The organism is Pseudomonas sp. BB438, from assembly GCF_057180225.1.
The window spans coordinates 936,566-992,743 of record NZ_CM170001.1 but is presented as its reverse complement, the minus strand read 5'-3'; the positions used below and the strand labels follow the sequence as shown (position 1 = coordinate 992,743).

Sequence of the window (56,178 nt, the reverse complement as noted above, 5' to 3'; positions counted from 1 at the left end):
GACCTACATGATCGACGCCTGGCTGGATCGCCCGCACCCCTACCTGCGCATCCTGCATCGGGACACCGGGGAAGTCTGCGCGGTGCTGGAGGAAGAAGCCCTGGATGAGCTGCGCGAACAGGGTGGCCTGGAGCTGTCCGAGCTCAATACCAGCGAACCGCTGGTACTCAAGGAGCTGGTACGCAACCTGTTCCTGTTCTGTTACGCCCGCGCGCTGCGCTAGACGTTCTTTGCGATGGCGCAGGAAGCGCCATCGGTGCGGTCGCCGCCCGGGAGGCGGCTGCACTCGGGGCCCGGAGGGACCCCGCGCAAGCCACGGCGGTCAGGGACGACCGCCGCGGACTGCACCTCTGACGAATCAGAGGATTTCCAGCAGCTCGACGTCGAATACCAGCACGCTGTGCGGCGGGATGCTGCCGACGGCCTGGCCACCATAGGCCAGCTCGCTCGGTACATGCAGGCGCCACTTGCTGCCGGCGTTCATCAATTGCAGGGCCTCGACCCAGCCAGCGATCACACCGCCCACCGGGAATTCAGCCGGCTGGCCGCGCTCGTAGGAGCTGTCGAAGACGGTGCCGTCGACCAGGGTGCCGTGGTAGTGGGTACGCACGGTGTCTTCGCGGGACGGCTTGGCGCCTTCACCGGTGGCCAGTACCTCGTACTGGAGGCCGGACGGCAGGACGGTCACGCCTTCGCGCTTGGCGTTTTCCACCAAGTATTCACGGCCAACAGCGGCGGCAGCTTCGGCTTTTGCCTGGGCCTCGGCCTGCATGCGCTCGCGGATCACCTGGAAGCTGGCGGACAGGGCTTCGCCAGGCACACGGCTTTCAACGCCGGCGTAGGCGTCGGACAGGCCGGCCACGATGGCGTCGAGGGTCATGCCCGGAACCGGGTTCTCGCGCAGCTGGTCGCCCAGCTGACGGCCGATACCGTAGCTGACGCGGGCTTCGTCGGTGGAAAGATTGAGTTCGCTCATGGCGGCGCTCCGCTGGGGGTTCAAAAAAGGGCCGCCAGCCTAGCACAGATGCACCGTCTCCCCCACCGCGCAGGCCTTGCGCAGCGGGAAGGAACAGGCGCCGAGCTCCCGACTCAATGCAGCGGGATGGTCACGCCAGCGCCGATGTCGCGCTCGTCGTCCATGCCACACATCTCGTCATGCACCACGGCATGCACCAGATGGAAGGGGACGCTGGGCAGCGCACGAAGCACTTCCCGTGCGTGGGCGACCGAACGGACGCTGATGACGTGTCCTGCCTCGTCCTGGACCGGATAGAAGCGCGCGCCCATGCGCGCCTCCAGCACGTAGATATCGCCTTCCAGCGATACCAGGTTGATCTCGTCAATGTCGCCGGCGACAGAGCGGCTGGTCAGTTCCTGCAGATTCATATGCTGCACCTCCTGCGGGTTGATCCACGCCAGAAGTGTTGACCAGCAGGCGCTAGCCGCAAGCCGAAAACGCAACCGCCCGTCCGTTTTGCAACGGCCGGGCGGCGGCGATGACGCGGCGGCGCCTCAATGGTCGTGGCGCGTGGCCTTGTCCAGATAGCCCATGGCGAAGGCCGAGAGAACGAAGGTGAGGTGCATGATCACGTACCACATCAGCTTGTTGTCTTCGATGTTCTTGGCGTCCATGAAAATACGCAGCAGGTGGATCGAGGAGATCGCCACGATGGAAGCGGCCACCTTGTTCTTCAGCGAACTGGCGTCCATCTTGCCCAGCCAGCTGAGCTTCTCCTTGCCCTCGTCGATGTCGAGCTGCGACACGAAGTTCTCGTAGCCGGAGAACATCACCATCACCAGCAGTCCACCGACCAGCGCCATGTCGATCAGCGACAGCAGCACCAGGATCAGGTCAGCTTCGGCGATGCTGAAGATGCTGGGCAGGATGTGGAAGATTTCCTGGAAGAATTTGATGGTCAGCGCCAGCAGGGCCAGCGACAGGCCGATATAGATCGGTGCCAGCAGCCAACGCGCGGCATACAGGGAGTTTTCGACGAATCGTTCCATGGTGCTCGTAGGAAAGGTCTTGGGAAAAGGGCCGCCGAAGTATAGCGGAGGGCGTTGGCGAGTTATCCCGACTTTCTATGGATAAATATGTCTGTGGATAAATTGGTGGGCGGCCACGGCACCACACCGTAGCGACCAGGCGCCCCGCGGCCTTCAGCGGATCGTGCAGCGGCTGCGCAATCCTCCCTCAACCTTCCGGGCGGAACTGGAAATTGCCGACATTACGCGACCGATCGCCGTTCAGGCGGCGCAGTTCGCCTTGCAGGTGCACCTGCCAGATGGGGGGATCCTCTGCCACGATGTAGCCCTGCTGAGCCAGGCAATCGGAGATCGCTTCGAGTACGCCTTCAGCCACGAAAGGCCCGCAGAACGGGCCCTGCGCCTTGATGGCGGTGGGCTGCGCCCCGGACATGCCGGCAGCGCACAACAAGGTCCAGAGTCCATTCTCTCCGGCCAGCGGCCTGATCTCGCACTCGATGCGCGTGGTCAGCCCCAGACAGGGGCGGATAAGGCAGAGGTTACGCGGCATGGCGGCACCCTCGCGGTTGTCCTGAGTTCGAGACTACACCCAGGTTCCGACACGCGAAAGCGCGGATTTATCCACCCATCTTGCGGACAACAGTCTGTAAAACACGCGGACAGGAGCGCCACAACGGCGCTCCTGTCCTGACGCCAATCAGTCGACGTCTTTCTTCTTGCGGGCGCGCTCTTTCTCCACAGGTGCCTTTTCCACCGGCACCTTTTCCGCCTTCGGCTTGCTGGCGGGCTTGGCGACGGCGGGCTCCTTGGCCGGTTTTTCCTTCTCTTCCTCGTCCATGCCCAGCTCGGAGATTTCCTTCAGGCGCTCGACGACACGGGCGTTGACGCTGCCCTGGGGGAAGTGGCCCTTGGCGTCCGGCGCTCCGGCTGGCTCGCCGACCAGCAGGCTCAGCGCCTCGTCCGCCTGGCGCACGGCGTAGATGTGGAACTGGCCGTTGCGCACGGCCTGCAGCACACGCTCGTCGAGCATCAGGGTGGCGACGTTGGCGCGCGGGATGATCACTCCCTGCTCGCCGGTCAGGCCACGCGCTTCGCACAGGCGGAAGAAGCCCTCGATCTTCTCGTTGACCCCGCCGACCGCCTGCACCTCACCGAACTGGTTGATCGAGCCGGTGATGGCGAAGCATTGGCGCAGCGGCGTGCGCGACAGGGCGGAGATCAGCGTGCAGACCTCGCCCAGCGAGGCGCTGTCGCCGTCCACGTAACCGTAGGACTGCTCCAGGGCGATGCTCGCGGAAATCTCCAGGGGGAATTCCTGGGCGTAGCGGCTGCCGAGGTAGCCGGTGAGGATCATCACGCCCTTGGAGTGGATCGGCTGGCCAAGGTTGACCTCGCGCTCGATGTCGACGATGCCGCTGCCACCCGGATAGACGGTGGCGGAGATGCGTGCCGGCATGCCGAAGGCGGAGTCGCCGACTTCCAGCACGGTCAGACCGTTGCACTTGCCCACCGCGGCGCCTTCGCTGTCGATCAGGATGATGCCGGCGAGGATGTCGTCGAGAATCCGCGCCGACACACGGCCGGTACGGGTCTCCTTGGCTTTCAGGGCTCGCTCGATGTGCCCGAGATCGGTCACTTCCTGTCCTGCCAACTGGCGGATGAAGTCCGCCTCGCTGACCAGCTGGAACAGATCGCCGATGCGCGCCGAGAGGCGCCCCTGGTGTTCGGCCAGCCGGGCACTGTAGGTCGCCAGGCGTGCCACGGCCTCTCGGGTGAGCGGCGCCAGGCCCTCCTCCGAGGTGCGGGTCTTGAGCAACTGGGCGAACTGCTCGAGGCTGTCCTCGGCGAGGGGGATGTCTTCGTCGAAGTCCACCAGCACGCGGAACATCTCCTGGAAGTCCGGATCGAGGTCCTGCAGCGTGTAGTAGATCTGCCGTGAACCGATGATGATCACCTTGATGTTCAGCGGGATCACCTGGGGCGTCAGGCTCATGGCGGTCAGGCGACCAAGCTCGGCCAGCGGCGACTCCATCTTCAGCTGGCGCGATTGCAGCGCGCGCTTGAGCGCGTCCCAGACGAACGGCTCGCCCAGCAGCTTCTCTGCCTCCAGCACCAGGAAGCCGCCGTTGGCGCGGTGCAGTGCGCCGGGGCGCAACTGGCGGTAGCTGGTGTAGAGCGCGCCCTGGTCGGAGGCGTACTCGATGCGGCCGAACAGGTTGTCGTAGGTCGGGTGCGACTCGAATACCACTGGCGCGCCGCTGGTGGCGTGGTGGCCGATCGCCTGGTTCGGCGCGTACTGCTCCTCCAGGCCCTGCTTGCGCTGCGGGTCGGTGCGCTCGGCGTCCACCAGTTGATCGACCACAGTCTTCAGCAGGTTGAGCTGCATGGCCTGCAGGTAGGCACTGACCCCGGAGTTGTTGTTGTACTTCTCCACCAGCGGCGCCAGCAGCGGCTGCAGCGCCAGGGTGATGGTTTCCTCGTTGAGCTGGCGCAACTGGTTGCTCGACTCGCGCTTCCACTGCGGCAGGCTGGAAAGCTCCTCGTTGAGGTGCTCCTCCAGGTCGGCGATGTCGGCGTGGAAGCGCTCGCGCTCCTCTTCCGGCAGTTGGGCGAATTCGGCTTCGTCCAGCGCCTTGCCGTCCTTCATCGGCGTGAAGGCGATGTTGGCGCTGTCGCGATAGAGGGCGACTTCCTTCTCCAGCGCCAGGCGCTCGACGGTATCCAGGGCCTTGTCGTAGCGCTGGTTGAAGGCACGGTCGATGGCGCTCTTCTTCTGCTGGTAGGCCGGGTTCTCGAACACCGAGGGGAAGGTTGAGAGCAGGTTGTCGATCAGGTGATCGATATCGGTGCCGAACTCGGCGGCGCTGCCCGGCGGCAGTTCGATCACGCGGGGTTCGCGCGAGTCATCGAAATTGTTGACGTAGACCCAGTCGGCCGGTGTCGGCAGGCGCTTGCCCTCGGCCTTCAGGTAACGCTGCACGAACGAGAAGCGACCGGTACCCGGCTCGCCCATGACAAACACGTTGTAACCCGGACGCGGCATTGCCACGCCGAACTGCAGCGCCTCGACCGCGCGCTCCTGTCCGAGCACGCCCAGGAAAGGCTCCAGTTCTTCGGTGGTCTTGAAGGGAAACTGTTCGGGAGTGAAGGGGCGGGTCAGTTCATCGGGCGCCAGGCGCAGGCCGGCAGCAACGGAATCGGGCATTGGAGGTCCTTGCTTCGGGCGGCACGAGGCCGCGGAGATTCGTCCGCATTCTCGCGCCGCCCGCGCGCCACTGGCAAGGCAGTATTGGTGACAGTTTCAGTCCACCGCATCGGCGCAACGCAGGCAGTGCTCGGCGGCCGGCAGCGCGCGCAAGCGTCGCTCCTCGATGGCCTCGCCGCACCGCGCGCACTCGCCATAAGTCCCGTCGGCCAAGCGCAGCCGCGCCATACCCACCAGGCGCATGCCCGCCTCCGCTTCGGCCAGCAGGGCGCGCAGGACGTCATCGTTCTGCCGCTGCTGGGCCTGCTCGGCGAAATCGGGCGAATGGCTGCTGCCGAGGTCACGGCGAATGGCCTCGGCACGTTTCAAATACTCGGCCGCCAACTGGTCCAGCGCTGGCCGCGGATCGAAATCGACCATGACTACTTCCTCGCAAGGGAACTGATTCAAGTGTGGTCGGTTCCAAGATTTCCGCCGCTGATATCGATCAACTGCCGCTCATCCCGGCCCTTTCCACAAGGCCCGGCCATACCGATCACGACGGCGGTTGCCTTGACACCTGCAAGGCATTGGAGAAAAGCTCTGACCCGGCGCTGTTTTGCTATCAGCGACTGTCCAACGGTTCCCGACCTCAAAAAGAGAGAAAAAAGATGAAAAGGATTCTGCTCGGTACCCTCCTCGCCACCGCCTCCCTCAGCGCTCTCGCCGATGCCCCCGGCAGCGACGGCTGCGGCTGGGGCAACATGCTGTTCAAGGGCCAGCGCGGCACCGCCACCCACGTCCTGGCCGCCACCACCAACGGCACCAGCGGCAATAACACCTTCGGCATGACCACCGGCACCAACGGCTGCCACACCAACGGCGCGCTGACCTACGGCGGCAAGCCGATGATCGTGCTCAGCAGCATGATGGACGAGCTGTCCGAAGACATGGCCAAGGGTGACGGCGAAGCGCTGACCACCTATGCCGTGGTACTGGGCGTGAAGCCGGAAGACCGCGCGCACTTCGCCCAGGTCACCCACGAGCACTTCGCACAGATCTTCAACAAGTCCGACGTCACCGCCGAAGACGTCTACGCCAATACCCAGGCCGTCCTGAAACAGGACAGCACCCTGGCCAAGTACGCCGAACAGGCCTGATGGCCGACGCGAGCCCGCCGCCTCCCGGCGGGCTCCCCCTTCCCCTCCAGTAGTCCACTCGATGCTCAAACGCCTGTTGCCCTGGATGGCGCTGTGCGCCTGCACCCCACTGCTGGCCTCGCCCGCGATCGACCCACAACGCCTGCAGACGCTGGCCGACGAGCCCTACTGGCTGGCCCTGGGTCATTACGAACACGCCAAGCTCGGAGGCTGGCGCAGCTTCGTCGACGATCCGAAGTTCTTCCTCGCCCAGGACGGAGAACGCCATCCGCAATCGGAACTGGCCGCTACCGTGAAGGCTCTCTACGCCCCGGCCAGCCTCGGCGACAAGCACGCTCAGTGCGTCTACCCGGCGCGTACCCGCTGGCTGCGCCAGCAATTGCGGCTGGATGACCTGCCGGCGGTCGAGTGCAAGGAATTCACCACCTGGTACCAGGACATCAACCCGCACAGCGCCGTGCTGGTGTTCCCGGCCGCCTACCTGAACAGTCCGTCCTCGATGTTCGGCCACACGCTGTTGCGCATCGACCAGGCCGACGTCGATTCCGACAACACCGCCCTGCTCAGCTACGCGCTCAACTTTGGCGCCTACATCGAGGGCATGGACAACAGCATCCTCTACGCCTGGAAGGGCCTGATGGGCGGCTACCCCGGCCTGTTCGCCCTGGTGCCCTACCGCGAGAAGCTCTCCGAATACAGCCGCCTGGAGAACCGCGATCTCTGGGAATACCGCCTGAACCTGACGCCGGAAGAAACTGCGCGCATGGTCGAGCACGTCTGGGAGCTGAAGCAGATTCGCTTCAAGTACTACTTCTTCGACGAGAACTGCTCCTTCCGCCTGCTGGAGTTGCTGGAGATCGCCCGTCCCGGCACCGAGCTCACCGACCACTTCCCACTCACCGCCATTCCCACCGACACGGTACGCGCGGTGAAGGACGCCGGATTGATCGACCGTGTGGACTACCGCCCGTCCCGCGAGCGCGAACTGCTGGCCCGTGGCGAACCGCTGAGCCACGACGAGAAGGTGCTGGCCCGACGCATCGCCGATGACGACAGCCAGCTACAGAATCCCGCATTCGCCGCCCTGCCCGCCGACCGCCAGGCGCTGGTGCAGGACACCGCCTTCCGCCTGGTGCGCTACCGAGCGACCGGCCAGGAGCGCGACCAGTCCACCGCCACGCGCAGCTACAACCTGCTCAAGGCAATCAACCGCAACCCGCCACCGGCCCTGGAGGTGGAACGCCCGGGCCAGCCGGAGAACGGTCACGAGTCCCGTACCTGGCAACTGGGCGCCGGCAGTCGCGACGGCCAGGCCTTCGCCCAGTACGGCCTGCGCATGGCCTACCATGACCTCGACGACAACGCCTACGGCTTCCCCCTCGGCGCGCAGATCGAGATCGGCCAGCTCAAGGTGCGTCAGTACGAAGGCAACAGCTGGCAATTGCAGCAACTGGACCTGGTCACCATCCGTTCCATGACGCCGCGCAACGAACTGCTGAAACCGCTGTCCTGGCAAGTCGCCGGCGGCTGGGAGCGGGTGATCGGCAAGCACAGTGACAACGACCACGACACCCTGGTCGGTCACCTCAATGGCGGCGCCGGCGGCAGCTGGAAGCTGACCGACGACCTGCAGGCTTACGCCCTGGGCACGGCGCGCATCGAGAACAACCCGGACTTCGCCGCCACCATCGCCCCGGCCATGGGCTTCGACACCGGCGTGCTGTGGAGCAACCCGCTGGGCAACCTCAGCCTGGAGGGCAAGGGCGACTACTTCCACAACGGCGAGGTGCGCCGCACCCTGAGCGTTGGCCAGCAGGTGGAACTGAGCCGCAATCTCGGCCTGCGCCTGTCAGCCCAGCGCGAGTTCAGCCACGAAGCCAGCCCACGCAGCGAAGTGATGCTGGAGCTGCGCTGGTACCACTACTGATCGCAGAAGACGCGCCATGACCAGGGCCATGGCGCGCCTCTGCCAGCATCAGTCCAGGTAGCCCGTCACTTCCTCGGCACTGAGGAAACGCACGAGCTCCACCGATGGCTGGTGCGCATCATGCAGGCGGTCGGCGAAGCCCGACCAGGAGCGCGACACTCCCTCTTCGGTATCCAGCGCGATCAGTACGCAGTGGCCGTGCTTGCGCCTATTGCTGCGCAGCGGCGCCTCGCCCCACGCCCAGGCCAGGCTATTGACCAGCTCGCCCTTCTCGAAGGCGAATGCCTGCAGCCACAGGTACTGCGCGCTGTCGTCACGCGGCACGTCGGCCGACGCAACTGGCGCCGCGACCTGCAACCCGAGCCGCTCGCCGTGGACAGCCAGCAGCGGCTGCAGCAGGGAGAACGCATGGAAGTTGCAGTTGATGCCTTGCGCACTCACCACCAGTCCCGTGCGTGTCCTGGGCAGGACCACGACGAGTTCGTCCTCGTAGCTCAACGCCGCCGCGTGATCGAGGAAATGCAGGTTCTCGAAGGGCAGCGTGGTGTTGGATTTCACCATCGCGTCGATGTCGCGCAGCAGTTCGCTGCCGGCCAGGAAGTCGCGGTGATTCTCCCGCGAGCGCATCAGCATGGTCATCAGCGGCAGCACCAGCAGATCGACCGCAGCGTGCGCGCTGTCGACCCGAAATGACTGCGCCGGCGTCAGGCTATCGAGCCGCGCACGGGCCTGCCGGGCAGCGACCTGCGCCTTCTCGTCGTCCTCGACCTCCTCGTCGGCACAGTACGGGCGCAGTACCGCCAGCGCACGCCCCAACGCATCCAGCACTGCGGCGAAGGCAATACGCGGGCTGGCGCCGCCTTCCACCCAACTGCCGCAGAACAGCGCCAGCAGCGATGCGCGGTTGGGATTGAGCTCGGGAAACAGTGCCGCGCACTGGGTGAGCATGGTGTCTGCAAGGGGCGTCCCCAGGGTGTCGTGATACAGCTCACGGACATCGGAGCGCTGGACGAAGTCCTGCGCTCCGACCTGATCCTCGGGCGCATCCACCGGCTGGCGCAGGAACTCGACCAGCGACGCCGGCAGACCTGTCGCCAGCGTCACGCCACGTTTCCGTCGAGTTGATACTCCGCAACGCCCTGCTCGGCGAACCACTGGATCACCGCCTCGCGCTGCATCACCCGCGCATGCACCGGTCCATTGCCGCCGCCGGTCAGCAGCTGGCCCAGGTCGCAACCCTGGGCGCGCAGTTGCTCCAGCAACTCGATATCACTGCTGCGCACTGCGTGGGTCAGCGCCAGGCGCTGCAACACGCCCACGCCGGCGATATTTCCCTGCTCCAGCGCCGCACGCCAATCGCGCACCAGCGGTCGCAGCGAATCCTGCAACTGCTGCGCCAGCGCTTCGCCCTCGGCGCCCGAGGCGGCCAGTTCATCCAGGGCTTCGAGCAACTCCTGCCCGGCGTCCGCGCCCTCGGCAAACGGGTCTTCGTCAAAGCCCAGCAGTGCGAACAGGCCGTTCAGATCGTCGGCCACCCGGGTCAGTGCGTCCTCGTGCAAACGCAGCGGCCAGGCCGGCGGCAACGCGCGGCTCCAGGCGTACACAACGCCGAACTCCTCCGGCTCGACGCAGACGTAGACCCGTTCCAGGTACTCGAATCCGCCGATGGGCAGGAAGCCAACGCGGCCATCCCATTCCTGACCATTCTCGGTCGCGACGTCCGCGGCACATTCCTGTTCGTGTTCCAGCCAGCCCCACAGGTCGTGGTAGCCGTCGCTGTCCGGGTAGAACAGCTCGTTGAACGAGTAGGGATGCAGGTGGCCGCCGTAATCCACGCACAGCTCGTAATCCAGCCGCCCACCGAAGGCACAGCGCCACAGGGCGACCAGTTCCGGCGGCAGCTTGCTACGCAGGCGCAACTCGACCTCCGCGAGCTGGGCGTCGCTGATCGGTGGCTGTGCATCGTGGATGATGCGCCCGGCGAAGCAGGCCAGGCGATGCTCACGCAGCAGTTGCTGCTGCGCCGGTGTGAAATCAGGCATTGCCCTCCTCCTTGCGCAGCACAGCGCGTACGTTCATCAGGGCAACGCCCAGCAGGTTCAACCCGCGCCAGCGCGCCGGATTGCCCGCATCGGGATGATCGACCGCCAGGCCGATACCCCAGATCGCATCCACCGGGCTGGCCTCCACCAGCACGCGATCGCCCGTGCCCAGCAGGAAGTCACGCAAGGCCGGGTTCTGCCCGAACTTGGCGAGATTGGCGCGAGTCACGATGGCCAGGCGCGCGGCATTCCAGGTGGCCTCGTCGAAACCGCGGATCTCACGGCCGATCGACTTCGCCTCGGCCGGCGTGCGCGCCGCAAGAATCCTCGCCAGCGCCGCCTCATCACCGAACAGCCGGGCCTTGCCGGCCATCATGTAGTGCTCGGCGCTGCCGTAGGTCTCGCCGTCGATCTCGAAGTCCGCCTCGAACCACTGACTGAAGCAGCTCTTGTCGACGTCCGCGGAGCGCTTGGGGCGATGCCCCCAGAAGTACACGTACTTGAACGCTTCGCCCGCCTCGATGCGTCGGCACAGTTGCTCGACTGTCATCGGTTCTTCCATGATCGGCTCCTTGCCGCTACCGCAAAACGCCGATTCTAACGCACCCCGTCGCTGATGCCGGCCCAATCCAGGCCAAAGCGCGCCAGGTACTTGCGCAGGCGGTCAGCGTCGTTGGGGTTCTGCTTCTCCTGGCGCGAGACAGCGAACAGCTGCCGGCCAGCATCAGACAGGTTGCGTGCCTGACGGCAGACGTCGATCACCGCTTCCAGCTGCACGCGGTCGAACAGGTCCAACGCCTCGGCGCCCTCCTCCCCCAGTAAGCGATCCAGCAGACTCTGTGTCTGGGTAGCGCCCCAGGAGCGGCGCAGCCGGCCGATCTCCTCCTCCACCAGCGCCTCGTCGATCCGTCCACTGTCGGCCAGGGTCGCCATGCGCGTGATGGACGCCGACAGCTCGCGGAAGTTGCCACTCCACAGCGCCTGCGCCGAGTTGGCGAACGCCAGGTAGCGCGTGCGCGCCTCACGGTTGAAGCGCACCAGCCGCCCCTGCTCGCGAGCGTGGCGCTCCAGCTCGAAGTCGATGTTCGGCTCGATGTCCTCACGACGCCCAGCCAACCCCGGCAGGTCGAAGGTCCAGAGGTTGATGCGGGCGAACAGGTCCTCGCGGAACAGACCCTCGGCAACGCGCTCGCGCAAATCGCGGTGGGTGCCGGCGATCAGCTGGAAGTCGCTACCCACCTCGCGGTCCGAGCCCAGCGGGAAGAAGCGTTTTTCCTCGATGGCCTTGAGCAGCATCGCCTGCTCGTCCAGGCCCAGCTCGCCAATCTCGTCGAGAAACAACATGCCGCCATCCGCCGCACGCAGCAGGCCTTCGCGGGCGTTCTGCGCGCCGGTGAAGGCGCCCTTGATGTGGCCAAACAGCGCGGACATGGCGCCGTCGCCGCGCAAGGTCGCGCAGTTCACCTCGACGAAGCGGCCCTGGAACTGGTGCCGCGCGCGCTTGAGTTCGTAGACGCGGCGGGCCAGGAACGACTTGCCAGCGCCCGTCGGGCCGATCAGCAGCATCGGCGCGCGAGAGCGCCCGGCGACCCGCTCGATCTGCTCGATGGAACGGTTGAAGTCGGCGTTGCGCGTGGCGATGCCGGACTTGAGGAAGACCAGGCTTTCTTCCTGCTCACGGCGGAAGCGCGTGGCGATGCGGTCGTAGCGCGACAGGTCGAGGTCGATCACCGCCACCGTCCCTTCCGGCTGCCGCGCCTCGTCCTTGCGCCGCGCCGGCGAAGCCTGCACCAGCCGCGCCGGCAGGTAGCGCGCCTCGGTCAGGAGGAACCAGCAGATCTGCGCGACGTGGGTCCCGGTGGTGATGTGCACCAGGTAGTCCTCGTGCTCGGTATCGAAGGCGTAGCCGCCGACGAAGTCGTGCAGCGCGCCGTACACCTCCTCGAAGTCCCACGGGTTGCGCAGCGCCATGGGCTGCAGGCGCACCTCGGTCTCCGGCGAGACGAGCCGCACGTCGGCGGCGATGCGCTCGGCCAGGCTGACATCCCGCACATCCAGCCCGTGGATCAGCTCCAGGCGGTCGACCAGCAGATCCTGCTGCTGGCACAGGCCGACCGTGGGCCGCCACTTCTGCCAGCGCGCCGCGCCCTTGCCGACGCGATCCAGTGTGGAACCGAGGAAGCCGATGGCCACGGTTTTCTTGGCTTTCATTTTTTATCCATAAAGATAAATAACGATCCCAGGATATCCATATATCGCCATTCCGGCCAGCCGACGACGTCGATCACGCACAACATGAAAATAACTAAATCGTTATTTATCAGATAGTTATAAATATTCTCCGACCATAAGAACAAACCTGGCACGCCCCTCGCTATATCTCCCTCGACCGCATCGCTGATGCAGCCCACGGGCAGGGACTTCAACTCCCGCCGGTGCCCGAGCCCACCCCTGGTGTCGGCTTCGTGCATGCCGCTGCAGCAGTCACGGTCGATGGCGCGGTAGCTCAGCCCGGTAGAGCACTCCCCTTCGCGGGAGCCGTCGCAGGTTCGAATCCTGCCCGCGCCGTTCGATAGCTCAGTCCGGTAGAGCAGCCATTTTCGGATGGCCTGTCGCGGGTTCGACTCCCGCTCGAACACTGCCCTGTTAAGGCAGCTACTCATGAAAGCGATACCCCGCCGGTGGGCGACGGGACAGGCGCAAAGAGGCCAGGAAGGCCGGATACGCCAGGGACCCAAAGCCACCGCCGGCCCGCCCGGTACGAGGACCGGGCCTGCGACAAGGCACGTGCTGGCCGATGGATTCGGCGCAATGGACAGGACGTCCGCAGCACCTGGCTCTCGCAGGCCCCCGCCTCGCCACCCGACGGGCCGGCGAACACCGGCACCCAAGGACAAGAGAAAGAAGGAAGAGAGCAATGAAACTGCTGAAGCGCTTTACCGTGAAGAAGAACGAACGCGGCCTGCTGTACTCCGAGGGCGATTTCCTGGCGATCCTCGAGCCGGGCATCCACCGCTACCTGGACCTGTTCAACCGCCTGAGCGTGGAAACCTTCAGCCTGAACACCCCGCTGTTCGAGCACCGTCTGGCCGGCTACCTGCGCCAGTCGGAACCTGCACTGGTCGAACGCTACTTGACCCGCATGGACCTGGCCGAGAACGAGGCCGGCCTGCGCTTCGAGGACGGTGTGCTGGTGGAAATCCTCGCGCCGGGCAGCCGCCGGCTGTACTGGAAAGGCCAGACCGAGCAGCGCCTGGAGCGTATCGACCTGAGCCAGGAGTACCGCGTCACCCAGGCACTGCTGCAGCAGATGCAGGGCAACCTGCGCGGCCGCAGCGTGATCGGCGCCGAGGCGCTGCTGATCACCCTGGTGCCGGCCTACCAGGTCGGCGTGCTGAAGGTCGACGGCGCGGTGGTCGAGTTACTGCCGGCCGGCCAGTACGGCTTCTGGCGCTACAACCGCCAGGTGAGCGTGGAGCTGATCGATACACGGATCCAGGCGCTGGAAGTCAGCGGCCAGGAAATCCTCACACGCGACAAGGTGAGCCTGCGTCTGAACCTGGCCGCCAACTGGCGTTACAGCGATGTGCTGACGGCGTTTTCCAGCCTGTCCAAGCCGCTGGAGCACCTCTACCGCGAGCTGCAGTTCGGCTTGCGCGCGGCGGTGGGCACCCGCTCGCTGGATGAGCTGCTGGAGAACAAGCAGGTGATCGACGACTCGGTAGGCGCCTACCTGAAGGAGCGGTTGCAGGGCACCGGCATCGAGGTCAGCGGCCTGGGCGTGCGCGACATCATCCTGCCAGGCGAGATGAAGACCCTGCTGGCCCAGGTAGTGGAGGCCGAAAAAGCCGCGCAAGCGAACGTGATCCGCCGCCGCGAAGAAACCTCGGCGACCCGCTCGCTGCTGAACACCGCCAAGGTGATGGAAGACAACCCCACCGCCCTGCGCCTGAAGGAGCTGGAAACGCTGGAGCGGGTAGCCGAACGGATCGACCGCATCTCGGTATTCGGCGGCCTGGATCAGGTATTGAATGGACTGGTAACGCTGAAGCAGGCCTGACCCGGGCCTGCCCGGCGCAGGAGACAGCACGGTGAAAAGCAACAAGCAGCGCCGCCATGAAATCCGCCAGAAGCGCGAGCGGCGCAAGGCCTGGAAGGCCGAACGGGCCAGGCAGCCGGAAAGCCGCCTGGCGCCGCCCGGCAGCTTCCCGGTCAACCGTTCGAACCTGGCCCCCTACAACAGCTACGGCGACCCGCTGTTCGTGCGCCGCGGCTGGTACGAGGACGAGGATTTCACCTGCCACGACTGCGGCGCCGAACAGACCTGGACCGCCACCCAGCAGAAGTGGTGGTACGAAGACTGTCAGGGACAGGTGTTTTCCACGGCGATACGCTGCCGCACCTGTCGATTGAACAAACGCATTCGCGATGGCCGGGCACAACCCGCTGCCGGCCAGCTCGCCACGCAACAGAAGAGAGTCGAAACATGAATACCAAGACCTTCCAACTGCTGGAAGTCGCCAACGGCAAACCGATCAAGCTCTGGACCCAGGGCGTGCCGGTGGAAGACGACGCCAGGCAGCAACTGATGAACACCGCGAAGATGCCCTTCATCTTCAAGCACCTGGCCGTGATGCCGGACGTGCACCTGGGCAAGGGTTCGACCATCGGCAGCGTGATTCCCACCAAGGGCGCCATCATCCCGGCGGCCGTGGGCGTGGATATCGGCTGCGGGATGATCGCCGCGCGCACCTCGCTGGTGGCCGCGGACCTGCCGGACAACCTGCACGGCCTGCGCACCGCCATCGAGAAGGCCGTGCCCCACGGGCGCAGCAACACCCGGGCAGGCCGCGATAAAGGCGCCTGGGAAAACGTGCCGGAGCATGCCGACGACGCCTGGCGCGCACTGGCCGGCCGCTTCAAGGTAATCACCGACAAGCACCCGAAACTGGAGAAGACCAACAACCGCAAGCACCTGGGAACCCTCGGCACCGGCAACCATTTCATCGAGGTCTGCCTCGACGAGGCCAACCGCGTCTGGTTCATGCTGCACAGCGGCTCGCGCGGTGTGGGTAACGCCATCGGCAACCTGTTCATCGAACTGGCCCAGGCCGATATGCGCCAGCACATCGCCAACCTGCCGGACCGCGACCTGGCCTACTTCGAGGAAGGCAGCCAGCACTTCGACGACTACGTGGAAGCCGTGGGCTGGGCACAGGACTTTGCCCGGCAGAACCGCGAACTGATGATGCGCGCGGTGATCGCGGCAGCCCGACAGGTCATCCGCAAGCCGTTCGAAGCGAACCTGGAAGCGGTGAACTGCCACCACAACTACGTGCAGAAGGAGCGCCACTTCGGCGAAGAGGTACTGGTGACGCGCAAAGGCGCGGTGTCTGCGCAGAAAGGCCAGCTCGGCATCATTCCGGGGTCGATGGGCGCCAAGAGCTTCATCGTCCGTGGGCTGGGTAACGAAGAGGCGTTCTGCTCGTGCAGTCACGGCGCCGGGCGGACCATGAGCCGGACCAAGGCGAAGAAGCTGTTCAGCGTCGAGGACCAGATTCGCGCCACCGCCCACGTCGAATGCCGAAAGGATGCGGACGTGATCGACGAGATCCCGATGGCCTACAAGGACATCGACGCCGTGATGGACGCCCAGCGCGAGCTGGTGGAAGTACTGCATACCCTGCGCCAGGTGGTGTGCGTGAAAGGATGAGGTAAGGACATGCTGCAACCCATGGAAAACCAGCGCACGGAAGAGCTGCGCGCCCGCCTGGAACAGGCGGGCTGCGTCTTCGACTTCCGCGTGCTGACACTCGACCCGACCGCCACGCCCGGCGAAGCGGAACATCGCCAGGCGGTGCAGTTGCTGTTCGAATCCATCCAGCAACGCGCGCAGACGTGGCAGGCGGACGTCATCGCCCGCCACCCGCAATACGCTACCCATGCCTGGCCGGACCTGACACCAGACCTGGCCCAGGCCCGCTCGCAGGCACTCGTCATCGAGGCAGTGCGCGAACTGGCCCGCGACGACGGCCCGCTGTGCCGCGCCTTCCGCGACCCACCCTACGGTACCCAGCTGCAGGTAGCGGACTTCCGCGAGTGGCTGCAGGCGCTGCGGCTGTATCCGGACGAAGGCCTGCAGGTACTCGACTGGGTCGGCGACAGCAATGCCGAACCGCACCGCAGCCACTGGAGCCGCTACTTCGACGACGGCAAGGAATGGTGGGGCATCTGGTGCCTCACCCTGTACAACCCGCGACGACGGACATTGTCCGCGCTGGCCGCCAGCGCGACGGACTGAGCACACCACAGCGCGTGTCGCTTCGCGAGCACACGACAAGGAGATACAAATGAAGGAATCAACCGTACCGGAGAGATCGCCGCTCGGCATTGCCGCTGACCTGAAGCAGCAGTTGCGCAACTGGCTGACGCAGCAGCATGCCAGCGACTCCAACTGCTACGTCAACGAAGCCCTCAACCTGCTGGAAAATGCCGACATCCAGACAGACTGGCCGGCACATAGCCGTAGCTACAACGGTTACACCCGCGAGCTGGCAGTCAAGGTACTTGCCCAATGCCACACACAGGAAGCGCTTCAGATACTGCTCGAGCGCGCCAACGACTGGGTCCCATCGGTACGCGAACAGGCGTTGCAGGGGATTGAGTCGTACCTGAAAGAAAGTCAGGTGTCCCTGCTGCTACAGAACCTCCCCCACCTGCTCGCCCTGAGTCGCCAGCAACGCGGCGATCACCGCCCATTGCTGCAACGCATTCAGACGCTGCTTGCCGAACCGGAGCACACCACTGAGGTCCGCTCAACCTGGCTCGGACTGCGCGGGCAGGCCTCGCGCTTCCTGTTTGGTTTGCTGGCCAAAGGCGACGGATCACCGGACCTGCTGCAACAAGCGCTGCGCCACCCGGATCCGGTCGTCCGCATGCAGGCAGTGGAGGCCGGAAAGCGCCTTCCTGACTCGCCGCGGCAGCACCTGCTGCTTGAGGCCCTGCACAACCGCTCGGCGACAGTGCGTGGCCGCGCCTTGCGGCTGCTCATGGGCGAAGCAATGCCACATCAGGAAACACTGGAGGGCGGACTACTGGACAGCTCCGCAAGTGTGCGCTCAATCGCTCTCTGGTATGCACAGCGTTCGAACATCCAACCTGCAGAGACGCTGGCGAAACGAGTGGCCGGAGCGATGCCTGCAACCACAAACGCCTGGCTTGGCGTGCTGGGACTCAGCATCACCCTGGGTAAGCCCGTCTCCCCGGAGTGGCGAGATACCGCATTGTGCTCGACGAGTGCACGGGTTCGCCTGGCGGCCACCTCGCAGCTCGATGACTCGGAGATATCGGTCCTCATGAAGCTGCTCGATGACTCATCTCCCAAGGTCTTCCGTGGAGCCATGATGAAGCTCGTCAAACTACCCTGGAAAACGCTGCAACAGCCGGTCTGCCAGTATCTGGAGCAACGCTGGAAAACTCTGGAGGTCACCCGGCGCGACTTGGTATTCCGGCTGCTTGCCTACTGGCAACGAATGGCATTTTTCCTGAACAAGGTCGAGGAGGAGCAGGACTCCAACTACTGGTTGAACGAGCTATGCACGTGGAGCTACCAGCGCTATCCCGCCCTCGATTCGCTGACATCTCGAGAGGAGCGGCAAGCCCTTGGCGAACGGATCAAGCATCTGGTGAATACCGGCCAGCTCCCCAAGGGGAGCCTGACCTGCATTGATTGAACTCAACCCGCCCGACTCAGGGCCAGGCGAGTGGAAGGGGAAATACGCCAGATGAACAAGAACCTGATCGAACTCGACGGCGCCGACGGAGGCGGGCAGATCCTGCGCAGCGCGCTGAGCCTGTCGATGATCACCGGCAAGGCGCTGCGCATCGTCAACATCCGTGGCCGCCGCTCGCGACCGGGACTGCTGCGCCAGCACCTGACGGCCGTGCGCGCGGCGGCGGAAATCTGCGGCGCCGCGGTGGAAGGCGACGAGCTCGGCTCGCGCAGCCTGACCTTCCGCCCCGGCGCGATTCGCGGCGGCGACTATCGCTTCGCCGTTGGCAGCGCGGGCAGTGCCGTGCTGGTCTTGCAGACGCTGCTGCCCGCCCTGCTGTTCGCCGATGCGCCGAGCAGCCTGGCGATCAGCGGCGGCACGCACAATCCGCTGGCACCGCCGGCGGACTTCATCGAGCGCAGCTGGCTGCCGTTGCTGCGGCGCATGGGCGCAACGGTCGACTTCGAGCTGCTGCGCCATGGATTCATGCCGGCGGGCGGCGGTGAGTTGAAGGTGCGTGCGGAGCCCGGCGAATTGCAGCCGCTGCATCTGCCGGAGACCGGAGGCGAGCGCTCGCGTTCGGCCCGCGCACTGCTGGCAGCCATTCCCGGTCACGTGGGGGATCGCGAGGTGGAAAAGGTGAAGCGGCATCAGGACTGGAAAGCTGCGCACTCCGAGGTCGTCCGCCTTCCAGAGGACCAGGGCCCGGGCAACGCACTGCTGCTGGAGATCGCGTGCGAGCACTTGACCCTGGTGTTCTGCGCCTTCGGCCAGTCCGGCGTCAGCGCCGAGCGCGTCGCCAGCCAGGCGCTGCGTCAGGCCGATGACTGGCGCCGCAGCGGCACCAGCGTCGAGGAACATCTCGCCGACCAGCTGCTACTGCCCATGGCATTGGCCGGCGGTGGCAGCTTCACCACCCCGTTGCTCAGCGATCACCTGCTGAGCAACCGCGCGGTGATCGAAGCCTTCCTGCCGGTACGTATCGACTGCGAACCACGCACCGCAGGCGGCCAGCACATCCGCATCACACCGGCTTGACGCTTTCCTCACCAGCCGCTGGCTAGAGTCGCGCCAAGTCACCTCGAGTGGCGCGACCTCTTCCGGCGCGTGTGCCCGCCTCACCGGCACACGGGAGTCTCCATGGCGCACCGCGCCACCCTCGTCCTGCTCTGCGCCGCGCTGCTCGCCGGCTGCGAAACCACCCACGAAACCCTCCTCGCCCGGGGCTACCCACCGGCCTATGCCGACGGCTATGACGACGGCTGCGGCAGCGGTCGCCAGGCAGCCGGGGCCATCACCGGCGAGTTCCGCAAAAACGTGCCGCGCTACCTGGACGAGCCGACATATGCCCTGGGCTGGAACGACGGTTTCCAGCAATGCCAGGCGATGCGCGTGAGCCAGGAACGCCAGCAGTATGAAGAGCAGCGCAACAGCGACCGGGACCACGACTGGGAACAGGAAAAGGACCGCGCCCTGTCCCGCGCCCTGCGCGGCAACTGACCGCTGCGGCAACCATCCGCACCGGCATCGGGCCGGTCGCTTGATTTCGGTCAAGCCGCCAACCCTCTCACTGCCCTCTCCTTGAACTCAGAAGAAAGAAACCAACGCCTGAGACAAGGAGACTCCACATGCAGCCCATCAAACTGGCCCTGGGCAGCTTGCTGCTGGCCGTGAGCACGGCCGCGGCGCACGCGAACGCCGACCCACTGCGCGACAGCGCCAACAGCATCTTCAAGCCCATCCCGGCGCAGGCCAGCGACGCGCTCGATCCCAACCAGATCGAACTGGGTCGGCAGCTGTTCTTCGAGCCACGCCTGTCCTCCAGCCACGTGATCAGTTGCAATACCTGCCACAACATCGGTACCGGCGGGGCCGACAACGTTCCCGCGTCCAGCGGACACGCCTGGCAGAAAGGCGCGCGCAACTCTCCCACCGTGTTCAATGCCGTCTTCAATGTCGCGCAATTCTGGGATGGCCGCGCCAAGGACCTCGAGGAACAGGCCAAGGGGCCGGTGCAGAATCCGGTGGAAATGCACAACACGCCGAAGAACGTGGAGGCGACCCTGCGCAGCATGCCCGAATACATCGCGGCCTTCGAAAAGGCCTTCCCCGGCGACAAGCAAGCGGTCAGCTTCGACAACATGGCCCGCGCCCTGCAGGCCTTCGAATCCACCCTGATCACCCCGGACTCGCGATTCGACCTTTACCTCAAGGGCGACGACAAGGCCCTCGACGCCAGAGAGAAAAATGGCCTGCAGACGTTCATGAGCGCGGGCTGCATCAGTTGCCACAACGGCGTGAACCTGGGCGGCCAGGCCTACTTCCCGTTCGGCCTGGTGAAGCAGCCTGACGGCAAGATCCTGCCCACCGGCGACAAGGGCCGCTTCGAGGTGACCAAGACGCAGAATGACGCCTACGTCTTCCGCGCCGCGCCCCTGCGCAACATCGCGCTGACCGCGCCGTACTTCCACAGCGGGCAGGTCTGGGACCTGGAGGAAGCCGTGGCGATCATGGGCACTGCGCAACTGGGCAAGCAGCTCAACGCCGAGGAAATCGGCGACATCGTCGCCTTCCTCAAGACCGCCACTGGCAAGCAGCCGAAGGTGGAGTACCCGCTGCTGCCACCGAGCACCGCCAGCACGCCAAAACCCGTGGATTGACGGAAGACCTGTCGGGGACAGCCTGCACTTCAGCCCCCAAATGAAAAACGGGCCCAGGGGGCCCGTTTTTCATACTGGCGGAGCGATCAGACCACGCCCTGGGCCAGCATGGCGTCGGCGACCTTGACGAAGCCGGCGATGTTGGCGCCCTTGACGTAGTTGATCCGGCCCTTCTCCTCGCCGTAGGCGACGCAGGCATGGTGGATGTTCTGCATGATGCCGTGCAGGCGCTGGTCCACTTCACCGGCGGTCCACAGCAGGCGCATGGCATTCTGGCTCATCTCCAGGCCGCTGGTCGCGACACCACCGGCGTTGGAGGCCTTACCCGGCGCGTAGAGGATGCCCGCCTCAAGGAAGATGTCCACAGCCTCCAGGGTCGACGGCATGTTGGCCCCTTCGGCTACGCAGATGCAGCCATTGGCCAGCAGGGTGCGCGCGTCGTTGGCGTCCAGCTCGTTCTGGGTGGCGCAGGGCAGCGCGATGTCGCAGGCGAGCGACCAGGGGCGCTGACCGGCAATGAAGCGCAGGCCGGGGCCGGTCATCTCGCTGAGACGGCCGCGACGGACATTCTTCAGCTCCATCACCGCTTCCCACTGCTCCAGGGTCAGGCCAGCCTCGATGAACAGGGTGCCTTCGGAGTCGGACAGGGAAATCACCTTGCCGCCCAGTTCCATGACCTTCTGCGCGGCGTACTGGGCCACGTTGCCCGAACCGGAGATCGCCACGCGCTGGCCATCGAAGCCGCTCTCGCGGGCCTTGAGCATTTCCTGGGCGAAGTACACGCAGCCGTAGCCGGTGGCTTCCGGGCGGATCAGGCTGCCGCCGTAGGTCATGCCCTTGCCGGTCAGCACCGAGGTGAACTCGTTGGACAGGCGCTTGTACTGGCCGAACAGGTAGCCGATCTCTCGGGCGCCCACGCCGATGTCACCGGCCGGTACGTCGAGGTCAGCGCCGACATGGCGGAACAGCTCGCTCATGAACGACTGGCAGAAGCGCATGACTTCGGCATCGCTCTTGCCCTTGGGATCGAAGTCCGAACCACCCTTGCCGCCGCCCATGGGCAGCGAAGTCAGCGAGTTCTTGAAGACCTGCTCGAAGGCCAGGAACTTCAGCACGCCCAGGTTCACCGACGGGTGGAAACGCAGGCCACCCTTGTACGGGCCGATGGCGCTGCTCATCTGAATGCGGAAACCACGGTTGACCCGCACTCGCCCGGCGTCATCCACCCACGGTACACGGAACAGGATCGCGCGTTCGGGCTCGACGATGCGCTCGACGATGCCGGCCTGCAGGTAGTGCGGGTTGGCTTCGAGGAAGGGCCAGAGGGAGCGCAGCACCTCTTCCACCGCCTGGTGGAATTCGGGCTGGTCGGGATCGCGCCGCTTGAGGCGCTCGAGGAACGAGTCAACGGATTGCGTCATATCTCACCGGTACTTTTCTGGTTATGTGATGCTTTTTGCCGGCAGACTCTAACAATCCACGTCGCACCGAGATAGTGCGATGTGACGCGTTTATGAATCTTTATGGTGCAAAAATATAAATTCCACGCCCGCCGGACCGGCAGAAAAACAGATTCCTGTATACAAAATCAATAGAAACATGCACTCAAATCATTCCTCGACAGGACCTTTCTCGATGCCCGCACGTCCGCTCACGCTGCTCGCCGCGCTCGCCTTCACTTTCGCCCTGCCGGCCTGCGGAGCCATGAAACTAGGCAACTTCACCGAGTCCGGTGCGCTGGTGGTGGCGGATACATTCGACAGTGACGTTATCCACAAGTCGAACTTCAGCACCGATGACCTGCAGCGCATGTCGCGCCAGCTGGAAGACCAGCAACGCACCCTGCAGGACCAGGCGCGGCAAATCGACACACTGCAGCGCCAGCTGGAGGAACAGCGCCGCACCCTGGACGACCTCAAGCGCAGCCGCTGAGCTTTCCGAAACGCAAAAAAACGGGGCCCGAAGGCCCCGTTTTCAGTCAGAAGCGGCTTACGCCAGCTTCTTGTAACGCACGCGGTGCGGCTGCGAGGCAGCATCGCCCAGGCGCTTTTTACGATCGGCTTCGAACTCGGTGTAGTTGCCTTCGAAGAAGACCACCTTGCCATCGTCCTCGTAGGAGAGGATGTGGGTCGCGATGCGGTCCAGGAACCAGCGATCGTGGGAAATCACGATGGCGGCGCCCGGGAAGTCCAGCAGCGCTTCTTCCAGCGCACGCAGGGTTTCCACGTCGAGGTCGTTGGACGGTTCGTCGAGCAGCAGCACGTTGCCGCCCTGCTTCAGGGTCAGGGCCAGGTGCAGACGGCCACGCTCACCACCGGAGAGGTCCTTGACGAACTTCTGCTGGTCGCCACCCTTGAAGTTGAAGCGGCCAACATAGCTGCGCGACGGGACTTCGTAGTTGCCGATCTTGATCTGCTCGAAGCCGTCGGACACCTGCTCCCACACGGTCTTGTTGCCGTCGAGGATTTCACGGCTCTGGTCGACGCTGGCAATCTGTACGGTTTCGCCGATCTCGATGGTGCCCGAGTCCGGTTGCTCCTTGCCGGTCAGCATGCGGAACAGGGTCGATTTACCCGCGCCGTTGCCGCCGATCACGCCGACGATGGCGCCCTTGGGAATGCTCAGCGACAGATCATCGATCAGTTGGCGATCGCCGTAGCCCTTGCTGACGTTGTGCAGCTCGATGACCTTGTCGCCCAGGCGCGGACCGGCCGGGATGTAGATCTCATTGGTCTCGCTGCGCTTCTGGAATTCCTGCGATTGCATTTCCTCGAAGCGTTGCAGACGGGCCTTGGACTTGGACTGACGAGCCTTCGCGCCCTGGCGCACCCACTCCAGTTCGGCCTTCATGGCCTTGGCGTGGGAGGCTTCCTGCTTGGCTTCCTGGGCCAGGCGGTTGGCCTTGGATTCCAGCCAGCCGGAGTAGTTGCCTTCGAACGGGATGCCCTGGCCTCGGTCCAGCTCGAGAATCCAGCCGGCAACGTTGTCGAGGAAGTAACGGTCGTGGGTAATCGCTACCACGGTGCCAGGGAAGTCGTGGAGGAAGTGCTCCAGCCAGGCGACGGAGTCGGCGTCCAGGTGGTTGGTCGGTTCGTCCAGCAGCAGCATGTCCGGGGCGGACAGCAGCAGGCGGCACAGGGCGACACGGCGCTTCTCACCACCGGAGAGGTGTTCGATCCTGGCATCCCACGGCGGCAGCCGCAGGGCGTCGGCGGCGACTTCCAGCTGGCGCTCCAGGTTGTGGCCATCGGACGCCTGGAGGATGGCTTCCAGCTTGGCCTGCTCGGCGGCCAGCGCATCGAAGTCGGCGTCCGGCTCGGCGTAGGCGGCGTAGACCTCGTCCAGACGGGCCTGGGCGGCCTTGATCTGACCAACGGCCTCTTCGACGATCTCGCGAACGGTGGCCTGCGGATCGAGCTTGGGCTCCTGCGGCAGGTAGCCGACGTTGATGCCTGGCATCGGGCGGGCTTCACCTTCGATCTCGGTGTCGACGCCAGCCATGATGCGCAGCAGGGTGGATTTACCCGCGCCGTTCAGGCCGAGCACGCCGATCTTGGCGCCGGGGAAGAACGACAGGGAGATGTTCTTGAGGATTTCACGCTTGGGCGGCACGACCTTGCCGACCCGGTGCATGGTGTAGACGTATTGAGCCATGGATACCTGACTTCTGGGATGAATGGTGATCGGGATGGCCGGAACGGACGACGGCAGGTTCCGGGACGCCGGCTCTCTGGCCGGAGCGGCAGCACGTGAACTCAGGGGAGCTGGCTGCCGGCGGGCACGAACGGCCGATGGACGGCCCTTCGCGCGGGACTCGCTGCGGATGTACTTTATGCACCGCACTTTCTATGTACAGTTCGCGCATGTACGAACGCGCGCGTGCGGCAAAGCTACCGGAATGAACCGGGAAGGGCAAACGACGCTCGTCGGCCGTACTGGCACTTCGCCGCCTTTCCGGGCATCCTAGCCAGCGCCGAATTCAGCCGTATCGCCCCCAGGTTCCCAAGTCCTTGTCTATCTTCCCCCGTACTCCTCCGGACGCCCTGGCCAGGCCTGGCCGCGTGGCGACCCGGACCGCGCTGGTGCTGCTGGTGCTGTTCATGCTCGCCCTGCTGGGCTGGCAGCTGCACCAGGAGTTCCGTAGCCAGGAGCGCTTCGAGCGCGAACGGGTGGTGCTGCACGGCGAGCAGATGGCCCAGCGGATCGCCCTGACCCTGCAGCTCAAGGCAGTGGCGGCCCAGGCCCTGCTGCAACAGGAACTCGACCGCAACGAAAGCGATGGCCAAGCGCCGCTGATCGCCGGCCTGAAACACATCTACCCATCCTTCCACAGCCTGGTCCGCCTGGACGCCAGCGGCGTGCCCGTACGCGACTCGGCCAGCGGCATCAAGGATGCGGCGTTCATCGAGGCCCTGCGCCAACGCAGCGCTCGGCAGGACTACCACTACGCCTTCAGCGAGGAGAACGGGGGCCACTTCTACGTCTGGCTGAAGGCCACCGAGCCCGGCGAAGGCGACAGCGTCATCCGCCTCGACGAGAAGATTGCCCGGCGTGGCTGGGCGGCGCAGATACGTCCTGGGTCGCCGGACTGGCTCCTTGTGGACGACGTCCAGCAGAAAGTTCTCGGCCGCTCCACCGGCTACCGCCCCGGCCCGCTGTCCGCGGCCTCGCCGCTGGAGCAGGCGCAAAGCCTCGATGGCCTGGACATCCAGAACACCGACTGGCAGTTGCACCCGCAATTCGACGACCGGCAGGTCCGCGCCACCCTGCTGCCACGTCTGGGCGGTGAACTGGCGTTGCTGCTGGTGCTGGGGGGCATCGCCGGCGCCGCCCTGCTCCGCCTGCAACGCGAACAGCAGAACCTGCGCGCACTGACCGTGGAGTCGCAGCAGAGTCTGCGCCAGGCTGCACAGGCACTGGGCGCCATTGACGAGCGGGTGCTGGTGACCCGCGCCGACGGCCGCCTGGCCTACCTCAACCCGCAGGCCGAGCAGTTGTTCGGCATCTCCGCCGACAAGGCCGGCGAGCATCACCTGCTGGAGCTCCTGCCCGGCCTGGGCGGCCTGCTCAACGGCGCCGATGCATCACCCGACAATGGCTCCGAACTGGTGCGCGTCAACGACACCGGCCAGGCTCGTCTGTTCGCTGTCAGCCACCACTCGCTGGACGACAGCCCGCTGTCGCCGGAGCAGACCTGGGTGCTGCGCGGCAACCTGCCCCAGGGCGGGCAGGTCTGGGTGCTGCGCGACGTCACCGAGGAGCAGCAGGCGCTGCACATCCTCGAGGAGACCCGCCGGCGCTACCAGGACATCTTCGACGGCGTCGGCGTCGCCCTCTGCGTGCTCGACCTCTCAGCCCTGCGCCAGAGCCTGGTGGATCTCAACCTGCGCCGGCAGAGCGACCTGCGCGAGTGGCTCGCCTCGCAGCCCGAGCGCCTGCCCTGGCTGCTGCGCCAGGTGCGCATCACCGAGATCAACAACGTCGCCAAGCGGCTGATGGGCGTCAGCACCACCGAGCAGGCCTGGCAGGTCCTCGTCGGCGGCGCCGGCATGCGCCCGGACGGCGTGCGCAGCAAGGTGCTCGAAGCCGTGCTGCACGGCCACGGCATGGTCGAGCTGGAGGCCTGCATCCATACCCGCCAGGGCGAGCAGCGCCACCTGTGGCTGCAACTGCGCGTGCCGGAGATGATCCAGGACTTCCACGCTGTCACCCTGAGCCTGTCGGACATCACCAGCCGCAAGCAGGTCGAGCTGTCGCTGATCGAGCGCGAGAAGTTCTGGTCCGATGCGGTACGCGCGGTGCCGGACACCCTGTACATCCACGACATCGCTGCGCGCCGGGTGATCTTCAGCAACCACAATCTCGGCCACCAGCTCGGCTACAGCAGCGACGAACTGCACGAGATGGGCGAGCGCTTCTGGGAAAAGGTGCTGCACCCGGACGACGTCGAGTACTACTGGCGCGTGCGCAACCTGCAGCAAGTGGTGGGCGACGGCCTGCTGCTGGACAGCCAGCTACGCTGGCGTCACCGCGACGGCAGCTGGCACTGGTTCGACATCCGCGAGCAGGCCTTCACCCGCGACGCGTCCGGTCGTGTGGCGCGCCTGATCGGCGTGGCCAAGGACATCACCGACACAGTCGAGGCACACAACTCCCTGCGCGAGAGCGGCCGCCGCTACCGCATGCTCGCCGAGAGCATCAGCGACGTGATCCTCTCCACTGACGCCCAGGTCAAGCTCAACTACATCAGCCCGTCGATCCAGCAGGTGTTCGGCTACAGCCCCGACTGGGTGCTGTCCAACGGTTTCCAGCAGGTGGCCGCCAACCCGGCGCAGCTCGAACGCCTGGAAGAACTCCTGCACCGTGTGCGCACCGCCATCGGCGAGCCCAAGCGCCTGGCGGAACTGCGTGAGAACGCCGAGCCGCAACTGTTCAGCCTCGACTGCCTGCACGCCGACGGCCACAAGATCCCCGTGGAGCTGCGCATCGCCCTGATGTGGGACGACCACGGCCGCTTCGAAGGCCTGCTCGGCGTTGCCCGCGACATCAGCCAGCAACGTCGCGCCGAGCGCGAGATGCGCATGGCCGCCACAGTCTTCGAGCACTCCACGGCGGCGATCATGGTCACCGACCCAGCCGGCTACATCGTGCAGATCAACGATTCCTTCAGCCGCCTCACCGGCTATTCCGCCGAGGAAGTGCTGGACCAGCTGCCGCGCCTGCTCACCGCCGACCGCCAGGAGGCCAACCAGCTCAAGCACGTGATGGAAAGCCTGCTCAGAAGCGGCAGCTGGGAAGGCGAGATCCTGCAGAAGCGCAAGAACGGCGAGCTCTACCCGAGCTGGGTCGGCATCACCGCGGTACACGACGAGGAAGGCGATCTGGTCAGCTTCGTCTGCTTCTTCAGCGACATCAGCGAGCGCAAGGCCAGCGAACGGCGCATCCACCGCCTGGCCTACTACGACGCCCTGACCCACCTGCCCAACCGCACACTGTTCCAGGATCGCCTGCACACCGCCCTGTTGCAGGCCGAACGGCACCAGCAGTGGGTGGTGCTGATGTTCCTCGACCTCGATCGCTTCAAGCCGATCAACGACTCCCTCGGCCATGCGGCGGGCGACCGCATGCTCAAGGAAGTGGCCGAGCGCCTGAGCCATTGCGTCAGCGACGACGACACCGTGGCGCGCATGGGCGGCGATGAATTCACCTTGCTGCTGCCCGGCCAGAGAGACCGCGAGAAGGCGCTCCGGCAGGCGATCCAGGTCGCCGAGCAGATCCTCTCCAGCCTCGCCCGCCCCTTCACCCTGGAAGGCCGCGAGTTCTTCGTTACCGCCAGCATCGGCGTCGCGCTTTCGCCGCAGGACGGCGCCGAGCTCAGCCAGTTGATGAAGAACGCCGACACGGCGATGTACCACGCCAAGGAGATGGGCAAGAACAACTTCCAGTTCTACCAGGCCGAGATGAACGCCCGCGCCCTGGAACGCCTGGAACTGGAAAGCGACCTGCGCCGCGCCATCGAGCTGCACGAATTCGTCCTGCACTACCAGCCGCAGTTCACGGGCGACGGCCGCCGCCTGACCGGCGCCGAGGCGCTGCTGCGCTGGCAGCATCCCAAGCGTGGCCTGATCCCGCCGGCGGAGTTCATCCCGGTGCTGGAAGAGCTCGGCCTGGTCGCCCAGGTCGGCGACTGGCTGCTGGAGCAGGCCTGCCTGCAGCTGCGCGCCTGGCACCGCGACAAGGTGCGGGTACCGAAGATTTCCGTGAACCTCTCGGCCCGGCAGTTCGCCGACGGCCAATTGGGCGAGCGCATCGCCGGCATCCTCGAGGACACCGGCATCGCCCCGGCATGCCTGGAGCTGGAACTGACCGAAAGCATCCTGATGAGCGACGTTTCCCAGGCCATGCAGATACTTCAGGGGCTGAAGCGTCTTGGCCTGGCCATCGCGGTGGACGACTTCGGCACCGGCTACTCCTCGCTCAACTACCTGAAGCAGTTCCCCATCGACGTGCTGAAGATCGACCGCAGCTTCGTCGACGGCCTGCCGCACGGCGAGCAGGACGCACAGATCGCCCGTGCCATCATCGCCATGGCTCACAGCCTGAACCTGATGGTGATCGCCGAGGGCGTGGAGAGCCACGAGCAGCTGGAGTTCCTGCGCGAGCACGGTTGCGACGAAGTACAGGGCTTCCTCTTCGGCCGCCCGGTGCCGGCGGACCAGTTCGCCGCACTGTTCGCCAGCAACGCGATCTTCCTGCTCGGCTGATCGCACATCCGCTCCTACCTGAAATATCGTTCCGGGGGCTTGCCCTCTCCCCGGCCCTCCCCCTGAAGGGAGAGGGAGCTGTCCGTGCCGGCTGACACTTCGGCCTCAACCAGCACCAGGCGGCCCCCTCTACCTTCAGGGAGAGGGAAAATTCCAGGCACGAACTTTCAGGGAAAAATAGTTGCCCCTACATCCCGCCCACCATCGGTGCCAAATTGCTCTCACTTCCGCGTACCTGCTGGCCTTGAACCCCGCTTGTCAGGCACATGACCGCCTTTCATGTGCCAGCCCCGCCGCCTTGGGTTAGAATGCGCGCCTTTCCCCCAGCACCCGATCCTTAAGAGGACCGCCATGTTCAGCCGTGATTTGACCCTCGCCCGCTACGATGCCGAACTCTTCGCCGCGATGGAGCAGGAAGCCCAGCGCCAGGAAGAGCACATCGAGCTCATCGCCTCCGAGAACTACACCAGCCCGGCGGTGATGGAAGCCCAGGGTTCGGTGCTGACCAACAAATACGCCGAAGGCTACCCGGGCAAGCGCTACTACGGCGGTTGCGAGTACGTCGACGTCGTCGAGCAACTGGCCATCGACCGCGCCAAGGAGCTGTTCGGCGCCGACTACGCCAACGTCCAGCCGCACGCCGGCTCCCAGGCCAACGCCGCCGTCTACCTGGCCCTGCTGTCGGCCGGTGACACCATCCTGGGCATGAGCCTGGCCCACGGTGGTCACCTGACCCACGGCGCCAGCGTTTCTTCCTCCGGCAAGCTGTACAACGCCGTGCAGTACGGCATCACCGACGCCGGCCTGATCGACTACGACGAAGTCGAGCGCCTGGCTGTCGAGCACAAGCCGAAGATGATCGTCGCCGGCTTCTCCGCCTATTCCCAGGTCCTGGACTTCGCCCGCTTCCGCGCTATCGCCGACAAGGTCGGTGCCTACCTGTTCGTCGACATGGCCCACGTGGCCGGTCTGGTCGCCGCTGGCGTCTATCCGAACCCGGTGCCGTTCGCCGACGTGGTCACTACCACCACCCACAAGACCCTGCGCGGCCCGCGCGGCGGCCTGATCCTCGCTCGCAAGAACGAAGAGATCGAGAAGAAGCTGAACTCCGCTGTCTTCCCGGGTGCCCAGGGTGGCCCGCTGGAACACGTGATCGCCGCCAAGGCCGTGTGCTTCAAGGAAGCCCTGCAACCCGAGTTCAAGGCCTACCAGCAGCAGGTCCTGAAGAACGCCCAGACCATGGCCAGCGTGTTCATCGAGCGCGGCTTCGACGTGGTTTCCGGCGGCACCCAGAACCACCTGTTCCTGCTGTCCCTGATCAAGCAGGACATCACCGGTAAGGACGCCGACGCCGCCCTGGGTCGTGCCTTCATCACCGTGAACAAGAACAGCGTGCCGAACGACCCGCGTTCCCCGTTCGTCACCTCCGGCCTGCGTATCGGCACCCCCGCCGTGACCACTCGTGGCTTCAAGGAAGCCGAGTGCCGCGAGCTGGCTGGCTGGATCTGCGACATCCTGACCAACATGGGCGACGAGTCCGTGGTGGACGGCGTGCGCGAGAAGGTCAAGGCGATCTGCGCCAAGTTCCCGGTCTACGGCGCCTAAGCCGAACCCGCGAAACGAAAAAGCCCGGCAGATGCCGGGCTTTTTCATGTCTGCCTCCCTGACGGGACATCGCGGGCGTGGCCCGCTCCTGCAATTTCGTCTCGTACAGGAGGAGCAACCTGCAGGAGCGCCCCCCCCCCCGCGATGAGCGCCCACCGGGCGCGCCCTCTATATAGAAGCTACGGCTGCCCGCCAGATTTCTGCTCCGGCTGCACCGGCACATCCCGCAGTTCATTGAGCCGCCGCACCAGCGTCTGGGCTTCGTCCTGGCTGGCGAAGCCCTTGAGCATCACCTGCCCGTCGGTCACTACCCGCGTCACCCTGGGCAGCAGGCGCAGTTGCCCGTCGATGACCACCGCCAGGGCCTTGCCCTGCTCTTCCTGGGTCAGTTTCGCCAGGCGCTGGCTGGCTTCGGGCGTGAACAGCACACGCACCGCCGGCTTGCCGTCGGCTACGCTGGCCAGTTCGGCCCGCTGCACGTCGCGCTGGGTCAATGCGGGATGGGTTGCCACCAGCACCGCCTTGCCTTGTGGGTCCGCGAGGGTGCGGGTGCTGGCTGTGGGCTCCTCCGCCACGGCATGAACATCGAAGCTGTGCTGCGGAACCGAGGGCGGCGCACCGGCACACGCACCCAGCAAGGAGGCGCCCAACAATGAGGCAAGAAGGATCGGAATAGAGCGTTTCATCGACTGCGAATCGGACAGGATGGCCCGGTCAGGCCAGGGTGATAGCCAAGGTCATGAAGAGTCAGACCGTCGCCAGCGTACAAGTTGCACGCCCTTGGTCGGCACCCGCGACTAAGCTTGCAGACGAACGGATGCTGGCGGTCCGGTCAGAAATTCTCCGGCTTCGGGCAAGCTGGTATCATGCGCGCCTTTTGCCGGTCACAAGAAAAGGCGCAGGGCCCACCTGGGCATGCACCTTGCTTTTCCCGGCCAGAACGATAACGGCGCAAGCGCGTCACGGGGAGCCAAACATGCTGGAAAAGCTGTTCCAACTCAAGGCACACAATACCACTGTGCGCACCGAGATCCTGGCGGGTATCACTACCTTCCTGACCATGGCCTACATCCTCTTCGTCAACCCGAGCATCCTCGGCGAGACGGGCATGGATAAAGGCGCGATCTTCGTGGCAACCTGCCTGGCCGCCGCCATCGGCTCGGCGGTGATGGGCCTGATCGCCAACTACCCGATCGCCCTGGCTCCCGGCATGGGCCTGAACGCCTTCTTCACCTACACCGTGGTCCTGCACATGGGCCACACCTGGCAGGTCGCGCTCGGTGCGGTGTTCCTCTCCGCGTGCATGTTCTTCATCATTTCGATCTTCCGCATCCGCGAGTGGATCATCAACAGCATTCCCCTGGCGCTGCGCTCGGCGATCGCTGCCGGCATCGGCCTGTTCCTCGCGCTGATCGCGCTGAAGGAATCGGGCATCGTGGTCGCCAACCAGGCGACCCTGGTGGGCATGGGTGACCTGGCCAAGCCAGCGCCGCTACTGGCGATCCTCGGCTTCATCCTGATCGTCGCCCTGGAAGCCCGCCGCGTGACCGGCGCGGTGATGATCGGCATCCTGGTGGTGACCTTCCTCTCCATCGCCATCGGCGTCTCCCAGTTCGGTGGCGTGGTATCGATGCCGCCGTCGCTGGCACCGACCTTCCTGCAGCTGGATATCAAGGGCGCACTGGACATCGGCCTGTTCAGCGTGATCTTCGCCTTCCTCTTCGTCGACCTGTTCGACAACTCCGGCACCCTGATCGGCGTGGCCAAGCGTGCCGGCCTGATGGGCAAGGACGGGCACATGCCGAAGATGGGCCGTGCCCTGATCGCCGACAGCTCTGCCGCCATGGTCGGTTCGCTGCTGGGCACCTCCACCACCACCAGCTACATCGAATCGGCAGCGGGCGTTTCCGCCGGCGGCCGCACCGGCCTGACCGCCATCGTGGTCGCCGTACTGTTCCTGCTGGCGCTGTTCTTCGCCCCGCTGGCGGGCAACGTGCCGGCCTTCGCCACTGCGCCCGCACTGTTCTTCGTCGCCGTGCTGATGGCCTCGGGCCTGGCCGAGATCGACTGGGACGACCTGACTGTCGCCGCACCGGTAGTGGTGACCGCGCTGGCCATGCCGCTGACCTTCTCCATCGCCAACGGCATCGCCTTCGGCTTCATCACCTGGACCGCCTGCAAGCTGCTGTCCGGCCGCTTCCGCGAGCTGAACCCGGCGCTGATCATTCTGTCGATCCTGTTCGTGATCAAGCTGGGCTGGTTCAACGCTTGAGTTAAGGGGGCTGCTGCGCGTCGGCCATACTGCGTTGCCAGGTCAATCCGGAATGCTCATTTACCCTCCGCTTCCGAATCGACCTGGCGCCTTGTCTGACCTAGCTCGCACTTCCCGATGGTTTCGAGTTGTCCTTAGACGAAAGGCGGTCCGGCAAGTCCGGGCCCTTTTGAAGAGTTTTCCCATGAGCAGTCCCCGTTTCGATCCCTCCCACTACGACAGCCAACTGGCCGACAAGGCCGCGCGCCTGCGCGAGCTGCTGGCGCCCTTCGCCGCGCCGGAGCCGGAGGTGTTCGATTCACCCCGCGAGCATTACCGCCTGCGCGCCGAGTTCCGCCTGTGGCGCGAGGGCGAGGCACGCCACTACGCGATGTTCGAGCAGGGCGACAAGCACACACCCATCCTGATCGAGGAATTCCCCATCGCCAGCCGGCGCATCAACGAACTGATGCCGCGCCTGAAGGCTGCCTGGGCCGAACCGACGCTGGGCCACAAGCTGTTCCAGGTGGAGTTCCTCACCACGCTGGCGGGCGACGCAATGATCACCCTCTGCTACCACCGCCCGGTCGATGCCGTCTGGCAGGCCGCCGCCGAGAAGCTGGCCGCCGAGCTGGGCGTCAGCATCGTCGGTCGCTCCCGTGGCAAGCGCCTCGTCGTCGGCCGTGACTTCGTCAGCGAAGAACTCACCGTCGCCGGCCGCACCTTCCGCTACCGCCAGCCGGAGGGCGCCTTCACCCAGCCCAACGGCGAGGTCTGCCAGAAGATGCTCAACTGGGCATACGACGCCCTGGGGCAGCGCGACGACGACCTGCTGGAACTGTACTGCGGCAACGGCAACTTCACCCTGCCGCTGGCCACTCGCGTGCGCCAGGTACTGGCCACCGAGATCAGCAAGACCTCGGTCAACGCCGCCCTGGCGAACCTGGCCGACAACGCGGTGAACAACGTCACCCTGGTGCGTCTCTCCGCCGAGGAACTGACCCAGGCACTGAATGACGTGCGCCCGTTCCGCCGCCTGGCCGACGTCGACCTGAAGTCCTACGCGTTCGGCAGCGTATTCGTCGACCCGCCACGCGCTGGCATGGACCCGGACACCTGCGAGTTGACCCGGCGTTTCGACAACATCCTGTACATCTCCTGCAACCCGGAGACCCTGGCGCAGAACATCGCCCAACTGCACGACACCCACCAGGTGAGCCGTTGCGCCCTGTTCGACCAGTTCCCCTATACGCACCACATGGAAGCCGGCGTGCTGCTGACCCGTCGCTGAGGCCCTCACCCAACCGCGCGCCGCCCAACCAAGGGTTGGGCGGCGCGCTGTCACCTGGCGGCTAAGCTTGCGGGACAACGACAAGAGGCATGTCCATGTCCCGCCTGATCCTGCCCCTGCTCTGCCTGCTGCTGGCCGCCTGCGTCGGCACCGATCCCGCCAACATCAGCATCTCCCCTGCTGCCAATGGTCGGCAAAGCACCTTCTTCATCCAGGCCGTGCGCGCCCAGGGGCACCGCGAGGACCTGGAAGATCGCTTCGATCTCGCCGTACGCCGCGCGCTGGAAGCCAAGGGCTACCGCTATCAGGACAATTCAGGGGAGTTGCGGGTGATCTACGCCGTCGGCCTCGACAGCCAGACCGGTATCGTCCAGCGCCCGGTGGTGACTGGCGCGGGCGTGATGACCCAGACGCAGATCACCGACCAGGATCAGGCGCGCCTGGCGCTGCAGATTCTCGACGAAGCGACGGGGACGGTGCTGTACCAGGCGCAGGTGGCGCGCCAGCTGCACGATCCAAAGATCACCCAGCAGGCCGTGGACGAAGGCATCGCCCACCTGCTGAAGGATTTCCCCGCCAAAGCGGGGCAGTGAGGATCAGCTGTAGTTCGACGGCGACTTGCGCACGAACTTGATGCTGTACTTGAAGTCGGCCTTGCGCGTGACGCTGATGGCGCGGCGGGTAACGGTATCGATGGTGATGTTCCAGTTGCCGGTGCTGGGCACCTTGATCTTGGCCGGGAAGCGGTCGAACGCGCCGCCGTGGTAGGAGTGGCGGCCGCCATTCTTGAAACTGCGGAAGTTCGCATCGGTCATCAGGCGGATGTTGCAGGTCATGGAGCATTCGATGACGACCAGGTCGCCTTCGTTCAGGTGCTCACGTTGATGTACGAACTTCATGCTGGCTCCGCCTTGCTTCTACCGCGAAATCAATACGATAGCACGGAGCGGGGGTAGCCCGGCAGCGGCGTCGCCGGTAGACGGCGCCGCTCATCCGACGTTCAGAGCCCTTCGAAGTCCGCCTTGCGCTCCTCCGGCTCCTCTTCCTCGCGCACCACCACCTGCCGATGGCGCGACTGCCGCTCCAACCAGTAGAGGGCGAAGATCGCCAGCGCGGAAATCACCCCGCGATAGACCACGCCGGCCAGCTGCGCGTCCCATTCCATGCCGCCTTCGGTCCAGGCGATCAGCAGGCGCGACAGCGTCAGGGTCAGCTGCACCAGGATCACCAGGATCAGCGCCGGACGCACCAGCAGGCGACGGCGCAGGGCGAAGACGAGGAACAACGCGAGGGCGAACTGGTGGCCGCCGTAGAATACCCGGGCGTCGCTCACCGACGACGGCTCCATCAGCAGCATGCCGCTCAGGTTGGCCATCTCATAAGGACGAATCCAGTAGAGCAGTCCCAGGCCACCCCAGACCAGAGCCTGAACCAGCAGGACGAGACGGGCGAAGAGCATCCGATTTCTCCTTGGCCATGCAGCCATTGCCGAGCGTCCATACCTGCGACCGGGAGTCGCGGACGCACCACCGATCAGCTAAAGACCCCGTACAGCGCGGCAAGTTCGGGCAAGCGCGTCATATGGGGAAACAAACGGCGGGTGGGGCCACAACACCCGCGGGAGTATGCTCGGTCGCGTTCGAATTTCGAGGTTCCGACCATGCGCACCCTGCTTCTGCTCACCGCCCTTGTCGCCGGCGCCGCCCAGGCCGCCGAGCCGCTGACCATCGACGTGCACCGCGATGCCAACTGCAGCTGCTGCAAGGACTGGATCAAGCACCTGGAAAGCAACGGCTTCACCGTCAACGACCATGTCGAGGCAGACATGAGTGCAGTGAAGACCAAACTCGGCGTGCCTTACAGCATGGGCTCGTGCCACACCGGCGTGATCGACGGAAAATTCGTCGAGGGCCACGTACCGGCCGCCGACGTCCTGAAGTTGCGCGAGCGTGCCGACCTGATCGGCGCCGCCGTGCCGGGGATGCCGATGGGCTCGCCGGGCATGGAAATAGGCGATCGGCATGACGCCTACCAGGTGGTTGGCCTGAACAAGGCCGGCCAGCGCGAAGTACTGGCGGACTACCCCGCGCACTGACACACCGAGGCACTCCCTCACCCCTGAACGCTGGTGGAGGTGGGATGGGGCTTCCGGCGCGCGGGGCACTCTCCAGGTTCCCGCGCGACAATGCTCCGCCAGCACGATGGGGTGAGGGACTCCACAACGAAAAGGGCGGCCAGTTGGCCGCCCTTTTCGTTACCGGTATCCGTTCACTCGGACTTGGCCGGCAGCAGGCCGTCGGCGCGGAACATGGCCTTGATCCCGCGTACGGCCTGGCGCAGGCGGTCACGGTTCTCGATCAGGGCGAAACGCACGTGGTCGTCGCCGTAGTCGCCGAAGCCGATGCCCGGCGACACCGAGACCTTGGCGTCCTTGAGCAGCTTCTTGGCAAACTCCAGCGAGCCCAGGTGCGCATAGGCCGGCGGAATCTTCGCCCAGATGTACATGGAGGCCTTGGGGTTCTCCACCATCCAGCCGGCTTCGTGGAGGCCCTTGACCAGCACGTCGCGACGCTTCTGGTACTGCTCGGCAATATCGCGCACGCATTGCTGGTCGCCTTCCAGCGCGGCAATGGCCGCCACCTGCAGCGGGGTGAAGGTGCCGTAGTCGTGGTAGCTCTTGATCCGCGCCAGGGCCGAGACCAGCTCCGGGTTGCCGACCATGAAGCCGATGCGCCAGCCCGCCATGTTGTAGCTCTTGGACAGGGTGAAAAACTCCACCGCGATGTCCTTGGCGCCGGGCACCTGCATGATCGACGGGGCCTTCCAGCCATCGAAGGTGATGTCCGCATAGGCCAGGTCGTGCACCACCAGCACGTCGTAGCGCTTGGCGAGGTCGACCACGCGCTCGAAGAAGTCCAGCTCCACGCACTGCGCGGTGGGGTTGGAGGGGAAGCCCAGGATCATCATCTTCGGCTTCGGAATCGATTCGCGGATCGCCCGCTCCAGTTCGTTGAAGAAGTCGATCCCCGGCACCAGCGGTACCGAACGCACCTGGGCGCCAGCGATCACCGCGCCATAGATATGGATCGGGTAGCTGGGATTGGGGACCAGGATGGTGTCGCCGTGGTCCAGGGTGGCGAGCATCAGGTGCGCCAGGCCTTCCTTCGAGCCGATGGTGACGATGGCCTCGGATTCCGGGTCGATCTCGACCTCGTAGCGGTCGCGGTACCAGTGCGAGATGGCGCGACGCAGGCGCGGAATGCCGCGAGACGTGGAATAGCCGTGGGTATCTTCGCGCTGGGCGACCTGGCAGAGTTTCTCGACGATGTGCGGCGGCGTGGCCCCGTCCGGGTTGCCCATGGACAGGTCGATGATGTCCTCGCCACGGCGGCGGGCCGCCATCTTCAGCTCAGCAGTGATGTTGAAAACGTAGGGGGGCAGACGATCGATGCGCGCAAAGCGACGAGCTGAACGGGGTTCAGTCATGGTGTCCTCGGATTAACGTAGGCGCCCGGAACCGTCCGAGCGACGCCGGCCACTGCGGTGGCCTGGAAAGCGCGGTGCAGTGACCGGCGCTTTCTTGTCGGCGAACATATAGCTCGCTAGGCTGGCTGTCGAGTTTTTCTTTGCGCCGCTCAAGGGCGGCATCTGGAGGCACATGTCCGCGCAACAGTACTGGCAGCTCGACGTCTTCGCCGACCAACCGCTCACCGGCAACGGCCTGGCGGTGTTCCCCGACGCACGCGGCATCCCCGCGCAGACCCTGCTGGCGCTGACCCAGGAGCTGCGCCAGTTCGAGTCGATCTTCCTGTTCCCCTCTGCCTCGCTGGACACCTATTCGGCGCGCATCTTCACCGTCGACGAAGAGCTGCCTTTCGCCGGCCATCCGGTGCTGGGCGCTGCCGCGCTGCTGCATCACCTGCACCAGCGCGGTGAGGAAGAGCACTGGACGCTGGAACTGCCCGCCAAGGCAGTGAAGGTCGCCACCCGCCGTCGTGGTGCGGGCTTCCACGCCGAGATGAACCAGGGCAGCGCCGACTTTGGCAGCGTGCTCGACGACGACGCGCGGCGCTGGTTCGCCGAGGCCTTCTCGCTGACGGCCGCCGACCTTGCCGATTACCCCGCTGCCGTGGTCAGCACCGGCCTGCCCTACCTGCTGCTGCCGGTACGCAGCGAGGCACTGGGCCGCGCGCGCCAGCGCACGGACCTGACAGCCGAACTGGCCAAGCTCAACGCCGCCTTCGTTTTCGTGCTGGATGTGGATAATCGCGAGGGCCGCACCTGGGACGGCGCCGGGATCATCGAGGACGTCGCCACCGGCAGCGCAGCCGGTCCGGTTGCCGCCTACCTGGTCGAACTGGGCAAGGCGCGCCGCGGCGAACTGTTCCAACTGGCCCAGGGCCGTTTCGTTGGCCGTCCCAGCCGGCTCGACGTGCAGGTGGGCCAGGATGACGAAATCCGCGTTGGCGGCGACGTCCAGCTGCTCGCCCGCGCCGAGCTGCTGCACCGCTTCGCCTGACGACCGGGCTGGCGGCCAGCCCTGCCCGAGACAACACTGAACCCACCTGTTCGATGGAGATGCCGCCATGCAATGGCGCAAAGGACGACGCAGCGACAACGTAGTGGATGCCCGCGATGAAACCGGCAGCAGCATGGGCGGTGGCGGAGGCATGCGCATCGGCGGACGCGGCCTGAGCCTGGGTGGCGTGGCCATCGTGGTGATCATCGGCCTGCTTTCCGGCCAGGACCCGATGACCATCCTCGGCTCACTGCTCGGCCAGATGGACGTCTCCCAGCAACAGGCGCCGAGCCGGCCGACCCAGGGCAAGCCCGCCACCGGCAACGACCCGCAGGTGGAGTTCGTCCAGTCGATTCTCGGCGACACCGAGGATACCTGGGGCGAAATCTTCGCTCGCAGCAACCAGCAGTACGAGCAGCCCAAGCTGATCCTGTTCAACGGCGGGGTGAACTCCGCGTGCGGCTTTGCCTCCTCGGCAGTCGGCCCGTTCTACTGCCCCGGCGATCACCGTGTGTACCTCGACCTCGGTTTCTTCCGCGAGATGGAGCAGAAGTTCTCCGCCGCCGGCGACTTCGCCCAGGCCTACGTGATCGCCCACGAAGTCGGCCACCACGTGCAGAACCTGCTGGGCATCTCCGCGAAGATCAACGCCGCCCGCCAGCGCGGCGCGCGCATGGAAGGTGCCAACGGTCTGTCGGTGCGGCAGGAGTTGCAGGCCGACTGCTTCGCCGGTGTCTGGGCCAATCACGCCCAGCAGCGCCTGAACTGGCTGGAACCGGGCGACGTCGAAGAGGCGCTGAACGCCGCCAACGCCATCGGCGACGACCATCTGCAGCGCCAGGCGCGCGGCACGGTGATGCCCGACTCCTTCACCCACGGCTCGTCCGCACAGCGTGTGCGCTGGTTCAAGATCGGCTTCGAGAGCGGCGCGCCGGGCAAGTGCGACACGTTCAAGGCACAGACGCTGTAACGCTTCTTCCCGGAAGAACACCTTGCAGGCGGATGCCATGCGCACTTCCGCCAGCAAACGCCAGCGCAGGGGTTTCCCGAAGTACACAGATACGTTGGCAGGCTGCCACGCGCCGTTACAGGTAACAGCCGAGCAGCTCGAGGAAGTACGCCGGATCGACCGGTTTGACCAGGAAGTCCAGCACGTTCAGCCGCATTGCCTCGATCACGTCGCGGGCGTCGGCCTGGCCGGAAAGGACAATGATCGGCAGGAAGGTCCCGGCTTCGTTGAGCTCGCGGATCAGGTCCAGGCCCGCGCCCTCATGCTCCATGCGCAGGTCCGTCACCAACAGATCAATCGACGACTCGTCGCGACGGATGCGTCGCAGGGCCTCCGCAGCACTGCCGGCGGTCAGGCACTGGATATTCGCCCCCTCGATCAGTTCACGCATCTCGGCCAGCACCTCGCGGTCATCGTCGACTACCAGCACCACCGGCTGACGCGTCGCCCGCGCGGTGACTTCACGTAGCGCTTCGATCTCCTCCTCATCGAGGACGACAGGACTGATCATGGATGCCACACCGCAAAAAGAGGCCCGTTGCCACCAGTCTAGATGGCGACTGGCCTTTATTCCTGCCGGCTCCCCGCGCGCTGCGCAAAAAAAGGGCCGCCATGAAGGCGGCCCTGGAAATACGCCGGCAGGACCGGCGTCGTGGGATATCAGCCGGCCTTGGCGAGGCCGGCCTGGCCAAGGCGCTCGGCAATCTCGCCGAGGATGGCCGGATCGTCGATGGTGGACGGCGGCGTATAGCTCTCGCCGTCGGCGATCTTGCGCAGCACCGCGCGCAGAATCTTGCCCGAGCGGGTCTTGGGCAGGCGCTTTACCACCACCGCGCGCTGGAAGCAGGCCAGCGCGCCGATACGCTCACGCACCAGTGCCACCAGTTCGCGTTGCAGGTTGGCCTCGGTGGCCAGCGCACCATCCTTGAGGACCACCAGGCCCAGCGGCACATGGCCCTTGAGATCGTCCTGCACGGCGATCACCGCGCACTCGGCGACAGCCTCGTGCAGCGCCAGCAACTCCTCCATCTCGCCGGTGGAAAGCCGGTGGCCGGAAACGTTGATCACGTCATCGGTGCGGCCCATGATGTAGACGAAGCCTTCCTCGTCCACGTAGCCGCCGTCCCCCGTGTGGTAGTAGCCGGGATAGGTCTTCAGGTAGGCCTGCAGGTAGCGTGGGTGGTCGTTCCACAGTGTCTGCGCGCAGCCCGGCGGCAGCGGCAGGGCGATGACGATGGAGCCCTGCTCATTCGGCCCCAGCAGCCGGCCTTCGTCGTCTACCACCTGCACGTGGTAGCCGGGCACCGCGCGGTTGGTCGAGCCGGCGCGCAGGTCGTGGTCGCCCAGCCCAGTGCAGGGCGCCGTCACCGGCCAACCGGTCTCGGTCTGCCACCAGTGGTCGTGTACCGGCTTGCCGGTAAGTGCCTCCAGCCAGTGCTGGGTGCTGCTGTCGAGCTTCTCGCCGGCGAGGAAGAGGTGGCGAAGCGAGCTCAGGTCGTAGCGCTTGAGCAGCGCTCCTTGCGGGTCTTCCTTGCGGATCGCGCGAATGGCCGTGGGCGCGCAGAACAGGCTGTTGACCTTGTGCTCCTCGACCACCCGCCAGTAGCTGCCGGCATCCGGCGTGCGCACCGGCTTGCCTTCGTAGAACACCGAGGTGCAGCCGTTCATCAGCGGGCCGTAGACGATCAACGTATGCCCTACCACCCAGCCGACATCCGACACGCCCCACCAGACATCCCCCGGTTGCAGGCCGAAGATGGTCGGCAACGCGTAGCTCAGCGCCACGGCGTGGCCGCCGTTGTCGCGCACGATGCCCTTGGGTTTCCCGGTGGTGCCGGAGGTGTACATGATGTACAGCGGATCACCGCTGGCGACTTCCACCGGGGCGACCGGTTGCGCGTGAGCCAGGGTTTCGCGCCAGTCCAGGTCGCGGCCGGCGTGCAGCTCGGCCATTGCCTGCGGGCGCTGCAGTACCAGCACATGAGCCGGCTGATGGGTAGCCAGGTCGAGGGCCTTGTCCACCAGCGGCTTGTATTCGATCACCCGCTCGAACTCCAGGCCACAGGACGCGGTGAGCACCAGCCGGGGTTTGGCATCGTCGATGCGCAGTGCCAGTTCGTGGGGCGCGAAGCCGCCGAAGACCACGGAATGCACGGCACCCAGCCGCGCGCAAGCGAGCATGGCCATGGCGGCCTGAGGCACCATCGGCATGTAGATGATCACCCCGTCCCCCTTCTCCACGCCCAGCGCGCGCAAGGCGCCGGCCAGGCGCGCGACTTCATCGCGCAGCTCCAGGTAGCTGAAGCGCTGTTGGGTGTTGGTCACGGGGGAGTCGTAGATCAGTGCGGCCTGGCTGCCGCGGCCCAGTTCGATCTGCCGATCGAGGGCCAGGTAGCAGGTGTTCAGGCGGCCATCGGCGAACCAGCGATGGCTGCCATCGGGCAGGGTCTGCAGGGTCTCCTGCGGGGCGCGGTACCAGGCCACGCGGCCAGCCTGCTCGGCCCAGAAGGCGGAAGGCTCCGTGATGGAACGGTCATGGGACTGCCGGTAACTCATCGTCACTGCCTCTTATTGTTGTTATCGAGGTCGAACAACGAGTATGGACGGGGATCGCCACCCCACCATCAACCTTTGGTCGTAGTCCTGCCGCCCGCTCCGGGGCTGGTCGGCTGTAATGCTTTGCAGGATTTTTCAGCGACGCGGCGCAACGGCGGACGAAGCGCTCTGGCACGGTGACTGGAGGGTTTTCCGGTAGAGCCGCCACCGCATGTCGGCGACCACAAGTCGCACCCACTACCGCCAGATGACAGGACTACACTGAGGGTCCCTTTTCATCTGACAGCGCAGGGGTGAGCACCGTGAACATCCTCGTCCGTCCGTCCAGTCTCCGCAAAGACCAGCCGTGGGAAGTCTGCCTCGACCAGCAGTCCGTGCGATTTCGCAGTGAACTCGAGGCGCGCAGTTTCGTGGCTACCCTCGAAGCCCGCCTGAAGGCCCCGCACCGGCTACCGGAACGGGTGCAGCGCGCCGCCAGTTGATCAGGCCGCGCGCTCGCTGATCTGTCCGCTCAGCCAGCCGAGCACCGCGGCCACCAGGCCGCAAACGGTAATGACCACGGCCATTGGCAACGCCGTTCCGTCGTGCAGTGCACCAACCAGCGCAGAAGCGCCGGCGGCAACGGTGAACTGCAGGCTGCCCATCAGTGCCGAGGCGCTGCCCGCGTGGCGGCCCTGGCTGGCCATGGCGCAGGCCGAAGAGTTGGGCATCAGGAAGCCCAGGCTGGCGATGGCGCCGAACAGCGGCACCAGCAGCGGCCACAGGTGCGCGGGCTTGGCCAGGGTGATCGCCAGCAGTATCACGCCGCAGCCGAAGTACACCCACACCGCCCTGCGCAACCAGAACCCCGGACCGCGATAGCGCAGCAGCCGCGCGTTGACCTGCGCCATCAGGATGAATCCCGCCGCGTTGCTGCCGAAGATCCAGCCGTAGTGCTCGGCCGGTACGCCGTAGAGTTCGATGAACACGAAGGGTGAGCCGGCGATATAGGAGAACATCCCGGCGATGGCGACGCCGCCGGTGAGCGCATAGGTGATGAAAGCGCGGTCGCGGAACAGCGCGCGGTACTGCTTCAGCGCACCACGCAGCGGCGGGCGAGGCCCGGCAGGAATGGTCTCGGGCAACCACAACGCGATGGCTGCGCCGGCCAGCGCGCTGAACACCGTCAGCGTGTAGAAGATCGACTGCCAGCCGGACAGGCTCAGCAGCAGCCCACCGCCCAGCGGCGCAAGGATCGGCGCCAAGCCCATCACCAGCATCAGTTGCGAGAAGGCCTTGGCGGCGGCGATCGGATCGCACAGGTCACGCACCACTGCCCGCGAGATCACCATCCCCGCACAACCACCCAGGGCCTGGACGAAGCGTGCGCCGATCAGCCATTCCAGATTCGGTGCAAAGGCACAGGCGACGGAAGCCAGGGTAAAGATGCTCACCCCCAGCAGCAGCGGGATGCGCCGGCCGATGCGGTCGGCCAGCGGGCCGTAGAGCAGTTGGCCGAGCGCGAGGCCGGCGAAGTAGGCCGACAGGCTGAGCTGAATGTGTTCGACATCGGTGCCGAAGGCCTGCGCCAGCGCCGGGAAGCTGGGCAGGTAGAAATCGATGGCCATGGGCCCGAAGGCACTCAGGGCGCCGAGGATCAGCAGGATGCGGAGGTTCATGGATCACCTGGTCGCACGCGTCCGCCGAAGGGCGGTGGAGACCGCGGGGCAGGCAGGTGCGGATAACGGATTGGCGCGCAAGGAAGGCGCGGCGAAGCCTTGCATTGTGGCGAGCGCCGGAAAATTAGCAAGCTCCCTAAGCAACTCCCGAAACAAAGGGAGATGCGGGCCAGGCCGCGCCGGCCTGACCCGCAGTCGTATCAGACCTCGTGCGCGCCCTCTGGCTCGGGCTTGGCCTTGCCCTTGCGGCCACTGAGCTTGTCGGCGGCCGACTCCACCAGCATGTAGAACATCGGGATGAGGAAGGTCGCCAGCAGGGTTGCGGCGAGCATCCCGCCGATCACCCCGGTGCCGATCGAGTGACGGCTCGCGGAGCCGGCGCCGGTGCTGATGGCCAGCGGCACGCAACCCAGGATGAAGGCGAGCGAGGTCATCACGATGGGGCGGAAGCGCAGCTTGGCCGCCTCCAGCGCCGCCTCGACCGGGCCCATGCCCTGCTCTTCGCGGCACAGCACGGCGAATTCGATGATCAGGATGGCGTTCTTCGCCGCCAGGCCGATCAGGGTCACCAGGCCGACCTGGAAGTACACGTCGTTATCCAGCCCACGCAGCCAGATCGCCAGGATCGCCCCGAACACCGCGAAGGGCACCGCTGTGACCACCGCCAGCGGCAGTGTCCAGCGTTCGTACTGGGCGGCGAGGATGAGGAAGACCAGGATCAGGCCGAAGATGAACGCGGTGCTGCCCGAGCCCTGGGTCGCCAGTTCCTGGTAGGCAGAGCCGATCCACGCCAGCGAATAGTCCTCGCCCAGGACCTGATCGGCGATTTCCTGCATGGCCGCCAGGGCCTGGCCGGAGCTGTAGCCCGGTGCCGGGCCGCCCAGCAGCTTGGCCGCCGGGAACACGTTGAAGCGCGCGTAGGAGTCCGGACCAAGGATGCGCTTGACCGACACCAGCGTGGTCAGCGGCACCAGGTCGCCGGTGGACGAGCGCACGAAGACCTGGCTGAGGTCGTCCGGCTTGCGGCGGAACTCCGGCTCCGACTCCAGGGAAACCTGCCAGGTCCGCCCATAAAGGGTGAAGTCGTTGACGTAGTAGCTGCCGAAGGTGGACTGCATGGCCGTGAACACGTCGTTGATCGCCACGCCCAGGGAGCGCGCCTTGGTGCGGTCCAGGTCGACGTAGTACTGCGGCACGTTGGCGTTGAAGGTGGTGTTGACCCCCGCCAGCTCCGGGCGCTTGGCCGCGGCGGCGAGGAACTTCATGGTGACCTCTTCAAGCTGCTCGGAGGTGCCGCCGCTGCGGTCCTGGATGTAGGCCTCGAAACCGCCGGTGGTACTCATGCCGGTGATTGGCGGCGGGTTGAAGGACATCACCACGCCATCTTCCTGGCCGGCGCCCATCTTCATGAATTCACGGGTCAGGTTGCGCGCGTCCAGCTCGGGCGTCGTGCGCTCCTTCCAGTCCTTGAGCGGCACGAAGGACACACCGGCGTTGCTGCGGGTGCCGAAGGTGAGGATGTCGAAACCGGCGAAGGTCACCACGTCCTGCACCGCCGGGTGCTTCATCAACTGGTGGGTTACGTCGTTGGTGAGTTTCTCGGTGCGGGTCAGCGAGGCCGCCGGCGGCAGGAAATAGGCGTTGAGCACGTAGCCCTGGTCCTCGTCGGGCACCAGTGAGCCGGGCACCCGGCCGAACAGGATGACCAGCAGGGCGATCATGCCGCCAAACAGCACCAGGCCGAGGGCTGCGCGCTTGAGGAAGAACTGCACCCCGGCGCCGTAGCCATTGGTGATGCGTTCGAAGGTACGGTTGAACCAGCGGAACGGTGCGGCCGGCTCCTTGTGCTCGGCCTTGAGGATCAGCGCGCAGAGCGCCGGCGACAGGGTCAGCGCGACGATGCCGGAGATCACCACGGACACGGCGATGGTGATCGCGAACTGCTTGTACATCTGGCCAGCCAGGCCGCCGAGGAAGCCGACCGGGATGAATACGGCGCAGAGCACCAGCACGATGGCGATGATCGGCCCGGTCACCTCCTCCATGGCCTTGATCGCCGCGTCCTTCGGGCTGAGCTTTTCGGTTCGCATCACCCGCTCGACGTTCTCCAGCACCACGATGGCGTCGTCCACCACGATACCGATCGCCAGCACCATGCCGAACAGTGACAACAGGTTGATGGAAAAGCCCATCAGGTACATGCCGGCGAAGGTGCCGACCAGCGACACCGGGATCGCCAGCACCGGGATCAGCGTCGCGCGGAGGTTCTGCAGGAAGATGAAGACCACCACCATCACCAGGATCAGCGCCTCGACGAAGGTGTGGATCACCTCCTCGATGGAGACCTTCACGAAGGTGGTGGTGTCGTAGGGAATCTTGTAGGTGATGCCCTGCGGGAAGCGCTTGGCCAACGTCGCCATGTGATCACGCACGGCCTGGGCGGTGTCCAGTGCATTGGCGCCCGGTTGCAGGTAGATACCGAAGGCGGCGTTCTGCTGGCCGTTGAGCGAGGTCACCAGGGAGTAGTCCTGCGCCCCCAGCTCGACCCGCGCGACGTCCTTGAGCAGCAGGCTGGCGCCAGTGGAGTCACTGCGCAGGATGACGTTCTCGAACTCCTTGGGATCGGTGAAGCGGCCCTGCGCCGTGGCCATGTAGGTGAAGTCCTGCGGCTCCTTCATCGGCTGCTGGCCGAAGCTGCCGGCGGCGAACTGCGAGTTCTGCTCGCGGATCGCGTTGACCACGTCGGTGGGCGTCAGGTTGTACTGCGCCAGCTTGTCCGGGCGCAGCCAGACACGCATGGCGTAGTCCTTGGAGCCGAACTGGCTGACGTCGCCGACACCGGGAATCCGCTTGAGGTCGTCGATCACGTTGATCAGCGCGTAGTTGCTGATGAAGATCGGATCGCGGGAGTTGTCCGGCGAGAACAGGGTCACGACCTGCAGGATGTCGGAGGATTTCTTCTCCACCTTCACGCCCTGCCGGCGCACTTCCTCGGGCAGCTTGGCGAGTGCCGCCTGCACCTTGTTGTTGACGTCGATGGTGGCCTGGTCAGGGTCGGTACCCACCTCGAAGTACACGGTCAGGCTCATGGCGCCGCTGGCGTCGGAGTTGGACAGCTGGTAGATCATGCCCTCCACGCCGTTGATTTCCTGCTCCAGCGGAGCGGCGACGGTTTCGGCGATGACCTGGGAACTGGCGCCCGGGTAGGAAGCCGTCACGGACACTTCCGGCGGCACGATTTCCGGGTACTGGGCGATGGGCAGCGCACGCATGGCCACCAGGCCCGCGAGCAGGATCACGATGGAAATCACCATCGCGAACACCGGACGTTCGATGAAGAAGCGCGAGATCACGATGAGCGCTCCTTAGGACTGGGAAGACGCAGTGTTGGCTGCAGATTCCTGCGTGCCACCTTCCACGGCCTTGACCGGCTGGTCGGGGCGCACCTTTAGCACGCCATCGACAATGACGCGGTCGCCGTCGTCCACGCCGGCATCGATGATCCAGCGGCCGTCCACGGTCTTGGAGGTGGTGACCTGGCGCACGCGGGCGAAGCCATCCTTGTCCACCACGTAGACGAAGGTGCCGCGCGGCCCCTGAGCCAGGGCACGCTCAGGCAGCGTCACGGCGTTGCGCTGGGTGATGCCGGTGATCAGGATGCGCACGAACTGGCCAGGGATCAGCAGGTTGTGCGGGTTGGGCACCACGGCACGGGCGTTCACGGTGCCGGTGCCGGTGTTGACGAAGCTGTCGGTGAAGTCGACGACACCTTCGATGGGGTACTTGCTGCCGTCACCGAAGCGCAGTTCGGCGGTCAGCTTGCCGTCCTTGGGCAGGATGTAGCGGCCACTCTTCACCCCGTCGTTCATCTGGGTCGCCTGGGTATCGGGGTAGGCGAAGTTCACATACACCGGATCGAGCTGGGTGAGTTTGGTCAGCAGACTGGAGTTCGGGTCGCTGGCCACCACCAGGCTGCCTTCGGAGCGCACTTCCTTGCTCGCCATGCCGGAGATCGGCGCGGTCACCGTGGTGTAGTTGAGGTCGATCTGCTTGGCCTGGACGTTGGCGCGCGCCGCCTCGACGTCGGCCTTGGCCTGCTCGAAATCGGAGGTATAACGGTCCAGCTCGCTTTCGCTGGCAAAGCCCTTGGCCTGAAGTTCACGAATTCGCTTGAGATCACGCTCGGTCTGACGATAGCGCGCCTGGGTCTGCGCCAGCGAGCCCTTGGCCTGACCGAGCGCCGCTTCGTAGGGGCGCGGATCGATGCGGAACAGCACCTGGCCTTCCTTGACCGGTCGGCCTTCCTCGTACGTACGGCGCTGGAGGATGCCGCTGACCTGGGCGCGCACTTCCACTTCGCGGTAACCGGCGGTCCGCGCGGCGTATTCGAAGGTCAGGGGTACCGGGGCGCTCTTGGCCACCTCGACCGTCACCGCCGGAGGAGGCGGCGCCGCCGTAGCCGGCTTGTCCTCGGCCTGAGCCCAGGCAGCGAACAGGACGGGTAACCCAACGACAGCAAGCGCGGCGGGCAAACGACGGGCAAACGGCATGTAACCTCTCCATGGAAATGGCTGACGGCGAAACTCGGAAGGACGACGACTGCGTGACATTTACCTACGCCAGTGTCTGTAAAGCACTGTTAGCGCAATAAAATCAGTAAACTGCCCGTCACTCAGTGATCCTAGCCTGTATACCAACAAGCGCCATGCGAAGAACTAAAGAAGATTCGGAACGTACACGTCAGACGATTCTTGACTCGGCTGAAGGCCTTTTCTTTGCGAAAGGCGTCTCGAATACCAGTCTCGAAGAGATCGCCCGCGCCGCCGGCGTCACCCGCGGAGCGGTGTACTGGCACTTTCAGAACAAGGCGCACCTGTTCAACGACATGCTCAACCAGGTCCGCCTGCCGCCTGAGCAACTGGCGCAACGGTTGTCCGGCTGCGACGGTCATGACCCTATCGAATCGCTGTTCCAGCTCAGTGTCGAAGTAGTCGAGAACCTCGCCCGCGACGAGCAGCGCCGGCGCATCCTCACCATCCTCCTGCAACGCTGCGAGTTCACCGATGAACTGCGCGACGCCGAGGAGCGCCACAACCATTTCATCCGCCAGTTCATCGAGCTGTGCGAGCAGCTGTTCAGCCGCGAGGACTGCCAGTCCCGGCTGATGCCCGGCGTGACGCCCAAGGTCGCCTCGCGCGCGGTGCACGCGATGATCTTCGGCCTGCTCAGCGACTGGCTGCGCGATCCTGGCCTGTTCGACCCACTGCAGGAAACCCGCGGGCTGTTCGACGCGGTGTTTCGTGGCCTGGTGCGCGACTGGCACCCGGCGCAGACGTAAGGGCCGGCAGGACGCCGGCCCGGAAGGGATGAAGCCTCAGGCCGCCTCGGCCTCGTAGCCTTCCTCGCGGATCGCCGCGAGGATCGCGGTATCGTCCAGCCGGCTGGCGACGCGGACTTCACCGGCGCCCAGGTCGACCTGCACGTCCGCCGCGGCATCCAGCGCCTGTACCGCCTGGGTGATGGCCCGCACGCAGTGGCCACAGCTCATGCCTTTGACAGTGAAGGTATGCATGGAATCTCTCCTCTGATGGATTGAAGCGTTGGATGCAGTCTCGACCTTGCCACGGTGGCAAGGTCAAGCCTCTCGTGTTGAGGTCGTCTTGCACTTGTCCTACGTCAGCCACTCAGCCAAGCTGCGGAAATAGCTGACTCATCGGAGAACGCCTATGCGCCGTTCCCTTCTGCTCGCCGCCGGTCTCGCCGCTGCCCTGCCCCTCGCCTCCCGGGCCGATGGCATGCCCGAGGAACCCTCGGCGCATCCCCTTCCCGCGCCGACCGCTCCGGCCGCGCCGTCGCCGAACACGCCTGGCTCCTGGCCGATACCCGATGCCCAACCGGTAGGCTACGCCGTGCTGATCGTCAGCCGCGAGCGCGTGGATACCGGCACGGCCTGCGACATCGACCTGTATGTGCAAGACGAGAAGGTCTCGCGCCTGCAGCCCGAAGGCGAAATCGCCCTCAACCTGCCGCCGGGCGAGGTTTCCCTGCGCCTGCAGACCGCCAACTCCGGCCTCTGCCGCAGCGGCATCCAGCCGCTGCGCGCGCAGTCCGTCCAGTTGCATGCCGGCGAAGTGCGCAAGTTCCGCATCGCCAACAGCGAAAGCGGCCTCTACCTGATGCCTGTTTCCAGCGGCAGCTGACGGATCGTCCAGCCAGCGGTTTGACCTGCGACAAGCTGGCAGCAGACGAGGGTTGACCTTGCCCTAGTGTCAAGGTTGATGCTATCGGGGAACTTCAGGGAGAAAGCCCCATGAGCAGCGCCAACCCCATCGAACTCGACCTGCCCGTTTCCGGGATGACCTGCGCCAGCTGCGCCGGCCGGGTCGAGCGCGCCCTGCGCAAGGTACCGGGCGTGCAGGACGCCAGCGTCAACCTCGCCAGCGAACAGGCCCGCGTGCAACTCGCCGCACCGTCAAGCGGCGACCCCCTGCCGGCGCTGGTCGCCGCCGTCGAGCAGGCCGGCTACCAGGTGCCGGCCCACAGCCTGGAACTGGCCATCGAAGGCATGACCTGCGCCAGTTGCGTCGGCCGCGTCGAACGCGCGCTGAACAAAGTCCCCGGCGTGCGCGCGGCCAGCGTCAACCTGGCCAGCGAGCGTGCCCACGTCGAGCTGCTCGGCGCGGTGGATACCGGCGTGCTGATCGCCGCCGTCGACAAGGCCGGCTACAAGGCCCGCCCCATTGAGCCCGACCAACCTACCGTCGATCCGGCCGTGGCCCGCCTGGCGCGCGAGCGCTGGTGGCTGGCCGCCGCCATCCTGCTGTCCCTGCCGCTGGTACTGCCGATGGTCGGCGACTGGTTCGGCCAGCACTGGATGCTGCCGGCCTGGACGCAATTCCTTCTCGCCACGCCGGTGCAATTCCTCATCGGCGCGCGCTTCTACGTCTCCGCCTACAAGGCCGTGCGCGCCCGCAGCGGCAACATGGACCTGCTGGTCGCCCTCGGCACCAGCGCCGGCTACGGCCTGAGCCTGTACCTCTGGTATGCCGCAGCGCCGGGCCAGATGCCGCACCTGTACTTCGAAGCCAGCGCCGTGGTCATCACCCTGATCCTGCTCGGCAAGTACCTGGAAAGCCGCGCCAAGCGCCAGACCGCCGCAGCCATCCGCGCCCTCGAAGCCCTGCGCCCCGAGCGCGCCACCCGCGTGCGTGACGGCGTCGAGGAGGACGTCGCCATCGCCGAACTGCGCCTGGGCGACGAAGTGCTGGTACGCCCCGGCGAACGCTTCCCGGTGGACGGCGAAGTGCTCGCCGGCCAGAGCCAGGCCGACGAAGCCCTGATCACCGGCGAGAGCCTGCCGGTGCCCAAGGATGTCGGCGACCCGGTCACCGGCGGCGCAATCAATGGCGAGGGCGTGCTGCGCGTGAAGACCACCGCGCTGGGCGGCGAGACCGTGCTGGCGCGCATCATCCGCCTGGTGGAAGACGCCCAGGCGGCCAAGGCGCCGATCCAGAAACTGGTGGACAAGGTCAGCAACGTGTTCGTCCCGGTGGTGATCGGCATCGCCCTGATCACCCTGGTCGGCTGGCTGATCGCCGGCGCCGGCTGGGAACAGGCATTGATCAACGCCGTGGCCGTGCTGGTCATCGCCTGCCCCTGCGCCCTCGGGCTCGCCACTCCGACCGCGATCATGGCCGGCACCGGCGTGGCGGCCAGGCACGGCATCCTGATCAAGGACGCCGAAGCCCTGGAGGTCGCCCACGCAGTCACTGCCGTGGCCTTCGACAAGACCGGCACCCTGACCTCCGGCCAACCACGCATCACCAACCTCGCGGCGAATGTCGACGAGGCCGAGGCCCTCGCCCTGGCCGGCGCCCTGCAACGCGGCAGCGAACACCCGCTGGCCCGCGCCGTGCTCGACGCCTGCGCCGAACGCAGCCTCAACCCCGCCGCCGCCGAGGCCACCCAGGCATTGACCGGCCGGGGCATCCAGGGGCGTATCGATGGCCGCCTGCTGGCCCTGGGCAACCGTCGCATGCTCGACGAAGCCCAGCTGCAACCGGGTGCACTCACTGAATCGGCGCAACGCTGGGAAGCCGAAGGCCGCACCCTGTCCTGGCTCATCGAGCGCGAGCCGCAGGCACGGGTGATCGCCCTGTTCGCCTTCGGCGACAGCCTCAAGGACGGTGCGAAAGCCGCCATCGACGCCCTGCGCGAGCGCGGCATCGCCAGCCACCTGATCACCGGCGACAACCGCGGCAGCGCCAAGGTCGTGGCCGATGCCCTGGGCTTGGACGACGTGCACGCCGAAGTGCTGCCGGGCGACAAGGCCGCCGTGGTCGGCACGCTGCGCCAGCAAGGCAAGGTGGTGGCGATGGTCGGCGACGGTATCAACGACGCCCCGGCACTGGCCGCGGCGGACGTAGGCATCGCCATGGGTGGCGGCACCGACGTCGCCATGCATGCCGCCGGCATCACCCTGATGCGCGGCGACCCGCGCCTGGTCCCGGCGGCGCTGGACATCTCCCGGCGCACCTACGCGAAGATCCGTCAGAACCTGTTCTGGGCCTTCATCTACAACCTGGTGGGCATACCGCTGGCCGCCTTCGGCCTGCTCAACCCCATGGTCGCCGGCGCGGCGATGGCCGCCTCCAGCGTCAGCGTGGTGAGCAACGCCCTGCTGCTCAAACGCTGGAAACCGCGGGACCACCAATAAGACACGCGCCTCCGCCCAACCAGCGGGGGCGTTCGTTCAGGAGATATCGGCATGAACATCGGCGAAGCGGCGAAGAAGAGCGGCCTGACCGCGAAGATGATCCGCTACTACGAATCCACCGGCCTGCTCGCCCCCGCCGGCCGCAGCGCCAGCGGCTATCGCCACTACAGCGAACAGGACCTGCACACCCTGGCCTTCATCCGTCGCTCGCGGGACTTCGGCTTCTCGCTGGAGGAAGTCGGCCAGTTGCTCGCCCTCTGGCAGGACCGCCAGCGCGCCAGCGCCGACGTCAAGGCCCTGGCCGCCCGGCACATCGACGAACTCAACCGCAAGATCGCCGAACTCAGCAGCCTGCGCGACACCCTGCAGGAACTGAGCGACCACTGCCAGGGCGACCACCGCCCGGACTGCCCGATCCTCAAGGACCTGGAGTCGGGGAACTGCTGTCACTGAATCAACCTGTACCTACTTCAAACGGCCCTCAAGAGCCACAACGGCCTTCGCTGCAAGCTCACAGCCTCGATCTCCAGCTGCTCGGAAATAGGTCAGCTTCCTTTCCAGGGAGGCACGATCTACTCCACTCGTACGCTTGGCCAAGTCGTAGTAGGCGTCAACCTCGAATTCTTTCTGGCTTAGCTCAGGAAACGGGAACGACGCTCGCTGATTGCGACCGCAGAGGCGGTATGCAGGAGATGGCATCGGGTAGTAGGCCGCATCACGAGATGCATTCCCCAGGGCCTTGACCAGGGCGTTCTCTGCATCCGCTTGATCCCGCTGCGGACATAGGCTGGGAGCGACTACCACTGCCGGAAGAAAGTACTGACCAGCACTGAGGGCCAATTGAGCGCAAACCTCCTCCTGACTGGATGAGCCTCCACTCATTGCCACGCGGAGCGTCATCGCCAGCAAGTACTGGCCAGCAGCATTTCCCGCGTCAGCAGAGCGTCGCAATGCAGGCAACGCCTCCCTGGCGAAGGTCACATAGTTGACGAACTGGGTCTGCAAGGCAGGATCCGTCCCTCCTTGCGTCGTCAGGAGGTCGTAGTCCTTGATCGAACTCTGCGACAAAGCCAGCAACTCGCGCGCCTGAGCCAGGTCGCTGTCACCTGGCGCGGCATGCACGGCCAACGGCAACAACGAGAAGAGCCAAACCGCCGCGGCGAATTTCGAATACATCTCCCGATATCCCTTCCAGAAAATCGAGGCGCGAGTGTGTACCAGGCGCCTGTCCGCGGCAATTCAACCGTTCCGCTTACGCGCTGGCCACCGCACGGCGACGCCAGATCGAAGCCGGCAGCACGGTCACGGCGAGGCCGACGAAGACCAGCACGCAGGCCATCCAGTCCTGGGTGGTGAGGTCTTCGCCGAGGAACAGCCAACCCGACAGCAGGCCCGACACCGGCACCGCGAGGGCGAAGGGCGTGACCTGGCTGGCCGGGTAGCGGCGCAGCAGGAAACTCCACAGGCCGAAGCCGACGGTGGTGGCGAGGAAAGCGATGTAGAGCAGCGCGCCTGCGCCGGTCCAGTTGATGTTGACCACAGCGTGCTCGATGGCCTCCGGGCCTTCGAAGATCCACGACAGCACCAGCAGCGGCAGTGGCGGGATCAGGCTGACCCAACTGATCAGGCGCAGCATGTCGGTGGCACCCGAGCGCTTGGTGGCGATGTTGGAGAAAGCCCAGGCCAGCGCGGCGGCGATCACCAGCAGGAAGGCCACCAGGCTGTCACCCAGCGGGCGCTCCAGGCCGATCAGCAGCAGGCCACCGGCGGCCAGCGCCAGGCCCAGCAACGCACGCGCGGTCGGGCGCTCGCCGAGGAAGGCGGCGGCGATCAGCACGGTGAAGAACACCTGGCTCTGCAGCACCAGCGAAGACAAGCCGGCGGGCATGCCGATGTGCATGCCGACGAAGAGCAAGCCGAACTTGACCACGCCGAGCAGCACGCCGATCTGCACGATGCGCCAGAACGGCGCCGGCAGCGGGCCGCGCAGGAAGATCAGCGGCAGCGCCGCCAGGGCGAAACGCAAAGCGCAGAACAGCAGCGGCGGAAAGTCGTGCAGGCCGACCTTGATCACGACGAAGTTGACGCCCCAGATCAAGGTGACCAGCAGGGCGAGGAAGACATGGCGGAGGGGCATGGCAGAGGGCTCGGGGTGGAATCAGGCAAAACTAGCAGCCCTCGTCTGAAATGTATGGATACAGTTGCAGCCTTACAGTTTCGAGAAGCGCCTACAGAGAGTCGATGTGCAGCTTCGGCCAGCGAGCGGACCAATTCTTGGCGGCGATGCGCTCGCGATAAATACCTTGCTTGCGGCGGAAGTGCTCGGTGGGCCGGACGCGCAATGTCCAGAGGTCGTCGATCCCCAGCGGGGCGAGCAGCTCCAGGACTTCACCCTGCAGGCGCAATGCCACCGCCGTGCAGATCTCCGGCCAGCGGCACATGGCGTCGGCGCAATCCCGATAGGGCGAATCGCCGTTGCGCAGGTGCATCCGCGCCTGGTTGCGCACGGACCAGGGCTGGTCCGGGCAGACGTCCAGCAGCCGGCGCTCCCAGGCGTCATCCGCCTCGGGCGCCAGGCTCCCGGCCGCGAAGTACAGTACGTCGATATCGCTGAACGGCGTGGGCTCGCCATGGCCATGCAGGGAGTCCCACACCGCATTGCGCACGAAGCCAGCGGCGATCCAGGCGCCTTCCGGGCCGTGATCGCGTACGGCCCGCAACAGGCGCATGCGCTCGGGTTGCGCGGCGATCAGCGCCAGAAGCGCCGACTCGCCGGGCACATCGCTCAGGCTTGTTCCCACGGCGGGGGTGGCGGCTCGTCACGCTGCAGCGGGCCGTCCTGGGCGGCACGTCCCGCCTCGCGGCGCTCCTGCTCCCGGAGGGCATCGGCGATCTCGCGCAGCACAGAGTCCACGTCCGCCTCGTCTTCCGGATCATCGAAGTGCCCGGTCAGCACGGTATCGGGCAGCAGCTTGCCGTCTTCGTAGAGCGCCCACATTTCCTTGGCGTAATGGGTGTAGCGCAGCTCCGGGGCGAAGCGGCCGAAGTAGGCGGCCATGTTGCCCACGTCCCGCTCGAGCATGCGGAAGGCGTGGTTGTTGCCGGCGGCGTCCACGGCCTGCGGCAGGTCGATGATCACCGGGCCGTCCGGGCCGACCAGCACGTTGAACTCCGACAGGTCGCCATGCACGAGACCTGCGCAGAGCATCATGACGATCTGGCGGATGAGGAATTCATGGAAGTCGCGGGCCAGCTCGGGCTCCATCACCACGTCGTTCAGGCGCGGCGCAGCATCGCCCTCTTCGTCGGCGACCATTTCCATGAGCAGCACGCCGTCGAGGAAATCGTACGGCTTGGGCACCCGCACGCCGGCGTTGGCCAGGCGGAACAGCGCGGCGACTTCGGCGTTCTGCCAGGCCTCTTCCTGCTCCTTGCGGCCGTACTTGGTGCCCTTGGCCATGGCGCGAGCCTGGCGACTGTTTCGCACCTTGCGGCCTTCCTGGTACTCGGCGGCCTGGCGGAAGCTCCGCTTGTTGGCTTCCTTGTAGACCTTGGCACAGCGCAGTTCGGTGCCGCAG

Annotated in this window: 50 protein-coding genes, 1 tRNA gene and 2 pseudogenes (2 of these 53 only partly in view); 26 read left to right on the top strand and 27 right to left on the bottom strand. The window is 65.7% G+C overall.

All coding sequences use genetic code 11. The annotated features are described in order from the left end of the window. Positions 1-223, top strand: the 3' portion of a protein-coding gene (locus tag AC1ZV1_RS04810; RefSeq protein ID WP_045217230.1) for a PA4570 family protein. It extends 2 nt beyond the left edge of the window; 223 of the gene's 225 nt are visible here — the last part of the coding sequence; only part of the start codon is in view: it crosses the left edge, with 1 base visible at position 1; its stop codon occupies positions 221-223. A 135-nt stretch (positions 224-358) separates the two neighbouring features. On the opposite strand, the gene bamJ is transcribed toward AC1ZV1_RS04810, so the two are convergent. From bamJ to AC1ZV1_RS04780, 6 genes are all read right to left on the bottom strand, one after another. Next, positions 359-976: a BamJ family beta-barrel-assembly machinery protein gene (gene bamJ, locus AC1ZV1_RS04805; RefSeq protein WP_484295738.1), complete on the bottom strand. Its 618-nt coding sequence runs from the start codon at positions 974-976 to the stop codon at positions 359-361. A 113-nt stretch (positions 977-1,089) separates the two neighbouring features. Next, the gene (locus tag AC1ZV1_RS04800) at positions 1,090-1,386 is read right to left on the bottom strand and encodes a DUF6482 family protein (RefSeq protein WP_024763075.1); all 297 of its coding nucleotides are present in this window, start codon (positions 1,384-1,386) and stop codon (positions 1,090-1,092) included. Between the two features lie 126 nt (positions 1,387-1,512). Beyond that, positions 1,513-2,007 carry a TIGR00645 family protein gene (locus AC1ZV1_RS04795; protein WP_017521628.1) on the bottom strand — a complete coding sequence of 165 codons (495 nt, stop codon included), beginning with the start codon at positions 2,005-2,007 and terminating at the stop codon, positions 1,513-1,515. A gap of 187 nt (positions 2,008-2,194) precedes the next feature. After that, positions 2,195-2,536 (bottom strand): PA4575 family protein, encoded by a 342-nt coding sequence (locus AC1ZV1_RS04790; RefSeq protein ID WP_484295737.1) that lies wholly within the window; start codon positions 2,534-2,536, stop codon positions 2,195-2,197. A 147-nt stretch (positions 2,537-2,683) separates the two neighbouring features. After that, entirely contained in the window at positions 2,684-5,191 is a 2,508-nt protein-coding gene (locus tag AC1ZV1_RS04785) for a Lon protease family protein (protein ID WP_484295736.1), read from the bottom strand. Between the two features lie 96 nt (positions 5,192-5,287). After that, positions 5,288-5,611: a TraR/DksA family transcriptional regulator gene (locus AC1ZV1_RS04780; RefSeq protein ID WP_484295735.1), complete on the bottom strand. Its 324-nt coding sequence runs from the start codon at positions 5,609-5,611 to the stop codon at positions 5,288-5,290. Between the two features lie 230 nt (positions 5,612-5,841). Here AC1ZV1_RS04780 and AC1ZV1_RS04775 point away from each other — a divergent pair, with 230 nt between their 5' ends. After that, the gene (locus tag AC1ZV1_RS04775) at positions 5,842-6,330 is read left to right on the top strand and encodes a DUF3015 domain-containing protein (protein ID WP_038803701.1); all 489 of its coding nucleotides are present in this window, start codon (positions 5,842-5,844) and stop codon (positions 6,328-6,330) included. A 61-nt stretch (positions 6,331-6,391) separates the two neighbouring features. Continuing rightward, positions 6,392-8,257, top strand: a complete 1,866-nt coding sequence (locus AC1ZV1_RS04770) for an Lnb N-terminal periplasmic domain-containing protein (RefSeq protein WP_484295734.1) — start codon at positions 6,392-6,394, stop codon at positions 8,255-8,257. Positions 8,258-8,305: 48 nt separating this feature from the next. On the opposite strand, the gene AC1ZV1_RS04765 is transcribed toward AC1ZV1_RS04770, so the two are convergent. The 5 genes from AC1ZV1_RS04765 to AC1ZV1_RS04745 are packed head-to-tail and all read right to left on the bottom strand — an operon-like array spanning position 8,306 to position 12,770. Beyond that, entirely contained in the window at positions 8,306-9,361 is a 1,056-nt protein-coding gene (locus tag AC1ZV1_RS04765) for a hypothetical protein (protein ID WP_484295733.1), read from the bottom strand. Next, entirely contained in the window at positions 9,358-10,299 is a 942-nt protein-coding gene (locus tag AC1ZV1_RS04760; RefSeq protein WP_484295732.1) for an SMI1/KNR4 family protein, read from the bottom strand. The genes AC1ZV1_RS04765 and AC1ZV1_RS04760 overlap by 4 nt, the downstream gene beginning before the upstream one ends. Further along, entirely contained in the window at positions 10,292-10,861 is a 570-nt protein-coding gene (locus tag AC1ZV1_RS04755; RefSeq protein WP_484295731.1) for an NADAR family protein, read from the bottom strand. The genes AC1ZV1_RS04760 and AC1ZV1_RS04755 overlap by 8 nt, the downstream gene beginning before the upstream one ends. Positions 10,862-10,896: 35 nt before the next feature. Then, a complete protein-coding gene (gene rtcR / locus AC1ZV1_RS04750) occupies positions 10,897-12,510 on the bottom strand; it encodes an RNA repair transcriptional activator RtcR (protein ID WP_484295730.1) in 1,614 nt (537 codons plus the stop codon). Further along, positions 12,507-12,770, bottom strand: a complete 264-nt coding sequence (locus AC1ZV1_RS04745; RefSeq protein ID WP_484295729.1) for a hypothetical protein — start codon at positions 12,768-12,770, stop codon at positions 12,507-12,509. Before AC1ZV1_RS04745 ends, rtcR begins: the two co-directional genes overlap by 4 nt. A gap of 24 nt (positions 12,771-12,794) precedes the next feature. On the opposite strand from AC1ZV1_RS04745, the gene AC1ZV1_RS04740 reads away from it, so the two are divergent. From AC1ZV1_RS04740 to AC1ZV1_RS04700, 9 genes are all read left to right on the top strand, one after another. Beyond that, a tRNA-OTHER gene (locus tag AC1ZV1_RS04740) sits at positions 12,795-12,867 on the top strand. 349 nt (positions 12,868-13,216) lie between these two features. After that, positions 13,217-14,359: a slipin family protein gene (locus AC1ZV1_RS04735; RefSeq protein ID WP_484295728.1), complete on the top strand. Its 1,143-nt coding sequence runs from the start codon at positions 13,217-13,219 to the stop codon at positions 14,357-14,359. Between the two features lie 31 nt (positions 14,360-14,390). Beyond that, on the top strand, positions 14,391-14,789 hold the full coding sequence (locus AC1ZV1_RS04730; RefSeq protein WP_484295727.1) for a zinc-ribbon domain containing protein: 399 nt from the start codon (positions 14,391-14,393) through the stop codon (positions 14,787-14,789). Next, a complete protein-coding gene (locus AC1ZV1_RS04725; protein ID WP_484295726.1) occupies positions 14,786-16,012 on the top strand; it encodes an RtcB family protein in 1,227 nt (408 codons plus the stop codon). The genes AC1ZV1_RS04730 and AC1ZV1_RS04725 overlap by 4 nt, the downstream gene beginning before the upstream one ends. Positions 16,013-16,021: 9 nt before the next feature. Then, positions 16,022-16,600 carry a hypothetical protein gene (locus AC1ZV1_RS04720; protein ID WP_484295725.1) on the top strand — a complete coding sequence of 193 codons (579 nt, stop codon included), beginning with the start codon at positions 16,022-16,024 and terminating at the stop codon, positions 16,598-16,600. A 49-nt stretch (positions 16,601-16,649) separates the two neighbouring features. Next, positions 16,650-18,032, top strand: coding sequence for a HEAT repeat domain-containing protein (locus tag AC1ZV1_RS04715; RefSeq protein WP_484295724.1), 1,383 nt, complete (start codon positions 16,650-16,652; stop codon positions 18,030-18,032). A gap of 51 nt (positions 18,033-18,083) precedes the next feature. After that, positions 18,084-19,109: an RNA 3'-terminal phosphate cyclase gene (gene rtcA / locus AC1ZV1_RS04710; RefSeq protein ID WP_484295723.1), complete on the top strand. Its 1,026-nt coding sequence runs from the start codon at positions 18,084-18,086 to the stop codon at positions 19,107-19,109. A gap of 102 nt (positions 19,110-19,211) precedes the next feature. Next, the gene (locus AC1ZV1_RS04705; RefSeq protein ID WP_484295722.1) at positions 19,212-19,571 is read left to right on the top strand and encodes a hypothetical protein; all 360 of its coding nucleotides are present in this window, start codon (positions 19,212-19,214) and stop codon (positions 19,569-19,571) included. Between the two features lie 128 nt (positions 19,572-19,699). Beyond that, on the top strand, positions 19,700-20,731 hold the full coding sequence (locus AC1ZV1_RS04700) for a cytochrome-c peroxidase (RefSeq protein WP_484295721.1): 1,032 nt from the start codon (positions 19,700-19,702) through the stop codon (positions 20,729-20,731). Positions 20,732-20,817: 86 nt separating this feature from the next. On the opposite strand, the gene gdhA is transcribed toward AC1ZV1_RS04700, so the two are convergent. Beyond that, entirely contained in the window at positions 20,818-22,152 is a 1,335-nt protein-coding gene (gdhA, locus tag AC1ZV1_RS04695) for an NADP-specific glutamate dehydrogenase (protein ID WP_484295720.1), read from the bottom strand. Positions 22,153-22,366: 214 nt separating this feature from the next. On the opposite strand from gdhA, the gene AC1ZV1_RS04690 reads away from it, so the two are divergent. Then, positions 22,367-22,663, top strand: a complete 297-nt coding sequence (locus tag AC1ZV1_RS04690; RefSeq protein WP_484295719.1) for a hypothetical protein — start codon at positions 22,367-22,369, stop codon at positions 22,661-22,663. A 57-nt stretch (positions 22,664-22,720) separates the two neighbouring features. Here AC1ZV1_RS04690 and ettA read toward each other — a convergent pair whose 3' ends face one another. Beyond that, the gene (gene ettA, locus AC1ZV1_RS04685) at positions 22,721-24,385 is read right to left on the bottom strand and encodes an energy-dependent translational throttle protein EttA (RefSeq protein WP_484295718.1); all 1,665 of its coding nucleotides are present in this window, start codon (positions 24,383-24,385) and stop codon (positions 22,721-22,723) included. A gap of 356 nt (positions 24,386-24,741) precedes the next feature. Between ettA and AC1ZV1_RS04680 the strand changes: the two genes are divergently transcribed. Beyond that, entirely contained in the window at positions 24,742-28,995 is a 4,254-nt protein-coding gene (locus AC1ZV1_RS04680) for an EAL domain-containing protein (RefSeq protein ID WP_484295717.1), read from the top strand. Between the two features lie 351 nt (positions 28,996-29,346). After that, complete coding sequence (glyA, locus tag AC1ZV1_RS04675; protein WP_024763060.1) at positions 29,347-30,600, top strand: serine hydroxymethyltransferase; 1,254 nt, start codon at positions 29,347-29,349, stop codon at positions 30,598-30,600. Between the two features lie 179 nt (positions 30,601-30,779). Here the strand turns inward: glyA and AC1ZV1_RS04670 are convergent, their stop codons facing one another. Further along, positions 30,780-31,112, bottom strand: coding sequence for a SecDF P1 head subdomain-containing protein (locus AC1ZV1_RS04670; RefSeq protein ID WP_484295716.1), 333 nt, complete (start codon positions 31,110-31,112; stop codon positions 30,780-30,782). Between the two features lie 464 nt (positions 31,113-31,576). Here AC1ZV1_RS04670 and AC1ZV1_RS04665 point away from each other — a divergent pair, with 464 nt between their 5' ends. The 3 genes from AC1ZV1_RS04665 to AC1ZV1_RS04655 all read left to right on the top strand — a co-directional run bounded on the left by AC1ZV1_RS04665 (position 31,577) and on the right by AC1ZV1_RS04655 (position 34,735). Continuing rightward, positions 31,577-32,872, top strand: coding sequence for an NCS2 family permease (locus AC1ZV1_RS04665; RefSeq protein ID WP_484295715.1), 1,296 nt, complete (start codon positions 31,577-31,579; stop codon positions 32,870-32,872). A 184-nt stretch (positions 32,873-33,056) separates the two neighbouring features. Continuing rightward, positions 33,057-34,142 (top strand): tRNA (uridine(54)-C5)-methyltransferase TrmA, encoded by a 1,086-nt coding sequence (gene trmA, locus AC1ZV1_RS04660; RefSeq protein WP_484295714.1) that lies wholly within the window; start codon positions 33,057-33,059, stop codon positions 34,140-34,142. A 95-nt stretch (positions 34,143-34,237) separates the two neighbouring features. Next, on the top strand, positions 34,238-34,735 hold the full coding sequence (locus AC1ZV1_RS04655) for a DUF4136 domain-containing protein (RefSeq protein WP_484295713.1): 498 nt from the start codon (positions 34,238-34,240) through the stop codon (positions 34,733-34,735). A gap of 3 nt (positions 34,736-34,738) precedes the next feature. On the opposite strand, the gene AC1ZV1_RS04650 is transcribed toward AC1ZV1_RS04655, so the two are convergent. Together AC1ZV1_RS04650 and AC1ZV1_RS04645 are read right to left on the bottom strand one after the other, a co-directional pair. Then, entirely contained in the window at positions 34,739-35,041 is a 303-nt protein-coding gene (locus tag AC1ZV1_RS04650; RefSeq protein ID WP_484295712.1) for a DUF1883 domain-containing protein, read from the bottom strand. A gap of 101 nt (positions 35,042-35,142) precedes the next feature. Further along, positions 35,143-35,601: a DUF4345 family protein gene (locus AC1ZV1_RS04645; RefSeq protein ID WP_484295711.1), complete on the bottom strand. Its 459-nt coding sequence runs from the start codon at positions 35,599-35,601 to the stop codon at positions 35,143-35,145. Positions 35,602-35,785: 184 nt separating this feature from the next. On the opposite strand from AC1ZV1_RS04645, the pseudogene AC1ZV1_RS04640 reads away from it, so the two are divergent. After that, positions 35,786-36,237, top strand: a pseudogene (locus AC1ZV1_RS04640) (DUF411 domain-containing protein). A gap of 173 nt (positions 36,238-36,410) precedes the next feature. On the opposite strand, the gene alaC reads toward AC1ZV1_RS04640, so the two are convergent. Beyond that, on the bottom strand, positions 36,411-37,628 hold the full coding sequence (gene alaC / locus AC1ZV1_RS04635; RefSeq protein WP_484295710.1) for an alanine transaminase: 1,218 nt from the start codon (positions 37,626-37,628) through the stop codon (positions 36,411-36,413). 172 nt (positions 37,629-37,800) lie between these two features. Here alaC and AC1ZV1_RS04630 point away from each other — a divergent pair, with 172 nt between their 5' ends. Together AC1ZV1_RS04630 and ypfJ are read left to right on the top strand one after the other, a co-directional pair. Beyond that, positions 37,801-38,661 carry a PhzF family phenazine biosynthesis protein gene (locus AC1ZV1_RS04630; protein ID WP_484295709.1) on the top strand — a complete coding sequence of 287 codons (861 nt, stop codon included), beginning with the start codon at positions 37,801-37,803 and terminating at the stop codon, positions 38,659-38,661. A gap of 67 nt (positions 38,662-38,728) precedes the next feature. Beyond that, positions 38,729-39,631 carry a KPN_02809 family neutral zinc metallopeptidase gene (ypfJ, locus tag AC1ZV1_RS04625; RefSeq protein WP_484295708.1) on the top strand — a complete coding sequence of 301 codons (903 nt, stop codon included), beginning with the start codon at positions 38,729-38,731 and terminating at the stop codon, positions 39,629-39,631. 115 nt (positions 39,632-39,746) lie between these two features. Here the strand turns inward: ypfJ and AC1ZV1_RS04620 are convergent, their stop codons facing one another. Together AC1ZV1_RS04620 and AC1ZV1_RS04615 are read right to left on the bottom strand one after the other, a co-directional pair. After that, positions 39,747-40,181 carry a response regulator gene (locus AC1ZV1_RS04620; protein WP_484295707.1) on the bottom strand — a complete coding sequence of 145 codons (435 nt, stop codon included), beginning with the start codon at positions 40,179-40,181 and terminating at the stop codon, positions 39,747-39,749. A 149-nt stretch (positions 40,182-40,330) separates the two neighbouring features. Next, positions 40,331-42,226 carry a propionyl-CoA synthetase gene (locus AC1ZV1_RS04615; protein ID WP_484295706.1) on the bottom strand — a complete coding sequence of 632 codons (1,896 nt, stop codon included), beginning with the start codon at positions 42,224-42,226 and terminating at the stop codon, positions 40,331-40,333. A gap of 302 nt (positions 42,227-42,528) precedes the next feature. On the opposite strand from AC1ZV1_RS04615, the gene AC1ZV1_RS04610 reads away from it, so the two are divergent. Beyond that, complete coding sequence (locus tag AC1ZV1_RS04610; RefSeq protein WP_484295705.1) at positions 42,529-42,708, top strand: hypothetical protein; 180 nt, start codon at positions 42,529-42,531, stop codon at positions 42,706-42,708. On the opposite strand, the gene AC1ZV1_RS04605 is transcribed toward AC1ZV1_RS04610, so the two are convergent. The 3 genes from AC1ZV1_RS04605 to AC1ZV1_RS04595 form a co-directional block, all read right to left on the bottom strand. Continuing rightward, positions 42,709-43,884 (bottom strand): multidrug effflux MFS transporter, encoded by a 1,176-nt coding sequence (locus tag AC1ZV1_RS04605; RefSeq protein ID WP_484295704.1) that lies wholly within the window; start codon positions 43,882-43,884, stop codon positions 42,709-42,711. A 200-nt stretch (positions 43,885-44,084) separates the two neighbouring features. Continuing rightward, complete coding sequence (locus AC1ZV1_RS04600) at positions 44,085-47,237, bottom strand: efflux RND transporter permease subunit (protein WP_484295703.1); 3,153 nt, start codon at positions 47,235-47,237, stop codon at positions 44,085-44,087. A 12-nt stretch (positions 47,238-47,249) separates the two neighbouring features. Beyond that, positions 47,250-48,434, bottom strand: coding sequence for an efflux RND transporter periplasmic adaptor subunit (locus AC1ZV1_RS04595; protein WP_484295702.1), 1,185 nt, complete (start codon positions 48,432-48,434; stop codon positions 47,250-47,252). Between the two features lie 155 nt (positions 48,435-48,589). Between AC1ZV1_RS04595 and AC1ZV1_RS04590 the strand changes: the two genes are divergently transcribed. Next, positions 48,590-49,222 carry a TetR family transcriptional regulator gene (locus AC1ZV1_RS04590; RefSeq protein ID WP_484295701.1) on the top strand — a complete coding sequence of 211 codons (633 nt, stop codon included), beginning with the start codon at positions 48,590-48,592 and terminating at the stop codon, positions 49,220-49,222. A 36-nt stretch (positions 49,223-49,258) separates the two neighbouring features. On the opposite strand, the gene AC1ZV1_RS04585 is transcribed toward AC1ZV1_RS04590, so the two are convergent. Then, positions 49,259-49,456: a heavy-metal-associated domain-containing protein gene (locus AC1ZV1_RS04585; protein WP_484295700.1), complete on the bottom strand. Its 198-nt coding sequence runs from the start codon at positions 49,454-49,456 to the stop codon at positions 49,259-49,261. Between the two features lie 154 nt (positions 49,457-49,610). Between AC1ZV1_RS04585 and AC1ZV1_RS04580 the strand changes: the two genes are divergently transcribed. The 3 genes from AC1ZV1_RS04580 to cueR all read left to right on the top strand — a co-directional run bounded on the left by AC1ZV1_RS04580 (position 49,611) and on the right by cueR (position 53,053). After that, the gene (locus AC1ZV1_RS04580; RefSeq protein WP_484295699.1) at positions 49,611-50,084 is read left to right on the top strand and encodes a hypothetical protein; all 474 of its coding nucleotides are present in this window, start codon (positions 49,611-49,613) and stop codon (positions 50,082-50,084) included. 110 nt (positions 50,085-50,194) lie between these two features. After that, positions 50,195-52,600 carry a heavy metal translocating P-type ATPase gene (locus AC1ZV1_RS04575; protein WP_484295698.1) on the top strand — a complete coding sequence of 802 codons (2,406 nt, stop codon included), beginning with the start codon at positions 50,195-50,197 and terminating at the stop codon, positions 52,598-52,600. A 51-nt stretch (positions 52,601-52,651) separates the two neighbouring features. Beyond that, entirely contained in the window at positions 52,652-53,053 is a 402-nt protein-coding gene (cueR, locus tag AC1ZV1_RS04570; RefSeq protein ID WP_037013783.1) for a Cu(I)-responsive transcriptional regulator, read from the top strand. Positions 53,054-53,065: 12 nt separating this feature from the next. Here cueR and AC1ZV1_RS04565 read toward each other — a convergent pair whose 3' ends face one another. The 4 genes and pseudogenes from AC1ZV1_RS04565 to AC1ZV1_RS04550 form a co-directional block, all read right to left on the bottom strand. Continuing rightward, complete coding sequence (locus tag AC1ZV1_RS04565; RefSeq protein ID WP_484295697.1) at positions 53,066-53,776, bottom strand: hypothetical protein; 711 nt, start codon at positions 53,774-53,776, stop codon at positions 53,066-53,068. Between the two features lie 63 nt (positions 53,777-53,839). Then, positions 53,840-54,737 (bottom strand): annotated as a pseudogene (locus AC1ZV1_RS04560) (EamA family transporter). A gap of 91 nt (positions 54,738-54,828) precedes the next feature. Continuing rightward, positions 54,829-55,329: a nucleotidyltransferase family protein gene (locus tag AC1ZV1_RS04555; protein ID WP_484297501.1), complete on the bottom strand. Its 501-nt coding sequence runs from the start codon at positions 55,327-55,329 to the stop codon at positions 54,829-54,831. 56 nt (positions 55,330-55,385) lie between these two features. Continuing rightward, positions 55,386-56,178, bottom strand: the 3' portion of a protein-coding gene (locus AC1ZV1_RS04550; RefSeq protein ID WP_484295696.1) for a PA4780 family RIO1-like protein kinase. The gene runs 104 nt beyond the window's last position; 793 of the gene's 897 nt are visible here — the last part of the coding sequence; its start codon lies beyond the right edge, outside the window; the stop codon is at positions 55,386-55,388.

Bases quoted from the DNA above. Each gene is read 5' to 3' on its own strand.
- AC1ZV1_RS04655 (WP_484295713.1), top strand. From the start codon at position 34,238: ATGTCCCGCCTGATCCTGCCCCTGCTCTGCCTGCTGCTGGCCGCCTGC.
- rtcR (WP_484295730.1), bottom strand. From the start codon at position 12,510: ATGAAAGCCAAGAAAACCGTGGCCATCGGCTTCCTCGGTTCCACACTG.
- AC1ZV1_RS04745 (WP_484295729.1), bottom strand. From the start codon at position 12,770: ATGCACGAAGCCGACACCAGGGGTGGGCTCGGGCACCGGCGGGAGTTG.
- AC1ZV1_RS04755 (WP_484295731.1), bottom strand. From the start codon at position 10,861: ATGGAAGAACCGATGACAGTCGAGCAACTGTGCCGACGCATCGAGGCG.
- AC1ZV1_RS04590 (WP_484295701.1), top strand. From the start codon at position 48,590: ATGCGAAGAACTAAAGAAGATTCGGAACGTACACGTCAGACGATTCTT.
- AC1ZV1_RS04800 (WP_024763075.1), bottom strand. From the start codon at position 1,386: ATGAATCTGCAGGAACTGACCAGCCGCTCTGTCGCCGGCGACATTGAC.
- alaC (WP_484295710.1), bottom strand. From the start codon at position 37,628: ATGACTGAACCCCGTTCAGCTCGTCGCTTTGCGCGCATCGATCGTCTG.
- AC1ZV1_RS04725 (WP_484295726.1), top strand. From the start codon at position 14,786: ATGAATACCAAGACCTTCCAACTGCTGGAAGTCGCCAACGGCAAACCG.
- rtcA (WP_484295723.1), top strand. From the start codon at position 18,084: ATGAACAAGAACCTGATCGAACTCGACGGCGCCGACGGAGGCGGGCAG.
- AC1ZV1_RS04605 (WP_484295704.1), bottom strand. From the start codon at position 43,884: ATGAACCTCCGCATCCTGCTGATCCTCGGCGCCCTGAGTGCCTTCGGG.
- AC1ZV1_RS04575 (WP_484295698.1), top strand. From the start codon at position 50,195: ATGAGCAGCGCCAACCCCATCGAACTCGACCTGCCCGTTTCCGGGATG.
- AC1ZV1_RS04785 (WP_484295736.1), bottom strand. From the start codon at position 5,191: ATGCCCGATTCCGTTGCTGCCGGCCTGCGCCTGGCGCCCGATGAACTG.
- AC1ZV1_RS04705 (WP_484295722.1), top strand. From the start codon at position 19,212: ATGGCGCACCGCGCCACCCTCGTCCTGCTCTGCGCCGCGCTGCTCGCC.
- AC1ZV1_RS04715 (WP_484295724.1), top strand. From the start codon at position 16,650: ATGAAGGAATCAACCGTACCGGAGAGATCGCCGCTCGGCATTGCCGCT.
- AC1ZV1_RS04775 (WP_038803701.1), top strand. From the start codon at position 5,842: ATGAAAAGGATTCTGCTCGGTACCCTCCTCGCCACCGCCTCCCTCAGC.
- AC1ZV1_RS04780 (WP_484295735.1), bottom strand. From the start codon at position 5,611: ATGGTCGATTTCGATCCGCGGCCAGCGCTGGACCAGTTGGCGGCCGAG.
- AC1ZV1_RS04555 (WP_484297501.1), bottom strand. From the start codon at position 55,329: ATGCGCCTGTTGCGGGCCGTACGCGATCACGGCCCGGAAGGCGCCTGG.
- AC1ZV1_RS04595 (WP_484295702.1), bottom strand. From the start codon at position 48,434: ATGCCGTTTGCCCGTCGTTTGCCCGCCGCGCTTGCTGTCGTTGGGTTA.
- AC1ZV1_RS04665 (WP_484295715.1), top strand. From the start codon at position 31,577: ATGCTGGAAAAGCTGTTCCAACTCAAGGCACACAATACCACTGTGCGC.
- AC1ZV1_RS04580 (WP_484295699.1), top strand. From the start codon at position 49,611: ATGCGCCGTTCCCTTCTGCTCGCCGCCGGTCTCGCCGCTGCCCTGCCC.
- AC1ZV1_RS04720 (WP_484295725.1), top strand. From the start codon at position 16,022: ATGCTGCAACCCATGGAAAACCAGCGCACGGAAGAGCTGCGCGCCCGC.
- gdhA (WP_484295720.1), bottom strand. From the start codon at position 22,152: ATGACGCAATCCGTTGACTCGTTCCTCGAGCGCCTCAAGCGGCGCGAT.
- AC1ZV1_RS04585 (WP_484295700.1), bottom strand. From the start codon at position 49,456: ATGCATACCTTCACTGTCAAAGGCATGAGCTGTGGCCACTGCGTGCGG.
- AC1ZV1_RS04645 (WP_484295711.1), bottom strand. From the start codon at position 35,601: ATGCTCTTCGCCCGTCTCGTCCTGCTGGTTCAGGCTCTGGTCTGGGGT.
- AC1ZV1_RS04700 (WP_484295721.1), top strand. From the start codon at position 19,700: ATGCAGCCCATCAAACTGGCCCTGGGCAGCTTGCTGCTGGCCGTGAGC.
- AC1ZV1_RS04620 (WP_484295707.1), bottom strand. From the start codon at position 40,181: ATGATCAGTCCTGTCGTCCTCGATGAGGAGGAGATCGAAGCGCTACGT.
- AC1ZV1_RS04735 (WP_484295728.1), top strand. From the start codon at position 13,217: ATGAAACTGCTGAAGCGCTTTACCGTGAAGAAGAACGAACGCGGCCTG.
- AC1ZV1_RS04615 (WP_484295706.1), bottom strand. From the start codon at position 42,226: ATGAGTTACCGGCAGTCCCATGACCGTTCCATCACGGAGCCTTCCGCC.
- trmA (WP_484295714.1), top strand. From the start codon at position 33,057: ATGAGCAGTCCCCGTTTCGATCCCTCCCACTACGACAGCCAACTGGCC.
- AC1ZV1_RS04630 (WP_484295709.1), top strand. From the start codon at position 37,801: ATGTCCGCGCAACAGTACTGGCAGCTCGACGTCTTCGCCGACCAACCG.
- cueR (WP_037013783.1), top strand. From the start codon at position 52,652: ATGAACATCGGCGAAGCGGCGAAGAAGAGCGGCCTGACCGCGAAGATG.
- ettA (WP_484295718.1), bottom strand. From the start codon at position 24,385: ATGGCTCAATACGTCTACACCATGCACCGGGTCGGCAAGGTCGTGCCG.
- AC1ZV1_RS04790 (WP_484295737.1), bottom strand. From the start codon at position 2,536: ATGCCGCGTAACCTCTGCCTTATCCGCCCCTGTCTGGGGCTGACCACG.
- AC1ZV1_RS04795 (WP_017521628.1), bottom strand. From the start codon at position 2,007: ATGGAACGATTCGTCGAAAACTCCCTGTATGCCGCGCGTTGGCTGCTG.
- AC1ZV1_RS04770 (WP_484295734.1), top strand. From the start codon at position 6,392: ATGCTCAAACGCCTGTTGCCCTGGATGGCGCTGTGCGCCTGCACCCCA.
- ypfJ (WP_484295708.1), top strand. From the start codon at position 38,729: ATGCAATGGCGCAAAGGACGACGCAGCGACAACGTAGTGGATGCCCGC.
- AC1ZV1_RS04690 (WP_484295719.1), top strand. From the start codon at position 22,367: ATGCCCGCACGTCCGCTCACGCTGCTCGCCGCGCTCGCCTTCACTTTC.
- glyA (WP_024763060.1), top strand. From the start codon at position 29,347: ATGTTCAGCCGTGATTTGACCCTCGCCCGCTACGATGCCGAACTCTTC.
- AC1ZV1_RS04760 (WP_484295732.1), bottom strand. From the start codon at position 10,299: ATGCCTGATTTCACACCGGCGCAGCAGCAACTGCTGCGTGAGCATCGC.
- AC1ZV1_RS04650 (WP_484295712.1), bottom strand. From the start codon at position 35,041: ATGAAGTTCGTACATCAACGTGAGCACCTGAACGAAGGCGACCTGGTC.
- AC1ZV1_RS04565 (WP_484295697.1), bottom strand. From the start codon at position 53,776: ATGTATTCGAAATTCGCCGCGGCGGTTTGGCTCTTCTCGTTGTTGCCG.
- bamJ (WP_484295738.1), bottom strand. From the start codon at position 976: ATGAGCGAACTCAATCTTTCCACCGACGAAGCCCGCGTCAGCTACGGT.